Origin of the sequence: Erysipelothrix sp. P66 (genome assembly GCF_038682365.1) — a bacterium.
GTDB lineage: Bacteria > Bacillota_I > Bacilli_A > Erysipelotrichales > Erysipelotrichaceae > Erysipelothrix > Erysipelothrix piscisicarius.
Genome location: NZ_CP152290.1, coordinates 1,730,144 through 1,778,410, shown reverse-complemented (window position 1 = coordinate 1,778,410; position 48,267 = coordinate 1,730,144). Strand labels below are relative to the sequence as shown.

Here is a 48,267-nt window from a genome sequence, read left to right as displayed (position 1 = left end):
AGACAAAAAAACTCCCAACAAGTTATCCACATAATCTACTGTGGAATACGGCTATTCTAATGCTTATTTTGATAGTTATCCACAGTTGTCCACAAAATTATGAATGTTTATAAATTGTGGACTTCTTAAATACATTCTCAACATAGCGTTGACAAAAAATGTAGAGCTTGATTTTTGTTATTTATACGCAGACATCTCAACATGAAAATAGCTACTTATAAAAGGGTATGATGCATTTATCCACACTATCCCCAATCTGTTGATAAACATTGTTATGAACTCGTATAAAAGATGGTTTATAGTTTTCCACTGATTTTTTAATCATTAAAATCTTCCACTAAATTTATCCCACGAATCCGATAGAGTTACCAACATTTCGTTGCATATGCATGAAAAAGTGGATAACCACAAGCATTTTCGAACGAAAATAATCCGATATTGGTAATAAAAGGGCAAGCATCAACTAATTTTAAAGAGGAATGCTCACTCTTTTATTACCTGTGAATTATTTAAAGGCGCTCCGATCAATAAAAAAATTGAAAAAAATATCGTGATTGAAAGATGAATGTGTTACAATAGCGATGATAATTCTATAAAGTTAGAATGAAATAGTATCAATTAGATGGTGAATCAGATAATCAAAACGTTATTTAAGGCACTTTATTGACATTGAAAAGTATTTCTTATATAATTTTAAAGCATTTGCTCTTCGTATATATAAAGAACTGGAGGTGGTTTTCATGAAGAGAACTTATCAACCGAGCAAACGGAAACACCAAAAGGTCCATGGTTTTAGAGCCCGTATGAAAACAGTAGGCGGTCGCCGCGTGCTTTCACGTCGTAGATCAAAAGGAAGAAAAGTGTTATCTGCATAACAGTCACCCTTATGGGTGACTTTTTTGTCATAATGGAAGTGAAAAAAAATGAGAGAAGAATATAGAGTAAAAAAAGCAGCGGAATTCCAAAAAATCATGGGGGCTCGTCGATTTAAAAATACCAAAGCTTTTACAGTATATATAAATAAAAAAACTAAAAATCACTCGCGATATGGAATTGCAGCACCTAAAAAACTAGGAAATGCAGTAGTGCGCAATAAAACAAAACGTCAAATAAGAAGTATGCTCCAAGACATCAACATGTTTGATACACCTTACGATTACATCGTTCTAGTTCGAAAAAAATATTACGAACAGAGTTATGAGGAAAATCGAAAAGACTTGGAAAACCTAATAAAAACGGTTAAAATGTAAAGTGAGTATTTTAGATTAGGAGATAGATATGAAAAAATATAAAAAACTGATTATATTCAGTATTTTGCTATTAGCATTAACGGGATGTACTCAAGTTATTGATCCACAAACGAAACAAGTATACGCTGACAAGATTATTAGTTTAGGTGATGCATGGTCATGGGGTACGGACACATGGTTTGGAGCGCTCTTTGTATGGCCAATTGCACAAGCATTAAACTTTTTCTCACAATACATTGGAACCATTGGTTCAATTGTTGTTGTAACATTGATTATTAAGCTTATTACAATCAAAGGTTCAATTAAAGCAACAGTTCAACAACAAAAAATGCAATTAATTGGTCCTGAACAAGCTCGAATTGAAGCGAAGTATCAAGGTCGAAATGATCAACAAGCAAAACTTCAAAAAGCTACTGAAATGCAAAAGTTGTTTGAAAAACATGAAATTAATCCAATGGGTGCTTTAGGTGGAACATTCCTTCAGTTACCAATTATGATTGCAATGTATCAAGCTGTTATGCGTTCAGAAGCCATCATTAATGGTACGGTATTTGGACAAACTCTAGAAGTAACGCCGATGCAAGGATTTACTCAAGGAAATATTATTATCATTGTAATTTTCATTCTAATGGCAATATCACAGTTCCTTTCAATGTTCTTGCCACAATATCTTGCAAAACAAAAACTTCGTAAACGTTCATATGAAAAACAACCTGCTAATCAAGCAAATATGATGATGTATTCATCACTTATTATGATTGTAGTTCTTGCTCTTAACTGGCAAGTGGGTATGAGTTTATACTGGATGGTTTCGGCTCTTGCACAATTAGTACAAACATTATTTATTAATCATAAATACGGCACAAAATAAAAAAGGGAGGAATACACGTGAAGCAATATACAGCTAAGTCTTTAGATGATGTTCTAAACAATGTCTCTAAAGAAAAGAATGTTGAAAAAAGTGATCTTATCTACTATGTCATCGAAGAAAAATCAGGTTTCTTAGGCATTGGGGCGAGTGTTACTGCTGAAGTGTTTGCCCTTAATGATGTCAAATTGTTTGTTGAAGAATATTTTAATAAATTCTTTACCGGTTTGGGATTAAAAGTTGAACAAGAAATTACTGTTAAGAATAATAACGTTAAAGTATCATTGAATGCAGAAAACAATGCAATCCTAATTGGTAAAAATGGGAAGTCATTGGAAGGCATGAATATGTTACTCAAACATGCAGTTAATTCCGAGTTTAAACGTCGTTTTTACGTTATGATTGATATAAACAACTATAAAACAGATCGTTATCAAAAACTTAAGGCAATGGCAAAACGGATTGCTAAGAATGTTAGTCGTTCTAAAATTGACGCATCTTTAGACCCAATGCCAAACGACGAACGTCGTGTGATTCATAAAGAATTGACTGATTTTCCAGGAATTCGCACACAAAGTGAAGGTTCAGGAAGAGACCGTCATCTTAAGATTGTCTATGATCCAAACAAAGAGTAAGGGGAGTCCCTTATTCTTTTTTGCTTAATGGAGGAATGTATGAAAGTAATCGTAGGATTAGGAAATCCCGGAAAACAGTATGAGAATACAAGACATAATGCAGGTTTTCTGGTTATTGATGAAGTTGCATCGAAATTAGGTGTTTCGATCACAACGAATAAATTTAAAGCACTTATTGCTGAAACGTTTGTAGGTACTGAAAAAGTCGTTTTGGTTAAACCACAAACATATATGAATCTCTCAGGAGAATCAGTCGGAGAAGTCATGCGTTATTATAATGTTGATCTTGAAGATCTTCTTGTTATTAGTGATGATATGGATATTACCGTCGGATCACTGAGACTTCGCGAAAAAGGATCGTCAGGTGGACAAAAAGGTGTTAAGAACATCATTGATCATTTGGGATCAAATGAATTTTTAAGGCTAAAAGTTGGAATTGGTAAAAGCAGTCAAATAAAAACAGTTGATTGGGTACTTGGAAAAATTGATGAAGAAACAGCAATTTCATTGGGTGCTCGATGCGTAAGTGATTTTATCAGTGGAAAACGGACTGATCAATTGATGAATGAATACAATGTAAGAGTGTAAAAATGAATTGGTTATATAATTATTTAGAAAAGCATGAACTTGTTAAAGAGTACACCCAGGGCAAAAGTATTTTTGCCCATTTAAGCGTGGTTCAAGAAGCTTTATTAGTTCTAGGATCCAGTAGAGTAAGCAAAAAACCTTTGTTTATAATTAAGGAAAACGAACAACAAGCATCAAATTTATATAATGAGATAAAACATCTTGATGAAAATGCAAATGTAGTTTATTACAACCATGAAGAGTCACTACGTGTTGAGGCTATTGTTCAGTCAGAAATTATGAAAGCGAATCGAATTGATGCATTATTTAAAATTGTGAACGGAGACTTTGATATTTGTATTACGCATGCAATTGCTTCAGTAAGAAAATTATCCCCGTTGAAAGTTCTTAAAAATTCGATAATCAACATTAAGACCGGTGATGAGTGGGAACCGCTCCAACTTGCATGTGAGCTCGAACGACTGGGGTATACGCGTGTTAAATATGTTGAAAAGCCATTTACATATGCAATTCGTGGTGGTGTTTGTGACGTGTTTTCTATCCAAATGGAGCAGCCACTTCGAATTGAATTTTTTGATGTAGAAGTAGATAGTCTAAGATATTTTGACATCGAGAATCAGCGATCGCTATCGCGAGTTGATGAAGCGATGATTGCATTTGCGACAGATATTCTTCTTAACGATCAGGATATTTTAGAAATCAGTAATTCATTGACGCAAAAAATCGAGGGAATCGATAATGATGATTTGATTCATGAAATGGAACAAAAACGAGAATTATTACAAATGAATCAGTTTGATGTATCGTTGTACCCTCTGCTCTCATTTTGGTCAAACTATGCGACGATTTATGATTATTTAAGTGAATCAACGACGTACATGAGCCCGATTGAAGCTATTGAAAGAACACTTAAACAAAATACCTTAGATGCTCACACGTTTATTGAAGAACAGTATGAGATGAATCAAATGATTTATGTCTCAGATATTTTCGAGTCATTTGAACGGATTAAAGTAAAACATACGTATCGTGAAATTTTTGAATATCAAACCGAGGGTGAAGTTTTTATTCCTTGGCATGCCCCCAATATTGTATCGGAAAGTATAGAGCAAACCATGAAGTGGCTTCGTAAAGAGGCAATAACACAAAAAGTGATCATCATACTCGATGAAGATACTATGGAAGATTTTGTTAAGACGCTACTAAATCAAAGTATTGAGTATCAGGTGTTAACAGACAAACCAACTACAAATGGAATCTATATTGAATACGGTCATATCACCTCTGGATTTATTCTAGAAGATATTGATACGGTCGTTTATACAGCAAGTGAATTGTATAAGTATAAGAAAAAGATGTTCCGATACGATAATAAGTTTTTAAAGGCAGAATCTTTAAATCAATTATCAGATCTCGATACATTGGATTATGTTGTGCACCGCCAATATGGTATCGGTAAGTATATGGGAATTACTACCAAAGAAATTGAAGGAATTCATAAAGATTTTATGCGCATTCAATATCGTGATGGTGATGAACTGTTCGTACCTCTCGAACAATTTAACCTGGTTCGTAAGTTTATGTCACGAGAGGCAGCATCAGTTCGCCTGAGCAAGCTTGGTACAAGTACCTGGCAAAAGAACAAAGAACGTATTAAACAAGATGTTGCCGATGTGGCAGATAAACTCGTAACGCTCTATTCTTCAAGAATGGAGGCAAGTGGATTTGCTTTTAGTCCCGATACGGAATACCAGAAACAGTTTGAGGATGCGTTTGAATATGAATTAACTCATGATCAAAAAACAGCCATTGAAGAAATTAAACGGGATATGGAACGCAATGTTCCGATGGATCGTTTACTTTGTGGTGATGTTGGATTTGGAAAAACCGAAGTAGCCATTCGTGCAGCGTTTAAAGCCTTTGTAGATCATAAACAAGTCGTTTTCCTTTGTCCTACAACAATCCTCTCACAACAACATGCACGAACTCTTAAAGAACGATTGAGTGATTTTCCTGTGACGATTGAAGTTTTAAATCGCTTTGTATCAGATAAAGAAAAAAAGGAAATTATTGAACGGGTCAAAGATGGCAAAGTTGATATTTTAGTGGGAACACACCGTGTATTATCTCGCGATGTAAAGTTTAAAGATTTAGGATTACTAATTATTGATGAAGAGCAGCGATTTGGGGTGGAACATAAAGAGCGTATTAAGGAATTTAAAGTTTCTGTGGATGTTTTATCACTCAGCGCGACTCCGATTCCACGAACACTTCAAATGTCTCTAATTGGACTTCGTAGTTTATCACAACTCAATACTCCGCCATCAAACCGTCTTCCGGTAATGACTTATATCATTGAAAAAAACCAACAAACGCTTAATGATATTATTTCCAAAGAACTTAGTCGGGAAGGCCAGGTTTTCTACCTATTTAATAATGTAGAGCAAATTTACTCTGTTGCTTCAGTCATTGCGAATCATGTGGAAGATGCACGTGTAGCTGTTGTGCATGGCCAAATGGAACGTCATGAAATTGAAGATGTGATGATACGATTTATTAGTAAGGAAATTAATGTTTTAGTTTGTACAACAATCATCGAAACTGGAATTGATATTCCAAATGCCAACACGATCATTGTGGACAATGCGCATCGTTTTGGTTTGTCACAGCTCTATCAAATCAAGGGACGCGTTGGACGGTCAGATCGTTTAGCGTATGCGTACTTTGTTGTACCCAATAAACGTGGGTTAACGGAGTTAGCACAAAAAAGACTTCAAGCAATTAAAGAATTTACACAGCTTGGTAGTGGATATAAGATTGCAATGCGTGATTTAACGATTCGTGGTGCCGGAGAACTCCTTGGTGGTAATCAGTCGGGATTTATTGATACTGTAGGTATCGACTTATACGTACAACTTCTTAAAGAGGCCATTGCGAAAAGACAAGGTAAAGAGGTTATTGATGTTGAAGCACAAGAACGATTCAATCTTAAAGTGGATGGATATTTACCCGAAGACTTCGCAAGTGATGATGGCGAAAAATTAGATCTGTATCAACAAATTAACCAAATCCAATCACTGGATGAATTGAAGCAGTTTCATGAGATGATTGATGACCGCTATGGGAAATTACCAAATTCAGTTAAAATGCTGTTGGAAAAAACACGTCTGGAATTATTCTTAAATGATCAGCGCATTAAGTCATTTAAAGAACGTGTTAATAAAGTAGAATTAGTCTTTACAGAGGAATATAGTAGTCAAGTAGATGGTGTCCATCTCTTTGAATTAATCTCTGAAAAGTCGAGTGAAATTAAGATAAAGTATCTAAATCAAACAATCATTATTACCATGCCAATGTATACAGAGTGGGCAGAAGATTTGATTTATATACTCGAAAATTTAAAGGAGCAAACACTATGAGACTTGATAAATATTTGAAAGTATCACGAATCATTAAACGCCGTACTGTGGCGAAAGAACTCGCTGATGATGAGCGTGTCTTTATTAATGGAAAGAAAGCAAAACCATCATCAGAGGTTACACTTGAAGATGTAATTGAAATTCGATTTGAACATCGCCATATTAAAATAGAAGTTACATTTTTAAGCGACAAAATTTTACGAAGTAATCCGCCGATGTATGAACTTATTTCAGATCAACGGATCGATAGAAGCGATTCAGAAAACTGACAACTCTTGCAATTTTTGAGAATGTCAGTATAATGAATATAGATAAATAAACTAACAAAAAAAGAAAGAGAAGTGGAAAGATGGGACAAACAGTTACGAAACCGCGAATAGCTAAGAATCCAACAATTAAATTTGCATCAATCATTCTTGGTATTTTGATAGTATCCGTTTCATGCCTGATGTTATCTAAATCTGCAAAAGAATTAGTATCAACATTCCAATTGAATCAACAACTAAAAAGCGAGCGCTCGAATTTAAAAGTACTCGAAACAAGACAAGGTGAACTTGCTCTTGAGAAGGCAAAACTTCAAGATCCTACTTATGTTCAAAACTATGCTCGAGGCAAACATCTCTTGTCGAAGTCAGAAGAACAAGTATTCATCTTACCTAAAACAGAATAACAAAAAATAAAGAGTAACATTTAATGTTACTCTTTTTTTAATGCTTATTATAATTTATTCATTGTTTCGATCATCTGCTTACGTTTAATCTCATAGCGAATAATCTCATGATTATTAACCAATAAGGGATCAAAATAAAATTGTTGGATTTGTCTATTCTCGTAGGTTGAGATGTTAACCGTTCTATTCTCTAAATCGTATGCAGAGGTATACTGTGTGTATTGTACCTGGTTTTTTTCATCGACAATCAATCCGTAAGGAATATCAAAGGTATTGAGGACGCGGAAAACTTTATCAAGTGCTTGGTCATCATTGGGTTGATTTGAGAGGTTATTCAAGACTGTTGCCCTTACAAATCGCGATTGTGGTGTATAGTCTCCGGGTAAGCCAAACAATCCATTCCCCGTACCAGAACTCAAACTTTCAAATTTACCAAATTTACGTGAAGGATAAATTTGATTGTTCATGGAGACATAGTTTTGAAGGTTTTGAACATGCCAAGGAAATTCAGGCTGATTGGTGAAGGTTCCAATCTCGTTGGGATAAATATCAAAGGAACCGGCGGAGGAAGGTTCAAGAACGATGCTAGCTCCTGTACGGTCTACAAAAACATAATGTTGAGGGATTACATTACCATGAATATTAGGTTCGTTGGATATTGCGACCTCTTTAATTGCTTTACGGTGTAAATCGACAATCGAATCACAATTTAGTAGAGCCCAAGTTACAAATTCCTCTCCTCTTAAGGCCTGTTTACCCATCAATTCAATTGCACTGGTGGGTGCATAATCTGAGTAATCATTTCCATAATAGAAACTCCCACCTACGAGTCCATGTTCATTCATACCATCCATAAATAAAAGATCCTGGTTCGAATCATGAAGACTAATGCCAGCAGCAGCATTTTTCGCTACAATGGGTGAAAGCATATGATTAATTGCTGTTCCACGAGGGACAAGCACGCCATAAACGGGCAAAAATGTATCAAATTCTTGAGTTCTACCCCAATAAGTATTATTTTGCTTTGAAATTACTTGTATTCCTGTACACATATAAGTACCGCCTTTCTCGTCTTTAATATATTACCATTTTATGTGAGCAATTAGTGAAGAAGCATAAAAAAAAGCGAACCAATTGGACGGTTCGCTCATTATTTTTGTGATAGATAATGATTTACTTTGTAAGCAAGGGAAATAGTTTTTGCATCCGTAATATTATTTGCTTCGATATCAGTAATAATATCATGAAGATCACGAGTATAAACATTGAGCACTTCATTGTCGTCGAGGTCTTGGCCGACATAATCTAAATCCGATGCATAATAAAGATACAAGACTTCGTCAAGATATGCGGGTGATGGATGAATGTATCCAAGTGGAACAAGTGTTTTCGCTACAAATCCAATTTCTTCCCGCAATTCCCTTAGCGCAGCATCAAGTGGCAACTCACCTTTATCAATTTTTCCTGCAGGGAACTCTTGCATAATATGTTCAACACCATAACGATATTGATCAACACAGTAGAATGCTTGATCGTCATGGGTTGCGGCAATACAGACACCGCCATCATGTTTTAAAATCTCAGCTTCAAACATGCCAGTTTGTGTTTCAAATTCAACATTATATACATCTACAATTTTTCCTTGATACTTTAATACTTCATTTAGTTTTAAGCCATCTCTTACCATCTAATCTTCCTTCTTTATAATGTGTTTGATAAGAACTCCAAAAGCGACACAAAACATCAAGAGCGTGAGAATTGTGAGGACCGTTGTATTAAGAAAATAATTAATAACGATTAAGAGTACAACAATCCCTAAAACAATCATATAGACGTTGTCATTTGATGCTTTTTGAAATCCTTTTTTAATTTGTTGGATCATAATTTTTTCCTCTAAAGTTTTCTTCTTCCCTTACATAATAATCCAAAATGATAAAACACACAACTTTTAGAATAGACCACGCTATACCATGCTATAATATTCAAAGAAGAGGTGGCAACATGACATTATTTGTATCATTTGAAGGTCCTGAGGGAAGTGGTAAAACAACAATTACCAAGATCGTTTCGGAGTATTTTGAGAAAAAAAATCAACCCGTCCTTTGTACTCGAGAACCTGGAGGAATTCGTATTTCTGAGAAAATTAGAGAACTGATTCTTGATCCGGATCATAAAGAAATGGATGATCGTACCGAAGCTTTGCTCTATGCTGCAAGTCGCCGACAACATTTAATTGAGAAAATTCAACCTGCACTAAACCGAGGTGAATTGGTAATATGTGATCGATTTATTGATAGCTCACTCGCTTATCAAGGTTATGCTCGAGGTATTGGTATTGATGATGTATGGGATATAAACATGTTCGCTATTGATGGTTTTCTGCCCGATTTAACAATCTTTTTGGATGTCAAACCACAAGAAGGCCTAAATCGAATTGGTGTTCGTGGATATAAAGATCGTTTAGAGCTCGAAGGCGATGTCTTTCATGAGAAAGTATATGAAGGGTATCAAGAAGTGATTCGTCGTTTCCCAAACCGTATTAAGATTGTGGATGCGCATCAATCGATTGATGATGTTGCTTCCGATGTTATTAAGATTATTGAGAAACATTTGAATCATGAATAATGTTTCAAGTCAGGTTAAAGCGCTAAATCTCTTTCATCGTCAACAATCAAAAAATCGTGTTTCCCATGCCTATTTAATCGTTGGAGATTATGGAACGCTTGATTTTTCTAAATACATGGCAATGAGTATGATGTGTTGCGAACAAGACATTGGTGCCTGTGGTTCTTGTCTTACATGCCAACGAATAAACAATGAAAACCATGCGGATTTTAGAATACTTAGTGGTAAAGAACAAAGTATTAAGAAATCAGAGATCATTGATCTCAAGGAATATTTCAGTCAATCATCAATAGAAACATCAGGGCACCAAGTCTACATTATTGAAGATGTGGATAATGCGACCGTAGAGGCGATGAACAGTCTTTTGAAATTCTTAGAAGAGCCAGAAGGTGATATCGTTGCAATCTTAACAACACGCAATGAAAATCGTGTTCTTGAGACCATACGATCCAGATGTCTCACAATCCATTTGGAATCGATGAATCATCAAATGTTATTTGATGTGGCATGTGAACAAGGGATTGATCCAATTGATGCTTATTTATTATCGAGGATGAATCAAAATAGTGAAGAACTAAATCATCAGATTAATGATGACGTCTATAGAGAAGCCAGTTCCATTTTCTTTGATGTACTTGAATCTTTAAATCAACGAGACTATTTGTCGGCGATCTTAACCTTACAAGTTGAGGGGATTAAGAAAAAAAGATTGGATCGGGAACGATTGGTATTACTCTTTGAATTATTCGAATTATCGTTCTCATTACAAGGTCAACACGAACAAACAATCCAAGTTCGAACAAATCACATTACAAATGAAGATCGTATTCATTTGCTTCAAATTGTTTTAAGCTTAAAAGATCGGATTCGACCGGGCGTCAATATTAACCTTATCATTGATCAATTTGCTTATGAATTAACGAAATACTATCAGAACCTTTAATTTCGATTAAAGGTTTATCTATTTTAGGAGAATGTTATGATAAAACAACAAAGTTTTAAAAACGAAAAACCAACACTATTCCTGGTTGCAACACCAATAGGAAATTTGAATGAGATGACACCCAGAGCGATTGAGACATTGAAAAATGTTGATGTTATTGCGGCAGAGGATACACGCAATGCACGCAAGCTCTGTTCACACTTTGATATCAACACAAAAATGATCAGCCATCATATGCATAATGAACAAGAATCAACTAAAGGGATTCTTGATTTATTGGAATCAGGCTTAAGTGTTGGTTTAGTCAGTGATGCAGGATATCCATTAATCTCTGATCCAGGCCAAACATTAGTTCGCGATGTCATTGCCGCGGGCTTTAATGTTGTCCCAATATCCGGAAGTAGTGCCTTTCTTAATGCACTGGTTGCATCGGGACTTATTGTTCAACCTTTCGCATTTATGGGCTTTATGGAGCATAAAGAAAGCCAACTTAAAAAACAATTAATCCAAAACAAGGATTTACCAATGACGACAATCTATTATTTATCAGTTCATAAATTAGAAAAGACACTCGAAATCGTGTATGATGTGTTAGGTAATCGAAAGATTTGTCTTGTGCGTGAGATTACAAAAATGCACGAGGAGTTTATACGTGGTACGGTTACCGAGGTTATGGAGTCAGTTGAGACGATAAAAGGTGAGTTTGTAATTGTTATTGAGGCGAACACTGATGTATCAGAAGTAAGCTTTGATGATTTAATCATTCGCATTAAGGAACAGATTAATGCAGGAAATTCTGTTTCACGTTCAATTTCTTCTGTGGCCAAAGAGAATGGTGTTTCAAAAAACGAGCTCTATTCTTACTATCACGAGAATAAATAGGAGGCCGTAATGAAAATATTTGATTACGAAGATATTCAATTAATTCCAAATAAATGTATTGTGAAAAGTCGCTCTGAATGCGATACAAGCGTTAAATTGGGAAATCGAACCTTTGAAATGCCTGTTGTTCCTGCAAACATGCAAACAATAATCGATGAACCGCTCGCTATTTGGTTAGCAGAACATAATTATTTTTATGTTATGCATCGTTTTAACGAGGAACGTCGTTATGGCTTTATTCAAGATATGAATCAACGCGGTCTATATGCATCCATTAGTGTTGGTGTAAAAGATGACGAGTATGATTTTGTACGTCGATTGGCAGCAGATAATGTCATTCCTGACTATATTACAATCGACATTGCGCATGGTCATTCTGAGCAAGTTATTCGAATGATTAAGCACATAAAAGAATTCTTACCAAACACATTTGTGATTGCAGGAAATGTGGGAACCCCAGAAGCGGTTCGTGAACTTGAGAATGCAGGAGCAGATGCTACGAAAGTGGGTATTGGCCCGGGTAAGGTATGTATTACGAAATTAAAAACTGGGTTTGGAACAGGTGGATGGCAATTATCCGCATTATCATGGTGTGCTAAGGCCGCTCGCAAACCTTTGATTGCAGATGGAGGAATCCGAGATCATGGCGATATCGCTAAGTCAATTCGATTTGGTGCTACGATGTGTATGGTTGGATCATTATTTGCAGGACATGAAGAATCACCTGGAGAAACAATTGAAGTTGATGGCGTTCCATTCAAAGAATATTTTGGAAGTGCATCACAATTTCAAAAAGGTGAACATAAAAATGTTGAAGGAAAGCGCATTTTAATTGAACATAAAGGAAAAATCGAGGATACTCTACGCGAAATGCAACAAGATCTTCAATCATCCATTTCTTATGCTGGAGGTCGCGATCTTGAAGCGATTCGTAAGGTTGATTACGTGATTGTTAAGAACAGTATTTTTAATGGGGACCGTTAGATTAAAGCAAATATTCTTGTAAAAGCATATTTTATGCTATAATTAAGATGGTGATGATAATGAGTATCAAGCTTACTAAACAAAGACAAGAGATTTTAGATTTAATTCAAGCATCTGAAGGTCATATGACGGCAGATCAAATTCATACAAAACTTAAAGAAGGTGATGTATCAATTGGAATTGCGACGGTCTATCGAAATTTAAATGTGCTCTATAATGAAAAATTAATAAACCGTGTAAGACATCCAGAACTTGGATTTATCTACGATAAAAATCTACACGATCATTATCATTTTAGATGCAGAGAATGCAATCGCATTGAAGATGTGGAATTAGATTACCGAAAAGAATTACATCAACTCGTCGAAGAAGAATTAGGATGCCTCGTGTTAGATCACGACATTACATTCGAGGGGATTTGTAAGGACTGTTTGGCAAAATCAAATCAAAAACATAAGTAAGAACAAAAAAAGGAGCCTTTGCTCCTTTTTTTTACCTTCATCGAAAGATGATGGCTTTCTATTTGTAACCCAGTGCTACTTTACCTACTGCTTCATTTACTTTTTCATAACTATATAAATCTAATTGAGAAAAACATTCAACAAGTTGATCAACTGTAACAGATTGAAGATGTTCAACGATTGCTGTTGCGGTTAAAGCTTCAAGTTCTTCTTCTAAACCTAATAAGTACGTTGGAGTTGTTTCTAAAGCCTCGGCGATATCATAAATTTTTGACTGGGGAAGATCGATCACACCTGCTTCAATTTTGGCAATTGTAGAACGTGATGTATACCCTACAGCAACAGCAAGTTCCTGTTGAGAAATACGTAGTTCTTTTCGACGTGCCTTCAGTCTTTGACCTAATATATTCGACATAATTACTCCTTCACCTCAATGAATATAGCATTTATATCTCTAATTTGCAATATCTATTCAGAGAGTGTGAAATTTCCATATAAAATCTGTCCTTTCTTGAATTAATATGGTGAATAATACGCCCTTTTGGATAAATTATTACCAAGATGGTAAAAAAAGTGGACATTTTATGACAAAAATAATTGACTAAATATGTGAAAACAAATATTATCAACGTTGTGATTAAAAATCACTTTTAAATGATACTTGTAAGGAGGAAAAAAATGAGAACGAGAATCATTAAAAGCGGATTAACAACCGTGTTAATCACAATGGTATTATTATCAGTAAGTACATCTTTTGTATCTGCGGAAGGACATCCTTCTACAAGTGTTAAAACAATAACAAATTCAGTACAAATAGATGATATGCAAGAAGGTTCGGTTCGCGTATTTAAAACAGCGAAACCAATTCCCAACACGATTAATCGTTGGGAAATATCGATTGATGTATATGGACGCGTAAAGCGGGAACCATCAGACATCGTTTTGGTACTTGATACATCCGGAAGTATGGATCCACAAAAAAATCCACAAGGAATTGATCGGATATCAAAGGCTAAACGTGAAGCGATTCGTTTTGTGAATGAAATTTTTGAAAGAGATGACACCGCTCGAATTGCCCTTGTATCCTATGGAACACGGGTAAAAACAAATTCATTTCATACCAAAAATGATGCAACGCATTTAATTGATGAAATTAATAATCTTAAAGCCGAAGGAGGGACCTTTACGCAAGGGGCACTTCATGAAGCGAAAACATTATTAAATCAGAGTACGGCGCCAAATAAAACAATAATCTTGTTATCAGATGGGCAACCCACTTATCGATATCCACTCAAGGCAAAAGTAAATCAAGAATTACTTGGTTTTGAGGGAAATGTTATGGTTCAAAAACGCTATAATGGACAACAACGTCCTTTTGATACGGGAATTCCAAGTTCGGGGAACTATGCGATTCCCGGATATCGATTTAAATCATTACCGAATACCGATCATTTTGATTATAGCGCTCCGGTTTACGGAACGGGTAATGAGTATTATTTGGATCAACTTGGCGATGTACTATCACATGGAAATAAGAATTATTTTGTCTATATGTCTTCAGCAGACGCATCCATTGTCGAATCCAATCAAATTCATCAAGAACAAATCCATTTATACTCAATTGGATTTGATACCGATGATAAGGGAACCGAAATATTGAAGCGTATCAGTAAAGGAAATTATTATGATGCTACATCAAGCCGTGATAATCTGGATGATATCTTTAAGGAAATTTCAAACAATATTTTTTCTGCGGCGAAGGATATTCATATTGATGACCCAATGAGCGATGCTTTTGATGTTGATATGTCACGTTTGGATGATGCACTCTTACCAATGTATGATTCAAACCAAAAACGTTTTAATGTTCGAAGTCTAGGACTGTATGATTACGATAGTGATATCCAACACTTTGGCTATCACTATGAAGTCAAAACAAATCCATTGGCAAATATAAATGAGCACAACTTCTTTGAACTAAACAAAACAACAACCATTACGTATACAGACATCAATAATCAAACCGTTAAAAAAGAGATTACAGTTCCACAGGCTAAACCAACACCCGTTCGCCTTAAAACAGAAGTCTATAAAGCGGATAAATCACGGGATTTAAAAACAGATTATCAAGCGAATGTCGTCTTTAAATCGGATCATGATGAACAGAAACTTCATCATGTTAGTGCAATGAATGAAAGCACGACGTCATGGTCCTTTACAGATTATGGAGCGTATGATGTTCGGATTGAGGCACTCAATGTGAAAGACGAAGCACATAATCTTAAGGATTATGATGTTGTCTACGAATATTATGAGTATGTAAATGGTGAGCGTAAACCTGTATCGCGTTTAAACATTCAGAATCAACCGGAATCGTATGAGGTTGTGGTTAAACTTTATCAGAAACAATTAGGAACTATCACAATTGATAAGACCGTTAAACAGGGCTCAAAAACAATATATCCTGATGATATTTTTATTTTTGAAGTCTTTAATCAAGACTACAAAATTGATGAAATTCGGTTAAAAGCGGGCGAGCATAAAACACTCACCGATTTACCGCTAGGCTCCTATCGTGTTGAAGAAAAAACACTAGAAGGATATAGTCCAAGAACCCCACAACAATCCTTTGAAATAACGTATCAAGGTCGTGATCATACCCTTCATTTCACAAACGATGTTGAGAATAAAACATCTTATGAGGTCGAAAAGATTTGGGTTGGTGGGACGTCTCGACATACGGATGTTCTGATTGATTTAAAACAAAATGGAACACCCCTTAACATACCAAAAGTCCTTGAGAAAGGGAATACAAAGATTGAGTTTACAGATCTCCCACGATTTGATGAGGCAGGTAATGAATATGTGTATGAGCCCTATGAACCGAATGTTCCAGATCATTTTGAATCATCCGTAGAGGGAAATAAGATTACAAATACTTACATAACTCCAAAACGAAGTTATACGGCATCAAAAATTTGGGACGGCGGTCCTATCGTTAAACCGACCATCACACTCCAACTTTACCAAAATGATCAACCTTATGATCGTATTGATTTAGAATCAGGAGAAACATCGTATACATGGAATGATCTACCTGAGACAGACGACTCAGGCAATACGTTTAAATACCATATCGATGAAATCAATGTTCCGGAGAATTATAAAATGAACCTTGATGGATCTACCATTACCAATACCTATGTAAGTCCTACGCGAGATATCATCGTTACAAAAGAATGGATTGGTGGACCGGATATTAAACCAACTATCGAAGTAGCACTGCTTGCGGATGGTCATGAAGTAGCGCGACAAAAAATTGAAACAGGGACGACCAGCATTACATTTAAAGAACAGCCTATTAATGATCGTAATGGATTACCGATAACATACAGAGCAATTGAAACGCAAGGGGCACACGATTACGTAAACATTCCATCCGAGGACCCGCTTGTTATTAAAAATGAATACCGCCAACCGCGTATTACCGATCCCATCATTGCAACTAAAATATGGGATGGCGGTCCTCTCGAGAAACCAGAGATTGAAATGATTCTTTATCGTCAAAGTGTGACAAATCCTGAACGTGTAGATTCAAAACGCTTAGCTTAACAAATGGACAAACAAAAGCCATATTTACTGATTTAGAAAAAACAGATAAAAATGGAAATCTTTATACATACTGGGTTGAAGAAGGCGATCAAGAGGGTCTGCTTCAAGAACACCACTATACCGCTGAGCGCATCGATGCCTTCACGATCGTGAATCACTATCATTCCCCTAAAACAACATTCACCATGACAAAAATATGGGATGGTGGTCCAGAAATTAAACCTGAAATTGAAGTTCAGCTTCTAAAAAACGGTGAAACTGTAGGCAATCCAATCATTCTTCATCACGGCGAGACAACCTATACGTGGACCGATCTTGATGAATTTGACAAAGACGGAAATATAATTAACTATCGTGTTCGTGAAATCAACGAACCTGAAGGATATATCCAAGCACTTGATGAAACAGGCGCCATCATAACAAATCACTTTCAACCTGAAGTTCGAACCATTAACGCTTACTTATATTGGGAACATGGACCGGATGAAAAGCCAACGGTTATTTTTGATCTCTATCAAGTTGTCGATGGTGTAGAAACACGTATTGATGAATCTAAAACCTTGGTAACTGGCATGTCACATGTATCATGGGATGTACCTGTGCAAACACATGAAGGAAAAAACATCGAGTATTTTGTAAAGCAAAGAAACCTTCCTGAAGATTACACAATGCGGTATGGTGTCGATCGCTTAACAGTAATTAACACATATCATCCCCCTGTTCAGGAAATTACGTTAAATAAGCAATGGGTGGGGGGCGAAAAGATCCAGGCAGAAGCAACCTTTACGTTGTATCAAAACGAAAAGGTCTATGATGTGGTAAAGCTTTCATACAACGATACAAATTATAAATGGCTTGTAGACGCAAAGGATCTTAAAGGAAATGCGTTTACGTATCACCTTGAAGAAACTTCCGTACCTGATGCCTTTGTATCAGAACGTATTGATGCATGGACCTTCCGTAATACCTACACATCACCTAAACGTGATGTAACCGTGACAAAGCATTGGATCAATGCGCCTGAAACGGTACCAACGATTCATCTTCAACTCTTAAGAAACAATGAACCAATGGGTGACCCAATTACTTTAGAGAGTGGTCAAAGCACCTATACATGGAAACATTTAGATGAGACCGATGAACAAGGCAATGCATATGACTATCGTGTTTATGAAATTGATCCCCCTAAAGGTTACCAAGTTTCCTATAGTGAAGATGGACTGGAAATATTTAATAAATGTCAAGAAGATGTGTCTAACATTCGGAACGAAAATCCCTCAAAGAATACACCGAATAAAGAACCAATCCTACCAGATGAAAAACCGAATCATCATACTGTGAATCATGAGGTTCTCCCCAAAACAGGCGTTGGAAATCAAGTTCGATTGATTCCGGGAACGGTACTGTTTGGTTTGGGTGTTATTTTATTATTGAAAAAGAAACATTAGTTTTATATTTAAAAACCTCGTATTGTGAAAAGTACGAGGTTTTGTCTTATTGTAGAGCTTACATAAATAGGCTATAATTAAGGGGAAATTCTAGCGGAGGAAATCAAATGAAAAACAATAAAAATTACTATATAACAACCGCTATTGCTTATACATCAGCAAAACCTCATATTGGTAACATTTATGAGATTGTGCTAGCAGATAGTATTGCACGATTTAAACGTGCTCAAGGTTATAATGTTCGTTTCCAAACAGGAACGGATGAACACGGTCAAAAAATAGAAGATAATGCGAAAGCACATAACATGTTACCGAAAGCATATGTCGATAATATTTCGAGTGTGATTCGCGGTTTATTTGATCTGATGAATGTTCAATATGATTATTTTATTCGAACAACAGACGACTATCATAAAACACAAGTTCAAAAGGTTTTTAAGAAACTCTTTGATCAAGGGGATTTATATAAAGGAAATTATGAAGGATGGTACTGTAAGTCATGCGAATCCTTTTATTCAGATTCACAGGTAGAAGATGAAACATGTCCAGAGTGTGGTGCGAAGGTTGTACGCCAACAAGAATCTTGCTACTTCTTTAAAATGAGTAACTATCAAGATCGCCTTGTACAATACATCAAGGATAATCCATCATTTATTCAACCTGAATCACGAAAAAATGAAATGCTTCAAAACTTCCTTAAAGAAGATCTCTATGATCTTGCGGTTTCACGAACAAGTTTCAAATGGGGAATTCCTGTAGATTTTGATCCTGAACATGTTGTGTATGTTTGGATTGATGCACTGATTAACTATATCACGGGTTTAGGATATGATGTTGATGGGAATAATGGGCCACTTTTTGATGAGTTCTGGCCAGCTGACGTGCATTTAATTGGTAAGGATATTTTACGTTTCCATACAATTTATTGGCCAATTCTATTAATGGCCCTTGATATTGAGTTACCAAAACAAATTTTCGGACACCCATGGTTACTTACTGGCGACAGCAAGATGAGTAAATCAAAAGGGAATGCACTTTATGTTGATGATCTAACATCCGTCTTAGGTGTTGATCCAGTTCGATACATTATGCTTCATGAAATGCCTTTTGAACGTGATGGTCACCTCACATATGAATTGATGATTGAACGTATTAATACAGACCTTGCGAATATTATTGGGAATCTGGTTAACCGTACCATTTCAATGACCAATAAATACTTTGACGGCGTATTGACTGTTAATCATGTGCATGAAGCAATCGATGATGAATTGATTGATGCATGTAAAAATCTTATTCCAAATGTTGAAGCGAAGATGGATACGCTTCATGTAGCGGATGCAATTTCTGAGATTGTTTCCTTATTTAGAAAAGGGAATAAGTATATTGATGATACACAACCTTGGGTTCTTGCGAAAGATGAAACGAAACAAGATCGCCTTCAAACAGTACTTTATAATCTAACGGAATTGATTCGTATTGGTGGTATCGCCCTTGAATCATTTATCCCAGATACATCCCAACGCATTCTTGCACAATTACAAACAGAACATACAACGTTTGAAAGTGCGAAGGTGTTTGGACTCTTTGAACTTAATAAACCTGTTGTTTCAAAAACAGACATCATCTTTAATCGTTTAGATGTGAAAGAAACACTTGAGTTATTAGAAAAGGAGGTAGAACCTGTGGTAGAAACAAACGTTGTTGAAGAAGAAACAAAAGAAATAACATTTGATCAATTTCAAGATGTAGAACTTCGTACGGGGACAATCGTAAAAGTCGAAAAACATCCTAAAGCAGATAAACTCTATGTCTTACAAGTTGATTTAGGAAGCAAAGAAGTAACTGTAGTAAGCAGCCTTGTAGATTTCTTTACGGAAGAAGAACTCCTCAATCATAAAGTTGTTCTCGTTGCAAACCTCAAACCCGTTAAACTACGCGGTATAATGTCAAATGGTATGATTCTTACAGCTGAAGAAGGCGACAAAGTAAGACTTGTAACCGGTGGTGATGTCGCAAACGGAACGCTATTGCGTTAAGATAGGTATTGTATAGAAAAGAGGGTGCTTTATGAAAATTGTATTAGTAAGACATGGTTATACGACTTCTAATGAAGAAGGAACGTATTCAGGTTGGTCTGATGTTCACTTATCGAAACAAGGAATTGAAGACCTAAAACAATATAAATTGGAGTACGCGTATCCACAAACAGAGCGTTATTATACATCTGATTTAACACGTACGATTGATACGTTTGAAATTCTTTACGGTAAAGAGACACCAATCTATGAATCAAGTAAAGAATTACGCGAGATCTATTTTGGTGATTATGAAGATGTACATGGGGATGACGTATCCGAAAATTATTTTGATGGATTCCTTATTAATAAACGTATTGCTCATGGAGAGACGTTAACTGAATTTAGCTACCGAATCATCTCTAAGTTGGAATGCATTCTAAAAGATATGAAAGCAAACAGTGTGGAATCTTCAACAATTGTTTGTCATTCAGGTGTTATTAAAACACTGTTAATTTTCTTAGAAAACAGACCATTCCTAGACTTTAGAGCAATTCATGCACCCAATGGACTGGGATACATACTTGATGTTGATTTCGATGATTCGTTAAATCGCATTATCTTAAAGAGTGTAGAAGCATTACCAAAAAAATAAGAAAGACACGTATCGATACGTGTCTTTTTTTATGTAGAACTCTATGAATCTTTTTTAACAGAGAGGTAGTATTCAAAATAAATATTAAGATCTGTAACTTCAACATTAACTCGATAAATATCATGAGGTCGATCCGAAATTACAAATGAAGATACTTTGTCTTTAAGTAACTCTAATTCGCTTGAAGAAACAAAATCCGAATCATGATTACTTACATTGTCACTGACATAGATTGATGAAGATGCACTGATTCCTTTCGCGAATACAGAATCCTCATTCTCCGCACGATAAATCATCCCTTCAGTATTGATGTTATCGATTGGTTTTAAGTTGTTTTTGATGTACTCTGTTGTTTTAGGATGACGATTATCGATGTTTAACAGGTAATCGTTCATATAGTCACGATCTTTTAGTTTATAGGCAAGGACAAAGTTTAATGTATCGCCATTGGGTTGTAGTTCAGCATTTTGAAGGTCATCTTTATATGTTTCGATGAGTTCGCTTCGTGAACCTGTAAATCGATATCCCTTGGTTAGGGTATTATTGAAGATATAAATTTGATTGATTTGCTTTTCTTCATTGAAGAGGATGTTTGTATCTTTTAAAGTATCAGGATTTACAACTGCAGGATAGAGTGGTTTTAATAACTCATCCTTTACATTAAAACGGCGCTTAATTTTACTTCCGCTTTTGAGTTTGTACTCGATGTATATGGGCGTATATTCTGAAGTATACTCAAGATTTGAACTTACTAAGCCTTCATTTTCTTTCAATTGGCTAACGATTGAGTAATGGAATGTATTTGTAAGTTGGAGTAATTCGGGTTGTTCACGGGTAATATGAAGATTTTTTTGAAAAAGATAGTTTCCAGCATTTATGAGGAAGTCTTCATCTTCGATTCCCGAAAATTCCCCTTGAGAAGTTATCGTAACCGACTCAATTTTATCAATCTTCGGAATATAATATGTATAACCCAGCCCGTTGGTTACATATAAGATTGTACAGAATATCATTAATACCACCGCAAAGATTGTATAGTTCTTCAGGATTTCTGTCATGTTTTTTAGAGAACGATTTTTGATAATGTTTAAAAGCGTAAAAAGTAATAAAGCGATTAAAATGGGCATCACAACCGAACCTACAGTAAGGGTTCGCGTTCCCATGGCAAAGATTGGAAGTAAAAATATCAAAACAATGCCTGTGAAGAGATAGATGATTAAAGGGAAAAACCAATTATTAATAAATGGCGTCTCACTTTTTTCAGATTTACGTGCATCATGAATCACAAGCGACACAGACAGCAGTATAAGCCCAAGAATTAACCAATATGATGCGTAAAGACCCATATCATAAGGTGAATTCGTAGTTCTTAGTCCAAATAGTACGGAAATCGGCGGTGATAGAAAGGCCAATGAATCCATGCGCATCGAGGTATATCCAATTACAAAAGTGGATGCAAACAATTCTAAAGCACCAAAAGCTAAAAATGGCGCAATAAAGATAATCACGGTATAGATTAATGCATCTGAGAGTGTACCCGTGTTCATCAAAACAAACATAACCGGTGTTGTGGTTGCAAAGAAAATTGCGAGTAATTGGAAGTAAGTCTCAATATGATACCATTTTAAAGAAATATTAAATAAGAGATTATTAAGGGCATAGCCTGAAAAATAGGCGATGGTGAACGGTATAAAGATAATAAGAAGGGATGCAACATAGTTTGTAAGAAATAAATCACTCCGTTTTATCGGTAGTGAGTGAAATACATCGACAGATTTCTTACTACTCAAGTAATTGAAGAGAATCATTGGGGTAACGATGGATAAAAATATTGTGATGATGATTGGTACATACACAGAAGCATTTGAGTAATTCTCAAAATTCTGCTGATCTCGAGTTTGGATCCAACGGATTAAAGTGGGTATTGGAAACGAAGTCATTAGAAGTATTGTATAGAATAACAGTAAACCTTTATATTTTTTAAAGTTAAACTTTAAATAATCAAAATTGATTCGTGAATTAATCAATGTTTTCATGATTCTTGTTCTCCATTTCATAAATAAATATCTCTTCAAGGGTCACGTCATTATGTTCGACGAGTAAGGGATTCATTGAATTGAGTTCTTTTTCAATTGTTTCACGGTTTCCCTTGATAATAATTGAGAAAATACGTGCTGAACCTGTTATATTTAAAGGATTCATAAAATCAAAGTCCGAACGTTTCATTTCAGATTCAAAAGCTATTTGATAGCGATGATAAATTGATCCAAAATCATTGGTTGATTGATTCATCATGATATTGTTTTCATCGATAATCGCAACTGTATCGCAAATATCTTCAAGTTCTCTTAAGTTATGGGATGAAATAATAACGGTAGCGTTATGATCGATGATCATTTCCCCAAGAAACTGCTTAATTCGAAACCGCATGATCGGATCAAGACCATCGAAAGCTTCATCAAGAAGTAATATTTTTGGTTTTGATGCCAAAGCAAGTAAAAGGGAAACTTGTCGTTTCATTCCTTTTGATAGTGCATTGATTTTTCGATTTTCATCCAAACCAAACAACTCAAGAAGATCTTGGTAGTAATGGTCATCAAACGATTTATAGAATACTTTGTAAAACTGTTGCATGTCTTTAATCGTAGATTGACTAAAGAAGAAAGGATCATCCCCAACAAAGAATACGTCTTTTTTGGTTTCAGGGTTATCGTAGACGCGTTGATCATTAATTAAAACAACACCAGCATCGGCATGAAGGACCCCACTGATAAGGCGTAATAGTGTCGACTTTCCGGAACCATTTTTACCAACAAGGCCAATAATTGAACCTTCTTCAAACGTAATATTAATATCTTCGAGAACAATTTTGTTATCAAATTTTTTATTTACATTAGTGAATCGTATCATTATGTGACTCCTTTAATAGATTGAATATCGTTTCTTGTGTTTCTCCGAGTTCAAGTAATTTGTGATAGATCAGGGTGAGTTCTTGATAGGCATCACTAACGAGATTACTGACACCTTTTTCATGCTCGCTTACAAAAGATCCCTTACCAGGAATTGAGTAAATAAGTCCATTCATTTCACATTCGTGATATGCCTTTGAAACGGTATTGGGATTGACACCGAGATCTTTGGCGAGGGAACGTACGGTTGGAAGTTGTTCATGTGGTTGGAGTATCCCCATTGCGATAAACTTTCCAACTTGTTGAATAATCTGCTCAAATATTGGTGTTGCGTTTCGTGTGTTAATTGTAAACATAGATACCTCCTATCTGTACCACTTACATTAATACAGTATTACATCATGACGTATGTGTCAAGTTTGAATAAATAAGTGAACTTAAATCATTATCAACTCGAATGTTGTATAATTGTGATAAAATACCAACGGAGGCTTTTATATGTATGATGTTATAGTAGTAGGAGGCGGTCATGCCGGTGTTGAAGCAGCAGTTGCTTCAGCCAGAATGGGGCAAAGAACTGCACTCTTTACGTTAAATGTAGATAAAATTGCATCAATGCCTTGCAATCCATCAATTGGTGGACCTGCAAAAGGGATTGTTGTTCGTGAAATTGAAGCACTTGGCGGTGTTATGGGGGAAATTGCGGATAAGACAGCCTTGCAGTTTCGGATATTAAATTCAAGTAAGGGACCGGGTGTTCAATGCTTGCGTGTTCAGTCGGATAAATTAGCGTATTCGCGTGCGATGCGTGATGCTGTTCTTGCGGAACCTGGAATTGAAATTGTTCAAAAAATGGTAGAAGGTGTTGTTGCTGAAAACGGCATTGTCACCGGTGTTCGTTGTAAAGGTGATGAGTTTGTAGCGGCTAAGGCTGTAATTATTACCAGTGGAACGTATATGAGTTCAAAAATTTTACTGTCCTCAACGGTTACCGTAAGTGGACCTGATGGCGATCCCACAACAAATAGCCTATCAGAATCATTACGTGCTTTAGGGTTGAAGACGTTCCGTCTTAAAACAGGAACGCCAGCACGTGTTTATACAGATAGTATTGATTTTAGTAAGACAACCATTCAGCCTGGGGATGATGAGCCGTATTACTTCTCCAATAGTACTCAGAAGGAAGATGTAATTAAGGAACAATATCCTTGTTATTTAACCTATACAAATCCTACAACTCACGATCTAATTGAGGCTAATCTTGAAAAATCAAGCATGTACTCAGGTGTTGTTGAAGGGGTCGGTGCACGTTATTGTCCATCAATCGAAGACAAAATTGTCCGCTTTGCAGATAAAAATCGTCACCAAATCTTTTTAGAGCCAGAATCCGCAGAGTTGGATACAACTTATGTTCAAGGGCTGTCTTCATCATTACCAGAAGAGGTTCAAGACGCAATGATTCGAACCGTTCCTGGATTAGAAAACTGTCGCGTTCAACGCTATGGTTATGCTATCGAATATGATGCAATTGATCCAATTCAGTTAAAACCATCACTTGAAATCATGACTGTGGAAAACTTATTTACTGCCGGGCAAATTAACGGTACTTCAGGTTATGAAGAAGCAGCCGGTCAAGGTCTGATGGCAGGGATTAATGCAGCACTTAAAAATCAAGGGAAAGAACCCCTTATTCTTAAACGCGATGAGGCTTATATTGGTGTAATGCTCGATGATCTTGTAACTAAAGGAACATTAGAGCCGTATCGTCTCTTAACCTCACGAGCAGAGTATCGTCTCTTATTGCGTCATGATAATGCATACCGACGATTATCTCACTTTGGTCATGAGATTGGATTGTTAAGTGACGAAGATTATGAGAAAATAGAGTTAGATATTCAAATTATTGATGAATTCATTGAAGCAAGTAAAACCATCAAATTACCGCATAGTCCGGAATTTGAAGCATATTTTGCTGAAAAGGATTCACCATTTCAAGCACATGATTTAACAATTTACGACGCGGTTAAAAGACCGGGTATTGAATTGTTAGAGGTATTAGAACTGTTGGACATGGAAGTCCGCAAAGACTTAGCATTCCAAATCCAAGTAGAAATCAAGTATGAAGGTTATATTAAGAAAGCCATGAAAGAAGCAGAAAAGCTTCGTTCGATGGAGAATATTAAATTACCGGAAGATATTAACTATGATTCTATTGAAAACTTATCAATTGAGGGGCGTCAAAAACTGACTGCTGTAAGACCGATTACAATGGGTCAAGCATCGCGTATTTCAGGTGTTAATCCAGCAGATATTGCAATTCTTGCTATGGTACTCAAACACAAAGGATAGGGTGGAAAACATGAATATTGGAACAATTGGTACAGGAATTATTGTTGAAGAATTTATTAAGTCATCACAAGATATATTGGGTGTGTCATTTAAAGCGGTTTATTCCCGCACGCAAGGCAGAGCGGATGCTTTAGCGAAGCGTTTTGGGATTACACAAACACACACGACACTTGAGGGCTTATTTTCAGATCCGTTGGTGGATACGATTTATATTGCTTCACCCAACAGTCTTCACTATGAACAAGCATATGCTGCGTTAAAAGCCGGGAAACATGTCATTGTAGAAAAACCTTTTGTTGAAACAGAGGAACGTGCGCAACGATTGATTCGTTATGCACAAGAGCATCATTTATTCCTCTTTGAAGCAATTTGCAATATTCATTTACCGCACTATCAATTTATCAAATCAAATTTAGAAGTTATTGGTGATATTAAGCTTGTTCAGTGTAATTTCAGTCAATATTCAAGCCGATATGATGCACTCTTAGCAGGTGAAACACCCAATGTCTTCAACCCTCATTTTTCTGGAGGTGCCTTAGCGGATATCAATATATATAATATTCATTTTGTTGTTGGGATTTTTGGAATGCCCGATGAAGTAAAATATTATGCAAATAAACATTCTAATGGTATTGATACTTCTGGTGTTCTAATTATGAAATATCCGACCATGATCGTAGAGTGTGTTGGTGCTAAGGATAGTTTTTCTCAAAACTTTGGACAAATCCAAGGGGAAAAGGGCTATATTTATATTCCTGAAAGTGTCAGCAGCATTGAGTCTGTAAGTATTGTAACGAAAGATTCAAAAGAGATGATTAACATTCAAGATCTTCCAAGGCTTGCATATCAAGTGGAAGTATTTGAGCGTGCGATTCGAACACAAGATTTTGAACTTCGAGATCTGTATTTAGAACAAACACTGAGTGTGGTTCGAATTGCAGAAAAGGCCCGTAAAACAGCTAATAATTACTTAAAGCCAATCCAGTAGGGTTGGCTTTTCTTTTATCAAATCTCAACCGCACCACTTTTACTTTTATGATTTCTTATTGAGTAGACAACACTTTGTTGTAAATCGAAAGACCTCTTTACAATCCAAGGATGTATATGTAAAAATTTAAAACGCTATTAAATGTGGAGGGGGATTTAATGATACGAAAAATTGGTATATTTGTAATGTTTATTTTACTTTTTGGTATTTTTCGAACAGAACATGTTTCTGCGGAAGTAGGTTTTGATTTTCAAAATCTAAATCAAGGAACTGATGTAATGCTACGCGGTCTTTGTCATCGTGCTAATACCTGTGTATCAGGTTCTAAAACTTACACAATTAATTGGTTCGGGATGGAGAGCGGTGATCAGCCCATCTCCTTAACAATGCAAGAGGAGTTTAATGATGATACCTCCATTGAAATTGGTAAGATTACAAATCTTACAAAAGATATAAAGTCAATTACGATTGATAATCTAGTCGTTCAAGATGCATTCAACTTTAATGCTGATGGAGGCAATCTTTATCATAAAGTTTATGACTTTAAAATTGATAAAGAAACGCCAGATGCTCTTGAATATAGAGTGATTCAGAATCAAAATATCATTAATATTGTGCGAATTAAAAATCAAACAATTAAATTCTCGGTGGTCCGGGATGGACCCATCAATGGTGTGCGATCGCTTCCTTTTGTGTTAACAAAAAATGGTGAGCAATCGAAAAGTCATCGCACTACATTTTACACACGTTCTTCAAGTCAACATTATTCGTTTATTACAACCAAGTATGACGATAAGAATCGACCTTATACATTTGATATTATTACCGATGGTGATGATAGGGTAAAAATTGAAAAAAAGGTAATCAATGAAAACGAATTTGAATTTCGTATTCGTCAAGATATTACGAAAGAAATTCCTTTAAAAGGCCATAATACAAGTGGTCTTACGGGAGAAGTCGTTTTTATTACTGATAACCAAAAAGAATTAACAGGTATTGTTAAAGACGGGAATGTGGTATTTGAGAATATTAGACATGAAGACTTGAATACATTTACTCGAATGAAACGATACAATTTGAATGATGCAAGCGTAGAACTTAATATCAGAGAAGATCGGTTAAAAGAAATTTCTGAAATTGCAGTCGAGCGATTCATTGACAAAACATTTAATGTGGAGTGGGGACCTAATATATTGGCCTATCCAGGAGCCAAGGAAACAGATACGATTGATATTCACCTCTTTGAAGGAAATCAAGCCACCGAGTTCAAAAAAACCGTCGCCTTTAATCAGTCGGAAGTAACCTTCAAGGTAAATCCTCGTAAAGAAACGACATTCTCCGTTGATGATGGGTTTGTAAGTGTCGCAAATGATTTGAAAATTTATATCGATCGGGTGATTCAGCCGCTTCAGATTGACATTCAGAAGGCATATAAGCCGAAAAGAGATGACGATTTGGATATCCAAGTAGAAATATTAAGTCCGCCTCGTGCAACAGGCAAAATTGATTTGAACGAACTGTTGGGTGTGGATGGATTTATCATTCATGAAACTCCGAAGCCTTCAATAGAACCTGATCGTGAGGTCATGCTATCGGTAGACGGTTTTGTTATTCACGATACTCTCGATGAACCTAAAAATCGTTTACGACCCGATCCGGTATTTCTTGATGGATATGGTATCGAAGACGTTCAAAATCACGAATACATCAGTGGAATGGAAGCCATTATGCAGAAGGAAAGGATGAAGCAAAAATATTTAGAAGATGTTTTAGAGCAAGATCGGAAAAATCGCATTGCTTACGAACTCAGTACGAAGGAATATGAGGCACACCTCAACCCCATAATTTTAGAGAATCATTTTGATGGATTTCCAATTGAACTACAAGAAACAGCCTTACATGAAAATCTTAATCCAATAATAGAAGTTGGAGTGTTTAATGATAATCAGCAGATTTTTAGTATGGTAGATGTTGAAGGAGAACCTATAAAAGGGGATATCCTTCCACCTTATTTAGAAGGAGAGGAAGTTCCTGAACATGCATTCGACCACACTGAAAGGGATGCGGCATCGAAGTTTTTGAGTATCATTGAAACAAAAAAACGTGTGGAATTGGAGCGGATTTTACTTCAAGATATTGAAAATCGGAAACAGCACGAACGTGAAACAAATAATATATTAGACGCATTGCTACGTAGGCAACCAGACAGTCCCAACGTGATTGAACCACTTGAATATTATGAAATAATCATGTCAAATCCAATTATCCAACAAAAAGAAGGCGTTTCAAAAATAACAACAGAACAACAATCATCAAATTTGGTGAGAGATAAAAGTATAAAAACCACACATACTCCAAAAGAAAAGACCGAAGAGAGTCATGCAATCAAAAGTCATTACAGTACCATTAAACAAAAGTTTGATGAGAAAACGATTGCCCGGGTAATAAACAAGGACACAGATGGCGTTCTTCCTAAGACCGGAAAACAAAAACACAGTAATAAATGGGGAATAATCCTGATATTAATGGGAGTTTGTGTATTATTACCGAAAAGGCATAAAAATAGAATTGTTAATTAGCACATAAAAGGCAGTATATACTGTCTTTTATGCATTTTAGACCAAATATTTGTCACGATGATTTGTTGTGGAAATCTTATAAATACGCTATAATTACAACGTAGTTTCGATTCTAATCATAAGAATCAAATATGATAAAAATGTGTTAATAAAAGATGCATTGCAATTGGAGGCTTCATGAATTTTTTAGAATTTATTAGTAAAATTGAAGCGTTGGGAATTGTTGTTTCAGAAGAGATGAAACAACAATTTTTATCGTACAAGAATCTTATTCAAGAAGTGAATAAAGTCTTAAATTTAACCGGTATCGATGATGATGAAGGCATATTTTTAAAGCATTTCTACGATTCATTACTTATTTCACCATTAATAAAAGAAAACAGTCGGATTGCTGATATAGGAAGTGGTGCAGGTTTTCCAGGAATTGTTCTTGCCATTGCCCGTCCGGATATCACGGTGACCTGTATTGAACCCACAACAAAACGAACAAATTTTTTAGAACGTGTTGTACTTGAATGTGGATTAAAAAATACAACTGTAATTAATGGTCGAGCAGAAGATGTTATCGGAGAACTTCGTGAATCATTTGATGTTGCGACGGCTCGGGCTGTTGCATATCTTGATATTCTAAGTGAGTTATGTCTGCCTTTCGTGAAGGTAGGCGGTGTATTTTTAGCGATGAAAGGATCTAAAGGAATTGAGGAGTATGAAGACTCCCTCAAAGCGATTAAAATCCTTGGTGGCGAACTTACGCAGACACATAAATTCAGTGATGATATCATGGGTGACCGCTATAATTTAGAGATTACAAAAGTGAAGTCCGCTTCGAAGAAGTATCCAAGAAGTTATGCTAAAATTAAAAAGACACCACTGTCTGGGAGGAATCATGATTGATCGTAGAGAAATAGCTATTGAAAAAATTAAACCTAACCGTAATCAGCCTCGGCTAACTTTTAATGATGAGAGTTTGTTGGAATTAGGACAATCGATTAGTGAAAATGGCCTTCTTCAACCGATTGTTGTTCGTGAAGTTGACGAGACAGATGAATATGAAATTATTGCCGGAGAACGTCGATATCGAGCAATGCGAATGTTTGGATTTACTGAAGTACCATGCATCATTAGTAATATTGATGATGATAAAAGTGCGACATTAGCGCTTATCGAGAACATCCAACGCGAAGATTTAAGTGTTTTGGAAGAAGCGAAAGCGTATCGCGATATTTTGCGAATTCAAAAAATAACTCAAAAGGAACTTGCAACAAAAGTAGGAAAATCGCAATCCGCAATCGCGAATAAAATCCGTTTGCTTGAATTGCCAGAACCCGTACTCGAAGCCCTTGGCGAACGTAAAATTACGGAGCGTCATGCGCGCGCGTTATTAAGCGTTGAAAAGGAAAAAACTGAAGAAGTTTTAGACGAAATCCTTAATAAAAAGTTGAACGTTAAAGAGACCGAAACCCTCATTAACAAACCACGAAAGAAAAAAGCTGTAACACGTGGTATTTCTCAACACATCAAGATTGGAATCAATACAATCAAACAATCGATTGGTATGATCGAAAAAACAGGAATTACGGTAAAACATGATATGGAAGAAACGAATGATGAGGTCGTCATCACGATACGCTTCCCTAAATAACTTAAGAATATAACAAAGGATGTGAGTCAATGGGGAAAATAATTGCTGTAGCGAATCAAAAAGGTGGCGTTGGTAAAACAACGACAAGTATTAATTTATCTGCTGGTTTAGCCTACTTAGGCCAAAAAGTTCTATTAGTAGACCTTGACCCCCAAGGAAATGCATCTCAAGGTGTAGGTGCAAATAGAATGGCCATCAAAGACAGTACCTATGATTTAATTCTTTCTGAAAAAGAAGTAAGTGACATTAAGATGTCTCTAAACACGCCTCCAATGGATTTAATTCCCGCAACAATTGACCTTGCGGGTGCAGATCTCGAAATGGTAGAGTTTAAGATTGGTCGCGAACGTCTTTTAAAGAATAAATTAATAAAAGCAAAGGATGACTATGATTACATCATCATCGATTGTCCGCCATCATTAGGTTTGTTAAATACGAATGCTCTAACAGCTGCAGATTCGGTTATTATACCGGTCCAATGTGAGTATTATGCACTTGAAGGATTAACGCAATTGTTATCCACAATTCGACTGGTGCAAAAGCTGTTTAATCCAGATTTAAAAATAGAAGGCGTTTTACTTACGATGTTTGATGTCCGTACTCGTTTGAGTGTTGAGGTTCAACAAGAAGTTCGTAAATATTTTAAAGAACGTGTCTATAAGAGTAATATCCCTAGAAATGTTAAGTTGTCAGAAGCTCCTTCTCGTGGAAACTCAATCTTCGAATATGATTTAAAATCGGAAGGCGCTAAAGCATACGCATCTCTAGCGAAAGAAGTCTTATCATATAATAAGAAACGGAGTGACTCGAATGGCAGAGAAAGATAGTAATCGTTTAGGTCGTGGACTGGGTGCAATTTTTGGTGATGATGTGTCTTCAGTCCTTGAGGATATTCAACAAGGTAATAATGATGAGTTTACAGGCGTTAAGACAAGCCTTAAAGTCAAAGATATTCGCACAAACCCATACCAACCACGTCGTCATTTTGACGAGGATAAATTAGAAGAATTATCACAATCAATTTCAACTCATGGTTTGTTTACCCCGATATTAGTTCGTGAAACCAATAAAGGTTACGAACTTGTCGCAGGAGAGCGTCGTTTACGTGCTACAAAACGTGCGAAAATAGAAGAAATTGCTGCAATTGTTGTCGATTTTGATGACTCACAAATGATGGAAATTGCGATTATTGAAAACGTTCAGCGTGAAGATTTAAATGTAATTGAAGAAGCGATGGGTTACAGTTCTTTAATTGATCGTTTAGGTCTAACTCAAGAAGAAGTTGCTAAACGTGTAAGTAAATCCCGCAGCCATATTACAAACTTGTTGCGTCTGCTTAGACTTCCAAAATCTGTACAAGAGATGGTGAGCGATAATAAATTAACAATGGGTCATGTACGTCCACTTGTTACAATTGAAGATCCAAAAGAAATTGAACGCATTGCGGAAGAAATTTTAAGTAAGAAGTTGTCTGTTCGTGAAGCAGAACGTCTCATTAATAAAGAAGATGTTAAACCTGTTGAACCGAAAATCCGTAATAAAGATTATGATTATGCTCAATCATTATTTGAACGACGTCTACAAACGCGCGTTAATATTGCAAATAATAAAGTAACAATATCGTTTGATGATGATGAAGATTTAAATCGTATTTTAGAATTGCTTGATATCATCGAGTAAGGACGCTGACGCGTCCTTTTTCTATCTTTCATTGTAATTTCTCATATCGATAAAATGATAATGATATCGTAACATTAGAGGTGAAACTATGAAACAAGAACGACAAAAGGTGTTGGATCAGTCTAATCGGAAGAACCAACGTCTACTGAAAATCGCAGTCGTATTATTTTTAATTGTTCTGGGACTTCTAGTCTATCAAAAGTCACAAGTTAACGATCATACTAATCAAGATGATTCACTTGTTCAAAATATATCGATTCCAATCAATGTATTGGGTGATGTCTTGAATGAAAATGCAGATGCATTTTACCAAAATCTTGTAAAATCTGAGACCATTCGTTCCTATCATCTAAATCCAATTGATCTGTGTGAGAGCGATAATCAAAAGATTCAATCTCAAATTTATGTGGTAAACATTGAAAAAGAAAATCCTGAAACCAAGGAAAAAGAATACAAACCGGAGTACTTATTATCCGGAGCGGTAGAAATTGTGTATGATAATAATGAGGTAAAGGGATACAGACGATGGATTGAGCGCTCTGAAACAATTGAAGGGATTCATGAATTCGTTAAAGCACGTCAATTAACGTGCTCTATTCCGTAATCAAGGGAAAAGAGGGGAAGTTATGAAAGTTATTTTAGATGTGGATACTGGGATTGATGATACCTTTTCAATAGCCTATATGTGTGCGCAAAAGGATGTATCGTTAATTGGTATTACTACAGTTTATGGAAATATTGATGTTGATCAAGCGACACAAAATACGTTGGACTTACTCTACTATTTTAAGTGCGAAACAATTCCCGTATATCGTGGGTGTACGCATGCGCGAAGTGATGAGGCTTATGAACATCTAGCCGGCGGCATTAAGTTTCATGGCAAGAATGGAATTGGGAATGCTGTCTTATCACCATCTCCAATACTTGAAAATTCAATCCATGCGGTTGATTTTTTAATTGAGTCAGCTAAGAAGTATGGAAAAGAACTTGTAATCATATCATCGGGACCACTTACAAACTTGGCGAGAGCCATTGAACGAAATCCTAAGGCGATGGCAGGAATTAATAATCTTGTTTTAATGGGTGGTGCATTGAGTGTTCCTGGAAATGTCAGCAAGTTTGCGGAAGCAAATGTTGCACAAGATGACTTAAGCAGCAAGATTGTCTTGGGAAGTTCAATCCCAATAACGATGATTGGTTTGGATGTTACGACACGTGCAATTATTACCCATGAAGACATCAACCATTGGACAACATCGGCGCCCGAACTTTATCAAATTATTCAATATTATTTGGACGCTTATAAAGATGCATATCCAACGTGGGGGGGATGTGCCTTGCATGACCCTCTCGCTGTTTTTGCGGCACTTCATCCTGAATTTGTAACCGGACCGACTGTAAACGTCGAAGTTCTGACAGACCCTGAACAAAAAGGACGAACGATTTTGGATACGCATGCGTATCAGGTTGGGAAAACACCAAATGTTAAGGTTGCACTCGATGTGGATATTGAACATTTTAAGAAATCTTTATTGGGGGATATCGATTCACTACTTGATTCAATATCGTGATACAATAATTTAAAGGAGTGGTTTGATGATTTTAGCATTCACAGGTGCAGGAATTAGTAAAGCATCCGGAATTAATACGTTTATGGAACAACCTGAGATTCGAGATCGTTTGCATCGTAGCTTTGCGACACAAAATCCGAAAACATATTGCGAAACAATTTCAGAAATGTATTATATGATTCAAAAAGCGGAACCCAATGATGCTCATTTTGCATTGGCGGAATACAAGATTCCTATTATCACGATGAACATTGATGGCTTACATGAGAAAGCTGGAAGTACACCAATTGCGTTACACGGGACCATGCCCAATGAAAGTGAACTTGCATATGCAGATAAACTTTTTAATAAACCCGTCTTATATGGCGATCCGGCACCTAATTATCGACGTGCGTATGAAAAAGTTGATGCTTTACGAGAAGATGATATCTTTCTTGTGATTGGTGCGTCACGTTTTACCGCAGTCGCAACTGATTTGCGTGAAATTGCATATGCAAATGGAGCGGAAATCATTGAAATTCAGGAAAACGCTGTTGAGCAAGTTCGCGAGACACTTGAATCCCTAAAACACGATTAAAAAAGAGAATTCATTGCGCATTCTCTTTTTTTTACCTATAATATGCGTATGATAACAGATACAATAGTAGCAATTATAACGGCACTGCAAGAAAGTGCCATCAATGTTTTAAGAATAAGTGGAGTCGATGCCATAGAAACCGTGAATCAGATATTCTCTCGGGATCTTGAACAAGTCGATTCACACACCGTTCATTACGGTCATATTATTGACCCTGTGAACAAACAAGTTGTTGATGAGGTACTCGTCAGTGTTTTTAGAGCGCCTCGAACTTATACACGAGAAGATGTTGTTGAAATAAGCTGTCACGGTGGTGTTTTAGTGACCAAAAAAATATTAAGTCTTTGTCTGTCTGTAGGCGCACGGATGGCAGAACCAGGCGAATACACCCAACGTGCATTCCTTAATGGACGTATTGATCTTTCGCAAGCAGAATCAGTTATGGAATTGATTCAAGCTCCAAATGAGTTTGCGCAAGAACTTGCAATTTCTGGGGTCCAAGGAAATGTACGTAAATTAATTGAGCCATTACTTGAACGTTTAATCCAAATGATTGCCAATATTGAAGTAAATATCGACTATCCTGAGTATGATGATGTGGAGGTCTTAACAGAAGCGGTAATTCTCCCGGATGCAAAAGAATTTCTAAAAGATCTTGGAAAAATTCTAAAAGAATCGCAAAGTGGTCGTATCATGAAAGAAGGGGTCAAGACGGTTATCCTTGGAAAGCCCAATGTTGGTAAATCAAGTATTCTTAATGTCCTTCTTGAAGAAGATAAGGCAATCGTTACGGAAATAGCCGGAACAACACGCGATCTGGTCGAAGGTTGGATTCGGTTGGAGAATGTAGCTCTTCATTTAATTGATACAGCAGGCTTACGTGATACCGGTGACCGCATTGAACAAATCGGAATTGAAAAAAGTCGAAAAGCGCTTGAAACTGCCGAACTTGTCATTGTTGTTTTTGATGCATCGCAACCCAGAGATCAAGAAGATCTTGAGTTATTAGAAGCAACTAAGCACAAAGAACGCATTATTGTATACAACAAAAAAGATCTTGTAGAGCGAGCTCCCGATGGTCTATACGTCAGTGCTTTAGAGGCAGATGTTCATGAACTCGTTGATGAAATCAATAAGCGGTATGTCGAACATACGAAAGCCTTATCGAAACCCACACTGTCAAATGAACGTCATATTGCGCAGGTACAAAAGAGTTATCTCGCAATGCAGCGTGCTATTGAGGCGTTGGAATTTGGAATGGAGCTCGATTTAGTAACGATTGATTTAAATGAGTCGTATGTAGAACTTGCTTCAATTATTAAACCGAAGAAGGACATTAATGTGCTTGATGAAATTTTTGCGCGTTTCTGTCTGGGTAAATAAATTTTGGCTCCTTACGGAGCCTTTCGTATCATAAGTTAGGAGTATGAAAATGGAATATGGTTGGATTGATTCGCATGCCCACATTGCCTCCAAAGGATTGGTTGAATCTTTTGAAGCATTGGTCATGAATGCGAAGGCCGAAGGTATTGATAAAATATGCATTATCTGCGGATCGGTAGAGGAAATTGAAGATGCACTTGAAAAAACAAAAACAAATCCTGAGATGTTTGATTTAGCGATTGGAATTCATCCTTGTGATGTGAAGGATTCAAAAGAAGAAGAACTTGAAAAGATGATGACCTACATCAATCATCCCCAAGTTGTTTGTGTGGGTGAGATTGGCTTGGATTATTATTGGGATGATTCAAACAGAGAAGAACAAAAAGAAATCTTTAAAAGACAAATTTCGATTGCGAATGAGTCGGGTAAGCCTATTGCGATTCATGTTCGTAATGGGGAACTAAATGCTATGGATGATGTCATTGCTATTCTTAAAACACATCCTGCAGCAGCATCCGGAATTGTACACTGTTACAGTGATACAGTTGAGAATGCCCAACATCTTTTTGATATGGGATTTTATATCGGTGTTGGTGGTATTCTCACCTTTAAAAACGGTCAAAATGTTCGTGATGTTTTAAATATCGCGCCAATAGATCGCATCTTAACTGAAACAGATTCGCCTTATTTGGCACCAGTACCGAAACGTGGAAAACGCAATGAGCCGGCTTTTGTTCGTTATACTGGCGAGAAAATAGGGGAACTGAAGGATTTGACACCACAAGAAGTTCGAAAACAAATTCATCAAAACTATAAGCAACTCTTTAAGCGATAAAAAGGAATTCCACCAAAAAACACCGATGACGCTAACACTAAATAAAACACGACTGTGTAAATATTTCGTTAAACGTCATCGGTGTTTTTTTGGTGTCTAAAAAAATGAAGCGCAAAACAAAACAAAAAAGGATACGTTCATGGGAATCATGTCGAACGCATCCATAATCTTGGGTATCGTAGTGCTATCAGATATAAATGTTTTTTTGATTTGGTATCAACTTAATTAGTACGCGCATCTGAGACTTACTTCCCTTTAGAATACAGGGACTGAAGCACCACTTGTTTCTTCAATAATTAACGCCTTCACAGCATCTGTTTTATACAGTTCCACAATACGTTTTAAATCATCGCGATCCTTATCTTCTGTACGAATTGCAATGAGGTTTACATAGTTTGCATTCTCTTCGGTTAGGGTTTCTAGTTTTAAAGCATCGCGATTCGGCGTAAATCCTGCATCAACCGCAATTCCAGAGTTAATTGCTGCAAGGGGAACTTCTGCGAGCGCTCCAGGAAGGTTTGATGCTTCTAATTCAAAAATATCAAAATTATGTGGATTTTCAATGATATCTTTTTTATCAGGAAGTTTCGCATCGTTTAATTTTAAGAGACCGTGTGTTTGAAGTAATTGTAATGCACGTGCCCCATTTGTTCGATCACTTGGAATGGCAATTTTATCACCCTCTTTTAATTCTGAAAGGTCGCTAATCGAACGAGAGTAAAGACCAAGTGGTGAGTAGAATGTATCCGCAACCGCTGTGAGTTCATAGCCATTTTGTTGGCTCTCATCTTCTAAGTAAATGTGGTGTTGGAATGCATTCATATCAATTTCTTTAGAATTTAGAGCTGCATTGGGTTGAGGATAGTCTGAGAAATAAACCAGTTCGATGTTGATACCTTCCTGAGCGGCTTGCTCCACAACATAATTCCAACTCTTTGTTTGGTCGCCACCATGAAGTCCGATACGTACGACATTTGATTTAGGTTTGGAACCACAACCAACAAGTGTTAATAATGTAACAAATAAGATTAGTATTTTTTTCATAAGTTTCTCCTTAATGTGATGTTTTCTTTATAATGAAATTACCGACTGATTGAATTACTGATACAAAAATAAGAATTACAAGAACTGCTACAATCGAAATGTCAGTATTATATTTATTATGACCATAGCGGATGACGTAATCCCCTAATCCCCCTCCACCAACAACACCACCCAGTGTTGTAAGTCCGAGAAGACTGATGAGTGTGATGGTTGTAGAGCGAACAAGAGAAGGGATGCTTTCCCTTAAATAAACCCGTATAACAATTTGTAAGGTTGAAAGACCCATGGATTGTGCCGCTTCAATGAGACCGCGGTCGATTTCAGATAAACTTAAATCGACCTGTCGAACGAAGAAAGGTGTGCATCCGACGACTAGGGGAAAGATGGTACCTTCAACACCGATCGCGGTGTTAGAAACAATTTTTGTGATTGGAATCAGTGCCGTGAGTAAGATTACAAATGGAATCGAGCGAAAGATATTTACAAAAGTATCAAGAACACTATAGATCAACCGATTGGGTTTTAAACCGTCCTCGCGCGTTAATACAAGAATGACACCAAAGAAAAGACCCGCAAGGATGGAATAGATTCCTGCTTTGGTAAGCATGTATAGGGTTTGTTTAATGCTTTCGATAAATTCAGGCCAATACTGAATAAGATTTGGGACAAGATTGTTAATCATTTTCGATAACCTCCACATTAATGTTGCGACTTCGTAGATTTTCTAATGCTTCCAATTTACGGTATCCAGATAAAATAACGAGCATGGTACCCACAATTTCATTTTGAACGATTTCGACATTGGCATGTATGATGCTTGCACTAACATTGAACTGCTGTGATATCTCTGAAATCACGGATTCACGTGTATTTGAACCAATAAAGTCAATGCGTACAAGACTTTGGTCCGCTTTTAAATCTAAAATTTCTGGATTTGTTTTAAAGAGTTCAATGGTTTCAAGCGTATTTGTAGTTGTATCCACAAAATCTTTGGTAATTTGTGCAGAAGGATTCGCAAAGATATCCTTGACCGTATTAACCTCTTTTACTTCCCCATCTTCCATGACCGCAACACGATCACAAATATCTTTCACAACATCCATCTCATGAGTAATAATTACGATCGTAATTCCTAAAGTGTTATTTACTTTCTTTAAAAGTTTTAAAATCGTTTTTGTCGTTTGTGGATCCAATGCGCTGGTTGCTTCATCACAGAGTAGAATATCGGGGTCATTAGCGAGCGCACGGGCAATCCCTACCCGTTGTTTTTGACCACCTGATAGCTGGCTGGGATATGCGTTTGCTTTGTCTTGGAGACCTACAAGTTCTAGGAGGCCTGTTACTTTTTGATTTAAAACTGCTTTTGAAAGTTTTTGGTCTTTAAGGGGAAAGGCAATGTTTTGGAACACTGTTCGCGATCGCATAAGATTAAATTGTTGGAAGATCATACCAATTTTTTTGCGTTGCTTACGTAATTGTTGGTTTTGGAGATGTCTTGTTTTAGCATTCGCCTTTGTCAGATTGGGATTAAGAAGCGTACCATTTACAATGACGTCTCCAGAGGTTGGGTGTTCAAGTAAGTTAATGCAACGTACAAGCGTACTCTTGCCGGCACCACTAAATCCAATAACGCCAAAGATTTCACCTTTACCAACTTCAAGAGAGACGTTTTTAAGTGCATGAACCGTTCGATCGTTTGTTTGGAATGTTTTGTTGATGTTTTGTAGTTTAATCATGATTGATTCGAAATCCTTTCTTGGTGTTCGTTTTTTATTGCCTGTAAGAGATCAGGACTTAAAATTAAATCAAGCGCTGTCAGTGCGAGCAGTTGTGCTCCAAGTTGAATGGATTCAAGTCCCTGAGGGCTACACGCTGCTGCTTTAAATTCAGGACTGTGACCAGCGATAAAAGTATCGGATATGTTTATGGTTGGCTGAATTGTAGGGACAACATAGCTTACGTTCCCAACGTCACTGGATCCAAATGTGGAACCATCGCGACTTACAACATGATGACCATAATCTTGAAGGTGTTTAAGGTAGAGGTTATCAAATGAAGGGGTAATGATTGTATCATCGACAGCATTTTGGAATAAGCCAAATTCATACTCACATCCAGTCGATAACGCTGCCCCTTTTACAATATTTTCAAAGCGAGTATAAACATCGCGAAGTGTGGAGCGGGTATTTGCTCTGAGGTAAAAGCGTCCTTTCGCATATTCAGGAACTATATTAGGCGCGACACCACCATCGGTAATAATACCGTGGATCATGACATCTTTAGGTAGGTGTTGACGCATGGCGTTACTTGCATTGAAAACTTGAATAAGCGCTTCAAGAGCATTAATTCCTAATTCAGGCGCTGCAGCCGCATGACTGGGTTTTCCAAAAAACGCAACATCTACGGGGTCATTTGCGAGGGTTTCAACCGTGAGGCTGTGTAAGTGACCGGGATGGACGCAAAGTGCTGCATCCACATCATCAAAGTAATGATCTCGGACAAAGCTTGCCTTGGCGCTTCCATTGGTTCCGCCTTCTTCTCCAGGTGTACCGTAAATACGAATTTCACCACCGACCTCATCAATGAGTGATTTAAGGGCAGTTGCGGCAAGGATTGATGTAACACCGAAGAGATTATGCCCACAGGCATGTCCAATACCGGGTAATGCGTCATACTCCGCAAGAAAGACAATAACTGGGCCGGTTTTCTCTGCTTGATAACGGGCATCAAATCCTGTAGGATGTCCGGCAACCCCAACCGTGACGTTAAACCCTTCTTGAGTACAGAGCGTGCTTAAACAGTTGCAAGCATAGACCTCTTCATTACATATTTCCGGATGTGCATGAAGATCCAATGCGATTTCTTTATAATGATCGATGCGTTTGAGTACTGCAGATTCAATATTCTTTTTCATAGACTTCCTCCTGACAAATAAAAAACGCCCATCCCAAAGGATGAGCGTGCTCATGTTACCACCTTAATTTATTAATACCTCACGGATATTAACCTCTTCAAGTTCTATCAAACTCTATCGCTTTAACGGGCGCTCCCGGCGTAGCCTAAATCTTTCGAATTCAACTACACAGCTCCAAGGCCATTTTCAGTACGCTTCCATTCATCTGCTCTCACCAATACAGACTCTCTGTAAAACTTTTCACGGACTTACTTTCCTTTTCATTGCTTTTCATTATTATGTTCCAAAATGTAATATTTGTCAACCAATTCATTTAACATTTCACATTGAGTGACTTATGATGTACATAAGGAGTGTGATTCTATGAACCTACTAGAAAAGCAAAAACGATATTTTAATTTACAAAATACAAAACCAATTGCATTTAGAAAAGATGCATTAAATACACTTGAAACGGCACTTAAGGCATATGAAAACAAGATTTATGATGCATTTAAAATCGATTTAGCAAAACCTGAAATGGAGGTATATACGACCGAACTTGCAGTGGTATATCGATCCATTCGCGATGCGCAAAAAAATCTTGGGCAATGGATGAAACTTCAAAGGGTTAAAACACCCATGGTTTTAGTGGGACGAAAAAGCTATAAAATGTATGAGCCTTTAGGAAATACATTGATCATAGGGCCCTTTAATTATCCCTTACAACTCGTTCTTGTGCCCCTTGTAGGAGCGATTGCAGCGGGAAATACCGCGATCATCAAGACATCCGAACTGACACCCAAAATTTCAAGCGTAATACATACTATGATATCAGAATTTTTTTCTGAAGAGTATATTGCGGTCGTGGAAGGGGATGTGACGGTGAATCAAGCATTACTCAAACTTCCCTTTGACTTTATTTTCTTCACCGGGAGCACGCAGGTTGGAAAAATCGTGATGCAACATGCTGCAGAACATCTTACACCGGTAATTTTAGAGTTAGGAGGGAAAAGTCCTTGTGTGGTAACCCAAAATGCAAATATTACATTAAGTGCTCAACGAATTGCATGGGGTAAATTTTTAAACAATGGCCAAACATGTGTTGCACCGGATTATATCCTTGTCTCAAAAAAGAACGAAGCGGCCCTTACACAAGCACTTATCAAAGCAATTAAAGCCATGTATGGGGATGATTATCAAAATAACGAAGATTATGGAAGGATCGTGAACTTAAAACACGCAGAACGACTTAAAAAGATAATTGAAGCCCATCAACAAGATATTGTATTTGGTGGCAAGACGGATGGAACATTTATTGAACCAACCTTGCTATCCCTAAACCATGCGGAGGGACCCGCAATGGAGTCTGAAATTTTTGGACCGATTCTCCCCATTATTTCATTTGATACACTGGAAGAAGCGTACTCAATCATCGAAAAAAATCCCAAACCATTATCCTTATATATCTTCACTGAATCTTTTGAAGAACAAGACGCCATTTTAAATCGCATTCAATTTGGTGGTGGCTGCATCAACGATACAATTTTACATCTTGTGAATGATGCACTGCCTTTTGGAGGTATTGGAAATTCTGGCATAGGAACCTATCATGGATTTTCGAGTTTTGAAGTTTTTTCAAACTGCAAATCAATTATGAAATCAAGTGCAATACCACTATCAGTGATGTATCCACCTTACCGAAAAACAAAATTTAACTTAATCCAAAAGATATTTCGATAAACTGCATCAAGTTTGAATTACAATACGCGTTCTATAATAAAAAAAAGTTATGAGTAAAAGAAGCGTTTCATTAAAATAGTGAAATATTTTTTCAAAAAAAGCAGGGGGTATTCCCTTCTAAAAGCGCAAGATTTTTACACAAAATATATTGCCCTATATATAAGGATAGAAAAATTGAAATAATTGGCACCTTTTAGATCAAAAAATATAAATTCAATAAAACGTGAAATGCACAATTTATAAAATTAATTTGAAAGACTTATGATATAATACAAACGAAATGAAGAGAGGTAATAATATGAAAACAAAAGATTTAGCCTTAGAGGCATTAATTGCGGCAGTTTATATCGCAGTTACCGTGCTTCTAAAACCGATTTCATATAGCTTTATGCAAGTTCGTATTTCAGAAGTGATGTTGATTTTAGTTCTATTTAATCGAAAACATGCTTATGGATTAATAATTGGTTGTTTACTCGCGAATTTTGTGAGTGATGCGGGGATTCTGGATGTCATTTTTGGTACATTGGCAACGGCAATCACCTGTTTCTTAATGAGTATTACAAAAGATGATCATTTGGCTCTTGTGTGGCCAGCTCTTGTGAACGGAATTATCGTTGGCGCAATGTTGGGTTATGTTCTCAATGTTCCGTACTTACCGGCTATGGGATGGGTATTTTTAGGCGAATTTATCGCCACATTTGTTCCGGGTATTTTCTTAATTAAGCCACTAAAGAAAAATACCAAGATGCAAGAAATATTTGGATAATCACATAATTTCCCACAATTCAAAAGATAACTCGGAAACTCACTTAGATAGTGAGTTTTTTAATTTCACAATGTCTTCACAAACAAGCGAAACGTAAAATTATTTGCCAAACAAATATTCTTATGCTATTCTTCTCAAGTCTTTTTTGAAAGGAGACATTTTAATGAAGAAATACTTAGTGATTATCTACATGGTGGTCATGGTAACAATCATTAGTGGGTGTGCCGTGAATGCGGATGCCAATGTGGATATTACCTATCCAGTACTAAATGACATCGCTGAAAATAGCGATGAACCTTATAGGTTTAAAATAAGCGAAAAAATTGAAGATTTAGAAGAGCCTGGTGTTGAAGAACGCGAAGCTTCTGAGGTTGTGTCGGGTGGAGCCAGTTGGATCTATGCGAAGACACAAGATGGTGTACGTGGTACAAAAACAACAAAATACAAAGAAACATATAACATAAAAGACGAATTGTTATCACGTGTTGAAATTCCTGAAGCGGCTGTTATCGAGCCAACAACCCCTACGCTTTACGAAGGGGGTCAAAAAGCTCAAGCAGGTGCTTACTATGAAGCAAGCCGTATTACTCGATATGGTGTTGACTGTGATGGCTGTAATATGAACAGTGCGGGCGAAGGTGGTACAGCTGCCGGAGTTCGTGTAAGTACTACAGCAGTGCAACAAGGCGATGGTTCTTGGTTGCCAGGAATTACATATAACGGATATTACATCATTGCAACATCAAGCTCAATTCCAATGTGCTCGATCGTTGAGATATCAAACCACACAGTAAGTGGTAAAGGAATTGAGTACAATGTACCGTTCCGCGCAATTGTATTAGATCGTGGTGGTGCCATTCAAGGGTCAAAAATTGACCTGTTTGTGGGTACAGAAACCAATATGGGTGTAACCCAAGGATCTGTACAGAATGCTCATGTTGAAATTATAAGTGTGGGTAACGGCTGTTAAAGCTTATGATAGGGTCTTAAGTAGCCAAAGGTCCTATCCACAAAGACCGAGTATACTCGGTTTTTTTTGTTTTTAAAACATGATATAATTGACCCATGAACAAACTAAAGATACAAGAAGTAATTGTTGTAGAAGGAAAGCATGACAAGGAAAAAATCCTTAAATGTGTTGATGCCGATGTTATTATGTCCAGTGGCACACACATGTCAGCAGATTTCTTGGCATTATGTAAAAGATTGAATGAAGAACGCGGGATTATTGTGTTTACCGATCCGGATGGGCCTGGTGAAATGATTCGACGTCGTATTATTGAGACGGTCGGAACATGCAAGCATGCATCGCTTCATGTCTTACAAACAAAAAAGAAACAAAAAGTAGGCATTGAACATGCAGACTGTGATGATATCGTTGAGGCATTAAGTACATGCTCTACTTTTTCATTAAACAATCAATCCTTAACGCTTCAGGAATTCCAATCTTTGGGACTCAGTGGCGCAAGTGATAGTGCATTGCGTCGTGATTTGTTGTCGGAGGCATTTCGTTTTCCTAAGTCAAATGCGAAATCATGCCTGAAATATCTAAATATGCTTAATATTACGAAAGCAGACTGCCTAATGGTTTTGAAAGAGAGTAATTATGAAAACAATCGCTAACTATTCCGTAAGTATGGAATTACTACGTCGCTATGAACGACGCGCAAAGAAACACTTTGGACAAAATTTTATCATTGATCCTTCTGTTGTCCGTAATATTGCATCACAAAGTGGTGCGGGTGGGACTGTTTTGGAGATTGGTCCGGGTTTAGGAGCTTTGACGCAACAACTCGCGGAAACATATGATCACGTCGTTGCTTATGAAATTGATCCTCACATGGTTGAAATCTTAAACGAATCACTTGAGGAATACGATAATGTGAAGGTCATTCATCAAGATTTTTTAAAAGCGGATTTAAGTATGTATACAGAACCCATTACGGTTTGTGCGAATTTGCCGTATTACATCACAACCCCAATTCTTTTTAGATTGATGGAGTTGGATATTGTTGCAATGACGATTATGGTTCAAAAAGAGATTGCAGATCGTCTTGGCGCAAGTCCACAAACAAAAGATTACAGTTCTCTTTCGATTCAAATGCAATATTATTTTGATGTAAAGACGGTTTTAAAAGTGTCTAAGGAATCGTTCCATCCAAGACCGGGTGTGGAAAGTATTGTCATTAAACTCACACCGAAACATCAAACAATGCCGTATGATGAGAAAATATTCTTTGAATTTGTTAAGAAGTGTTTTCAGTTTAGACGTAAGACATTAGTGAATAATTTAAAAACGATTGATAAAGATGTTGATTATGCGGGTGTTTTAGAGTCGCTAGGGCTTGAAACAAACATTCGTGCGGATTACTTAACGTTTGAGGACTATCTCCGTCTTTATGGAGCTTTATATGCGTAAAAAAGCGTATGCAAAGATAACACTCTATTTGCACGCAGAAAAAAGGGTCGATAACATGCTTCACTTCAAGAACATTATCGTCCCTATTGATCTTTTTGATATGGTTTATCTTGAGAAGCATGACACCATGCACATCGAAACGGATAAAACATATTTACCGAATGATAAACGAAATACTGTTTTTAAAGCACTCATGATTATGAAACGTCAATTTAATCTCGAAGATAATTTTAAAGTGCGAATCGTTAAAAACATACCTGCACAAGCAGGTCTTGGTGGCGGTAGTGCTGATGCCGCTTGTGTCATACGAATGATTGATGAGATGTATCAATTAAACCTTACAAATCAAGCGTTGATTGATATTGCACGTCAAATCGATGAAGATACGCCCTACTGTCTTTTTAATCAACCCATGGTTGTGGAGGGAATTGGCGATATCTTAACCCCTTTAGATTTAGATATGGATCTCTATTACCTACTCATTAAACCCAGCTTTGGAGTGAGCACAAAGTCGTTTTTAAAACGTTTTAAAGACTTTACAGACTTAAAGATGTTTAATCGTTGTCTCGAGGCAATTCATGCCAATGATTATAAGGCTTTAGTTGCGAATACACATAATGATTTTCAACACCCTGTTATTAAACGCAATACACGGCTTAAAAAAGTTGTGCGAATCCTTGAAAAACAAGGGCTTGAAGGCGTTTGTATGAGCGGTAGCGGAACATCCATTTATGGTCTATCCAATCAAAAGGAAAAAGTCATGGAGGCATATGAGGCGCTCGTTTTAGATTATCCCTTTATAAAATATGGAAAGATTTTAAAAACAGAAGATTAATCTGAGTTCTTGTTTTCACAAAGAACTCTTTTTTTTATGATTATTTCTTGAAAGTTGATTTAAAAACACATGTTTAGGGACATATCACCCATACTTTACATTTACTTTTATGAAATATGACGGTTTTACCGAATGAAACAGTTTGAAATGTGTTAAAATGGTTGCGGAGGCGGTCACAATGAAATATGCAATTGTTTTAGCTGCGGGTAAAGGTACCCGAATGAAATCAAATCGAAACAAGGTTATGCATGAAATACTTCATAAGCCTATGATTGGTCATTTAGTTGATCATCTTGAAGCGGTTAATACCGATAAAATTGTAGTTGTTACAGGACACCAAAATGAGCAGGTAGAATCTTACTTGGGTGATCGTGTTGAATATGCATTCCAAAGTGAACAAATTGGAACTGGAGATGCTGTATTGCAAGCACAGCAACTTCATGGAAAAGAAGGTTCGACACTCTTAGTGTTTGGAGACTGTGCATTAATTCAGCCAGAGACGCTAAATCATATCTATGAACAGCATGAGGGGCATGATTTAACGGTTATCTCTGCACAATTACAAAATCCTGGGACTTATCGTCGTATTGTACGCGATAACCAAGGACACATTGATCGGATTATCGATTACCGTAATTTGACAGAATCCGAAGTGTCAATTACAGAAATCAGTCTAGGTATCTATTGTGTAAACAATGAGTTACTTTTTAAATATTTACCAGAGATTCGTGACGAAGAAGTTACTGAAGAAATTAATCTCATTCGACTTGTAGAGATTTTGAAGAAGAATGGTCATTCGATTCAGTCTTTACGTGTATCAGATCACCAAGAATTTTTAGGTGTAAATGATCGAATGCAACTTAATATCTCTAATAAGTGGTTACAGGCACGCGTCAATGCGAAGCATCTTGCGAATGGAGTAACCATTATGGATCCACAATCAACGTACATCGGAACGGATGTTCAAATTGCGGAAGATGTAACGATCTATCCTAA

Annotated in this window: 47 protein-coding genes, 1 pseudogene and 1 other annotated feature (1 of these 49 running past the window's edge); of the genes and pseudogenes, 37 read left to right on the top strand and 11 right to left on the bottom strand. The window is 36.7% G+C overall.

Features of this window, described 5'->3' with window-relative positions; translation table 11 throughout:
* Positions 1–740 precede the first annotated feature (740 nt).
* From rpmH to AAG186_RS08760, 8 genes are all read left to right on the top strand, one after another.
* Complete coding sequence (rpmH, locus tag AAG186_RS08795) at positions 741–875, top strand: 50S ribosomal protein L34 (protein WP_003774176.1); 135 nt, start codon at positions 741–743, stop codon at positions 873–875.
* 48 nt (positions 876–923) lie between these two features.
* Positions 924–1,250, top strand: a complete 327-nt coding sequence (gene rnpA / locus AAG186_RS08790) for a ribonuclease P protein component (RefSeq protein ID WP_125164898.1) — start codon at positions 924–926, stop codon at positions 1,248–1,250.
* Positions 1,251–1,278: 28 nt separating this feature from the next.
* A complete protein-coding gene (gene yidC / locus AAG186_RS08785) occupies positions 1,279–2,121 on the top strand; it encodes a membrane protein insertase YidC (protein WP_161636887.1) in 843 nt (280 codons plus the stop codon).
* A gap of 17 nt (positions 2,122–2,138) precedes the next feature.
* Positions 2,139–2,753 (top strand): R3H domain-containing nucleic acid-binding protein, encoded by a 615-nt coding sequence (locus AAG186_RS08780; RefSeq protein ID WP_161636886.1) that lies wholly within the window; start codon positions 2,139–2,141, stop codon positions 2,751–2,753.
* A 39-nt stretch (positions 2,754–2,792) separates the two neighbouring features.
* Entirely contained in the window at positions 2,793–3,341 is a 549-nt protein-coding gene (gene pth, locus AAG186_RS08775) for an aminoacyl-tRNA hydrolase (protein ID WP_342621674.1), read from the top strand.
* Between the two features lie 2 nt (positions 3,342–3,343).
* Positions 3,344–6,760: a transcription-repair coupling factor gene (gene mfd / locus AAG186_RS08770; RefSeq protein WP_342621673.1), complete on the top strand. Its 3,417-nt coding sequence runs from the start codon at positions 3,344–3,346 to the stop codon at positions 6,758–6,760.
* Complete coding sequence (locus AAG186_RS08765; protein WP_161636884.1) at positions 6,757–7,029, top strand: RNA-binding S4 domain-containing protein; 273 nt, start codon at positions 6,757–6,759, stop codon at positions 7,027–7,029. Before mfd ends, AAG186_RS08765 begins: the two co-directional genes overlap by 4 nt.
* A gap of 80 nt (positions 7,030–7,109) precedes the next feature.
* Positions 7,110–7,430, top strand: coding sequence for a septum formation initiator family protein (locus tag AAG186_RS08760; RefSeq protein WP_125163887.1), 321 nt, complete (start codon positions 7,110–7,112; stop codon positions 7,428–7,430).
* Positions 7,431–7,477: 47 nt separating this feature from the next.
* Here the strand turns inward: AAG186_RS08760 and AAG186_RS08755 are convergent, their stop codons facing one another.
* The 3 genes from AAG186_RS08755 to AAG186_RS08745 all read right to left on the bottom strand — a co-directional run bounded on the left by AAG186_RS08755 (position 7,478) and on the right by AAG186_RS08745 (position 9,312).
* A complete protein-coding gene (locus tag AAG186_RS08755) occupies positions 7,478–8,482 on the bottom strand; it encodes a linear amide C-N hydrolase (protein WP_342621670.1) in 1,005 nt (334 codons plus the stop codon).
* 98 nt (positions 8,483–8,580) lie between these two features.
* Positions 8,581–9,117 carry an NUDIX hydrolase gene (locus AAG186_RS08750; protein ID WP_125163892.1) on the bottom strand — a complete coding sequence of 179 codons (537 nt, stop codon included), beginning with the start codon at positions 9,115–9,117 and terminating at the stop codon, positions 8,581–8,583.
* A complete protein-coding gene (locus AAG186_RS08745) occupies positions 9,118–9,312 on the bottom strand; it encodes a hypothetical protein (RefSeq protein ID WP_125163893.1) in 195 nt (64 codons plus the stop codon).
* A 119-nt stretch (positions 9,313–9,431) separates the two neighbouring features.
* Here AAG186_RS08745 and tmk point away from each other — a divergent pair, with 119 nt between their 5' ends.
* From tmk to AAG186_RS08720, 5 genes are read left to right on the top strand one after another with little or no spacing between them, the layout of a single operon-like run.
* On the top strand, positions 9,432–10,055 hold the full coding sequence (gene tmk / locus AAG186_RS08740; protein WP_200542767.1) for a dTMP kinase: 624 nt from the start codon (positions 9,432–9,434) through the stop codon (positions 10,053–10,055).
* The gene (locus AAG186_RS08735; protein WP_342621669.1) at positions 10,048–10,998 is read left to right on the top strand and encodes a DNA polymerase III subunit; all 951 of its coding nucleotides are present in this window, start codon (positions 10,048–10,050) and stop codon (positions 10,996–10,998) included. The genes tmk and AAG186_RS08735 overlap by 8 nt, the downstream gene beginning before the upstream one ends.
* 36 nt (positions 10,999–11,034) lie before the next feature.
* Positions 11,035–11,880: a 16S rRNA (cytidine(1402)-2'-O)-methyltransferase gene (gene rsmI / locus AAG186_RS08730; RefSeq protein WP_200548975.1), complete on the top strand. Its 846-nt coding sequence runs from the start codon at positions 11,035–11,037 to the stop codon at positions 11,878–11,880.
* 9 nt (positions 11,881–11,889) lie between these two features.
* Positions 11,890–12,864, top strand: coding sequence for a GMP reductase (guaC, locus tag AAG186_RS08725; protein WP_161636878.1), 975 nt, complete (start codon positions 11,890–11,892; stop codon positions 12,862–12,864).
* A gap of 59 nt (positions 12,865–12,923) precedes the next feature.
* Entirely contained in the window at positions 12,924–13,325 is a 402-nt protein-coding gene (locus AAG186_RS08720) for a transcriptional repressor (RefSeq protein WP_161636877.1), read from the top strand.
* Positions 13,326–13,383: 58 nt separating this feature from the next.
* Here the strand turns inward: AAG186_RS08720 and AAG186_RS08715 are convergent, their stop codons facing one another.
* Positions 13,384–13,740, bottom strand: a complete 357-nt coding sequence (locus AAG186_RS08715) for a helix-turn-helix transcriptional regulator (RefSeq protein ID WP_161636876.1) — start codon at positions 13,738–13,740, stop codon at positions 13,384–13,386.
* 263 nt (positions 13,741–14,003) lie between these two features.
* On the opposite strand from AAG186_RS08715, the gene AAG186_RS08710 reads away from it, so the two are divergent.
* The 5 genes and pseudogenes from AAG186_RS08710 (at position 14,004) to AAG186_RS08690 (ending at position 21,058) form a co-directional block, all read left to right on the top strand.
* Positions 14,004–16,937: a Cna B-type domain-containing protein gene (locus AAG186_RS08710; protein ID WP_342621667.1), complete on the top strand. Its 2,934-nt coding sequence runs from the start codon at positions 14,004–14,006 to the stop codon at positions 16,935–16,937.
* Between the two features lie 20 nt (positions 16,938–16,957).
* Positions 16,958–17,032, top strand: a pseudogene (locus tag AAG186_RS08705) (hypothetical protein); the annotation flags it as partial.
* A gap of 90 nt (positions 17,033–17,122) precedes the next feature.
* On the top strand, positions 17,123–18,385 hold the full coding sequence (locus tag AAG186_RS08700) for a Cna B-type domain-containing protein (RefSeq protein ID WP_342621666.1): 1,263 nt from the start codon (positions 17,123–17,125) through the stop codon (positions 18,383–18,385).
* A 107-nt stretch (positions 18,386–18,492) separates the two neighbouring features.
* Complete coding sequence (gene metG, locus AAG186_RS08695; protein WP_342621665.1) at positions 18,493–20,424, top strand: methionine--tRNA ligase; 1,932 nt, start codon at positions 18,493–18,495, stop codon at positions 20,422–20,424.
* A gap of 31 nt (positions 20,425–20,455) precedes the next feature.
* The gene (locus AAG186_RS08690; RefSeq protein ID WP_161636873.1) at positions 20,456–21,058 is read left to right on the top strand and encodes a histidine phosphatase family protein; all 603 of its coding nucleotides are present in this window, start codon (positions 20,456–20,458) and stop codon (positions 21,056–21,058) included.
* Positions 21,059–21,099: 41 nt separating this feature from the next.
* On the opposite strand, the gene AAG186_RS08685 is transcribed toward AAG186_RS08690, so the two are convergent.
* Genes AAG186_RS08685 through AAG186_RS08675 form a run of 3 tightly spaced genes read right to left on the bottom strand, consistent with a single transcriptional unit; the run spans position 21,100 to position 24,323 of the window.
* Positions 21,100–23,094 carry an ABC transporter permease gene (locus AAG186_RS08685; RefSeq protein ID WP_342621664.1) on the bottom strand — a complete coding sequence of 665 codons (1,995 nt, stop codon included), beginning with the start codon at positions 23,092–23,094 and terminating at the stop codon, positions 21,100–21,102.
* The gene (locus AAG186_RS08680; protein WP_161636871.1) at positions 23,078–23,968 is read right to left on the bottom strand and encodes an ABC transporter ATP-binding protein; all 891 of its coding nucleotides are present in this window, start codon (positions 23,966–23,968) and stop codon (positions 23,078–23,080) included. Before AAG186_RS08680 ends, AAG186_RS08685 begins: the two co-directional genes overlap by 17 nt.
* A complete protein-coding gene (locus AAG186_RS08675) occupies positions 23,952–24,323 on the bottom strand; it encodes a GntR family transcriptional regulator (protein WP_125163903.1) in 372 nt (123 codons plus the stop codon). The genes AAG186_RS08680 and AAG186_RS08675 overlap by 17 nt, the downstream gene beginning before the upstream one ends.
* Positions 24,324–24,465: 142 nt before the next feature.
* Here AAG186_RS08675 and mnmG point away from each other — a divergent pair, with 142 nt between their 5' ends.
* The 12 genes from mnmG (at position 24,466) to AAG186_RS08615 (ending at position 37,571) form a co-directional block, all read left to right on the top strand.
* Positions 24,466–26,316 carry a tRNA uridine-5-carboxymethylaminomethyl(34) synthesis enzyme MnmG gene (mnmG, locus tag AAG186_RS08670; protein ID WP_342621663.1) on the top strand — a complete coding sequence of 617 codons (1,851 nt, stop codon included), beginning with the start codon at positions 24,466–24,468 and terminating at the stop codon, positions 26,314–26,316.
* Positions 26,317–26,326: 10 nt separating this feature from the next.
* The gene (locus AAG186_RS08665; protein ID WP_331836568.1) at positions 26,327–27,304 is read left to right on the top strand and encodes a Gfo/Idh/MocA family oxidoreductase; all 978 of its coding nucleotides are present in this window, start codon (positions 26,327–26,329) and stop codon (positions 27,302–27,304) included.
* A gap of 158 nt (positions 27,305–27,462) precedes the next feature.
* Positions 27,463–29,883 carry a hypothetical protein gene (locus AAG186_RS08660; RefSeq protein WP_342621662.1) on the top strand — a complete coding sequence of 807 codons (2,421 nt, stop codon included), beginning with the start codon at positions 27,463–27,465 and terminating at the stop codon, positions 29,881–29,883.
* A 177-nt stretch (positions 29,884–30,060) separates the two neighbouring features.
* On the top strand, positions 30,061–30,777 hold the full coding sequence (gene rsmG / locus AAG186_RS08655) for a 16S rRNA (guanine(527)-N(7))-methyltransferase RsmG (protein ID WP_331836571.1): 717 nt from the start codon (positions 30,061–30,063) through the stop codon (positions 30,775–30,777).
* A complete protein-coding gene (gene noc / locus AAG186_RS08650) occupies positions 30,770–31,525 on the top strand; it encodes a nucleoid occlusion protein (RefSeq protein WP_125163908.1) in 756 nt (251 codons plus the stop codon). Before rsmG ends, noc begins: the two co-directional genes overlap by 8 nt.
* A gap of 29 nt (positions 31,526–31,554) precedes the next feature.
* The gene (locus tag AAG186_RS08645) at positions 31,555–32,352 is read left to right on the top strand and encodes an AAA family ATPase (protein ID WP_003774236.1); all 798 of its coding nucleotides are present in this window, start codon (positions 31,555–31,557) and stop codon (positions 32,350–32,352) included.
* A complete protein-coding gene (locus tag AAG186_RS08640; RefSeq protein ID WP_161636866.1) occupies positions 32,336–33,205 on the top strand; it encodes a ParB/RepB/Spo0J family partition protein in 870 nt (289 codons plus the stop codon). Before AAG186_RS08645 ends, AAG186_RS08640 begins: the two co-directional genes overlap by 17 nt.
* Positions 33,206–33,293: 88 nt before the next feature.
* Positions 33,294–33,809 (top strand): hypothetical protein, encoded by a 516-nt coding sequence (locus tag AAG186_RS08635; protein WP_342621661.1) that lies wholly within the window; start codon positions 33,294–33,296, stop codon positions 33,807–33,809.
* 22 nt (positions 33,810–33,831) lie between these two features.
* Positions 33,832–34,776 carry a nucleoside hydrolase gene (locus AAG186_RS08630; RefSeq protein ID WP_342621660.1) on the top strand — a complete coding sequence of 315 codons (945 nt, stop codon included), beginning with the start codon at positions 33,832–33,834 and terminating at the stop codon, positions 34,774–34,776.
* Positions 34,777–34,801: 25 nt separating this feature from the next.
* On the top strand, positions 34,802–35,353 hold the full coding sequence (locus AAG186_RS08625; protein ID WP_200542885.1) for a Sir2 family NAD-dependent protein deacetylase: 552 nt from the start codon (positions 34,802–34,804) through the stop codon (positions 35,351–35,353).
* Between the two features lie 42 nt (positions 35,354–35,395).
* Positions 35,396–36,736 carry a tRNA uridine-5-carboxymethylaminomethyl(34) synthesis GTPase MnmE gene (gene mnmE / locus AAG186_RS08620; protein ID WP_342621659.1) on the top strand — a complete coding sequence of 447 codons (1,341 nt, stop codon included), beginning with the start codon at positions 35,396–35,398 and terminating at the stop codon, positions 36,734–36,736.
* Positions 36,737–36,779: 43 nt separating this feature from the next.
* Positions 36,780–37,571 (top strand): TatD family hydrolase, encoded by a 792-nt coding sequence (locus AAG186_RS08615; RefSeq protein ID WP_342621658.1) that lies wholly within the window; start codon positions 36,780–36,782, stop codon positions 37,569–37,571.
* A 255-nt stretch (positions 37,572–37,826) separates the two neighbouring features.
* Here the strand turns inward: AAG186_RS08615 and AAG186_RS08610 are convergent, their stop codons facing one another.
* Genes AAG186_RS08610 through AAG186_RS08595 form a run of 4 tightly spaced genes read right to left on the bottom strand, consistent with a single transcriptional unit; the run spans position 37,827 to position 41,529 of the window.
* On the bottom strand, positions 37,827–38,615 hold the full coding sequence (locus tag AAG186_RS08610; protein ID WP_342621657.1) for a MetQ/NlpA family ABC transporter substrate-binding protein: 789 nt from the start codon (positions 38,613–38,615) through the stop codon (positions 37,827–37,829).
* A gap of 10 nt (positions 38,616–38,625) precedes the next feature.
* The gene (locus tag AAG186_RS08605) at positions 38,626–39,297 is read right to left on the bottom strand and encodes a methionine ABC transporter permease (protein ID WP_161636860.1); all 672 of its coding nucleotides are present in this window, start codon (positions 39,295–39,297) and stop codon (positions 38,626–38,628) included.
* On the bottom strand, positions 39,290–40,351 hold the full coding sequence (locus tag AAG186_RS08600; protein WP_200548966.1) for an ATP-binding cassette domain-containing protein: 1,062 nt from the start codon (positions 40,349–40,351) through the stop codon (positions 39,290–39,292). The genes AAG186_RS08605 and AAG186_RS08600 overlap by 8 nt, the downstream gene beginning before the upstream one ends.
* The gene (locus AAG186_RS08595) at positions 40,348–41,529 is read right to left on the bottom strand and encodes a M20 family metallopeptidase (protein WP_331836581.1); all 1,182 of its coding nucleotides are present in this window, start codon (positions 41,527–41,529) and stop codon (positions 40,348–40,350) included. Before AAG186_RS08595 ends, AAG186_RS08600 begins: the two co-directional genes overlap by 4 nt.
* Positions 41,530–41,562: 33 nt before the next feature.
* Positions 41,563–41,802, bottom strand: a binding site (T-box leader).
* Between the two features lie 90 nt (positions 41,803–41,892).
* On the opposite strand from AAG186_RS08595, the gene AAG186_RS08590 reads away from it, so the two are divergent.
* The 7 genes from AAG186_RS08590 to glmU all read left to right on the top strand — a co-directional run.
* Positions 41,893–43,251 carry an aldehyde dehydrogenase family protein gene (locus AAG186_RS08590; RefSeq protein WP_342621656.1) on the top strand — a complete coding sequence of 453 codons (1,359 nt, stop codon included), beginning with the start codon at positions 41,893–41,895 and terminating at the stop codon, positions 43,249–43,251.
* 298 nt (positions 43,252–43,549) lie between these two features.
* Positions 43,550–44,017 (top strand): QueT transporter family protein, encoded by a 468-nt coding sequence (locus AAG186_RS08585; RefSeq protein ID WP_125163916.1) that lies wholly within the window; start codon positions 43,550–43,552, stop codon positions 44,015–44,017.
* 163 nt (positions 44,018–44,180) lie between these two features.
* Complete coding sequence (locus AAG186_RS08580) at positions 44,181–44,987, top strand: 3D domain-containing protein (protein ID WP_003774258.1); 807 nt, start codon at positions 44,181–44,183, stop codon at positions 44,985–44,987.
* A 95-nt stretch (positions 44,988–45,082) separates the two neighbouring features.
* Entirely contained in the window at positions 45,083–45,640 is a 558-nt protein-coding gene (rnmV, locus tag AAG186_RS08575) for a ribonuclease M5 (protein WP_161636855.1), read from the top strand.
* Positions 45,624–46,436 carry a 16S rRNA (adenine(1518)-N(6)/adenine(1519)-N(6))-dimethyltransferase RsmA gene (gene rsmA, locus AAG186_RS08570; RefSeq protein ID WP_200542892.1) on the top strand — a complete coding sequence of 271 codons (813 nt, stop codon included), beginning with the start codon at positions 45,624–45,626 and terminating at the stop codon, positions 46,434–46,436. Before rnmV ends, rsmA begins: the two co-directional genes overlap by 17 nt.
* Positions 46,429–47,271: a 4-(cytidine 5'-diphospho)-2-C-methyl-D-erythritol kinase gene (gene ispE, locus AAG186_RS08565; protein WP_125163920.1), complete on the top strand. Its 843-nt coding sequence runs from the start codon at positions 46,429–46,431 to the stop codon at positions 47,269–47,271. The genes rsmA and ispE overlap by 8 nt, the downstream gene beginning before the upstream one ends.
* Before the next feature lie 178 nt (positions 47,272–47,449).
* Positions 47,450–48,267 carry the 5' portion of a bifunctional UDP-N-acetylglucosamine diphosphorylase/glucosamine-1-phosphate N-acetyltransferase GlmU gene (glmU, locus tag AAG186_RS08560; protein WP_342621655.1) on the top strand. The gene runs 547 nt beyond the window's last position, so 818 of the gene's 1,365 nt are visible here — the first part of the coding sequence; the start codon lies at positions 47,450–47,452; the stop codon falls past the right edge of the window.

What these genes read in the sequence shown, in the direction of transcription:
- yidC (WP_161636887.1), top strand. Translation starts at nt 1,279, where the DNA reads ATGAAAAAATATAAAAAACTGATTATATTCAGTATTTTGCTATTAGCA.
- AAG186_RS08640 (WP_161636866.1), top strand. Translation starts at nt 32,336, where the DNA reads ATGGCAGAGAAAGATAGTAATCGTTTAGGTCGTGGACTGGGTGCAATT.
- AAG186_RS08690 (WP_161636873.1), top strand. Translation starts at nt 20,456, where the DNA reads ATGAAAATTGTATTAGTAAGACATGGTTATACGACTTCTAATGAAGAA.
- AAG186_RS08645 (WP_003774236.1), top strand. Translation starts at nt 31,555, where the DNA reads ATGGGGAAAATAATTGCTGTAGCGAATCAAAAAGGTGGCGTTGGTAAA.
- noc (WP_125163908.1), top strand. Translation starts at nt 30,770, where the DNA reads ATGATTGATCGTAGAGAAATAGCTATTGAAAAAATTAAACCTAACCGT.
- AAG186_RS08680 (WP_161636871.1), bottom strand. Translation starts at nt 23,968, where the DNA reads ATGATACGATTCACTAATGTAAATAAAAAATTTGATAACAAAATTGTT.
- rsmA (WP_200542892.1), top strand. Translation starts at nt 45,624, where the DNA reads ATGAAAACAATCGCTAACTATTCCGTAAGTATGGAATTACTACGTCGC.
- rsmI (WP_200548975.1), top strand. Translation starts at nt 11,035, where the DNA reads ATGATAAAACAACAAAGTTTTAAAAACGAAAAACCAACACTATTCCTG.
- AAG186_RS08600 (WP_200548966.1), bottom strand. Translation starts at nt 40,351, where the DNA reads ATGATTAAACTACAAAACATCAACAAAACATTCCAAACAAACGATCGA.
- rnpA (WP_125164898.1), top strand. Translation starts at nt 924, where the DNA reads ATGAGAGAAGAATATAGAGTAAAAAAAGCAGCGGAATTCCAAAAAATC.
- AAG186_RS08710 (WP_342621667.1), top strand. Translation starts at nt 14,004, where the DNA reads ATGAGAACGAGAATCATTAAAAGCGGATTAACAACCGTGTTAATCACA.
- AAG186_RS08590 (WP_342621656.1), top strand. Translation starts at nt 41,893, where the DNA reads ATGAACCTACTAGAAAAGCAAAAACGATATTTTAATTTACAAAATACA.
- AAG186_RS08630 (WP_342621660.1), top strand. Translation starts at nt 33,832, where the DNA reads ATGAAAGTTATTTTAGATGTGGATACTGGGATTGATGATACCTTTTCA.
- metG (WP_342621665.1), top strand. Translation starts at nt 18,493, where the DNA reads ATGAAAAACAATAAAAATTACTATATAACAACCGCTATTGCTTATACA.
- AAG186_RS08610 (WP_342621657.1), bottom strand. Translation starts at nt 38,615, where the DNA reads ATGAAAAAAATACTAATCTTATTTGTTACATTATTAACACTTGTTGGT.
- rpmH (WP_003774176.1), top strand. Translation starts at nt 741, where the DNA reads ATGAAGAGAACTTATCAACCGAGCAAACGGAAACACCAAAAGGTCCAT.
- rsmG (WP_331836571.1), top strand. Translation starts at nt 30,061, where the DNA reads ATGAATTTTTTAGAATTTATTAGTAAAATTGAAGCGTTGGGAATTGTT.
- AAG186_RS08605 (WP_161636860.1), bottom strand. Translation starts at nt 39,297, where the DNA reads ATGATTAACAATCTTGTCCCAAATCTTATTCAGTATTGGCCTGAATTT.
- AAG186_RS08760 (WP_125163887.1), top strand. Translation starts at nt 7,110, where the DNA reads ATGGGACAAACAGTTACGAAACCGCGAATAGCTAAGAATCCAACAATT.
- mnmG (WP_342621663.1), top strand. Translation starts at nt 24,466, where the DNA reads ATGTATGATGTTATAGTAGTAGGAGGCGGTCATGCCGGTGTTGAAGCA.
- AAG186_RS08665 (WP_331836568.1), top strand. Translation starts at nt 26,327, where the DNA reads ATGAATATTGGAACAATTGGTACAGGAATTATTGTTGAAGAATTTATT.
- pth (WP_342621674.1), top strand. Translation starts at nt 2,793, where the DNA reads ATGAAAGTAATCGTAGGATTAGGAAATCCCGGAAAACAGTATGAGAAT.
- AAG186_RS08580 (WP_003774258.1), top strand. Translation starts at nt 44,181, where the DNA reads ATGAAGAAATACTTAGTGATTATCTACATGGTGGTCATGGTAACAATC.
- guaC (WP_161636878.1), top strand. Translation starts at nt 11,890, where the DNA reads ATGAAAATATTTGATTACGAAGATATTCAATTAATTCCAAATAAATGT.
- AAG186_RS08625 (WP_200542885.1), top strand. Translation starts at nt 34,802, where the DNA reads ATGATTTTAGCATTCACAGGTGCAGGAATTAGTAAAGCATCCGGAATT.
- AAG186_RS08585 (WP_125163916.1), top strand. Translation starts at nt 43,550, where the DNA reads ATGAAAACAAAAGATTTAGCCTTAGAGGCATTAATTGCGGCAGTTTAT.
- tmk (WP_200542767.1), top strand. Translation starts at nt 9,432, where the DNA reads ATGACATTATTTGTATCATTTGAAGGTCCTGAGGGAAGTGGTAAAACA.
- AAG186_RS08765 (WP_161636884.1), top strand. Translation starts at nt 6,757, where the DNA reads ATGAGACTTGATAAATATTTGAAAGTATCACGAATCATTAAACGCCGT.
- AAG186_RS08595 (WP_331836581.1), bottom strand. Translation starts at nt 41,529, where the DNA reads ATGAAAAAGAATATTGAATCTGCAGTACTCAAACGCATCGATCATTAT.
- AAG186_RS08700 (WP_342621666.1), top strand. Translation starts at nt 17,123, where the DNA reads ATGACAAAAATATGGGATGGTGGTCCAGAAATTAAACCTGAAATTGAA.
- AAG186_RS08715 (WP_161636876.1), bottom strand. Translation starts at nt 13,740, where the DNA reads ATGTCGAATATATTAGGTCAAAGACTGAAGGCACGTCGAAAAGAACTA.
- ispE (WP_125163920.1), top strand. Translation starts at nt 46,429, where the DNA reads ATGCGTAAAAAAGCGTATGCAAAGATAACACTCTATTTGCACGCAGAA.
- AAG186_RS08685 (WP_342621664.1), bottom strand. Translation starts at nt 23,094, where the DNA reads ATGAAAACATTGATTAATTCACGAATCAATTTTGATTATTTAAAGTTT.
- AAG186_RS08720 (WP_161636877.1), top strand. Translation starts at nt 12,924, where the DNA reads ATGAGTATCAAGCTTACTAAACAAAGACAAGAGATTTTAGATTTAATT.
- AAG186_RS08675 (WP_125163903.1), bottom strand. Translation starts at nt 24,323, where the DNA reads ATGTTTACAATTAACACACGAAACGCAACACCAATATTTGAGCAGATT.
- AAG186_RS08615 (WP_342621658.1), top strand. Translation starts at nt 36,780, where the DNA reads ATGAAAATGGAATATGGTTGGATTGATTCGCATGCCCACATTGCCTCC.
- rnmV (WP_161636855.1), top strand. Translation starts at nt 45,083, where the DNA reads ATGAACAAACTAAAGATACAAGAAGTAATTGTTGTAGAAGGAAAGCAT.
- AAG186_RS08755 (WP_342621670.1), bottom strand. Translation starts at nt 8,482, where the DNA reads ATGTGTACAGGAATACAAGTAATTTCAAAGCAAAATAATACTTATTGG.
- mfd (WP_342621673.1), top strand. Translation starts at nt 3,344, where the DNA reads ATGAATTGGTTATATAATTATTTAGAAAAGCATGAACTTGTTAAAGAG.
- AAG186_RS08735 (WP_342621669.1), top strand. Translation starts at nt 10,048, where the DNA reads ATGAATAATGTTTCAAGTCAGGTTAAAGCGCTAAATCTCTTTCATCGT.
- AAG186_RS08745 (WP_125163893.1), bottom strand. Translation starts at nt 9,312, where the DNA reads ATGATCCAACAAATTAAAAAAGGATTTCAAAAAGCATCAAATGACAAC.
- AAG186_RS08750 (WP_125163892.1), bottom strand. Translation starts at nt 9,117, where the DNA reads ATGGTAAGAGATGGCTTAAAACTAAATGAAGTATTAAAGTATCAAGGA.
- AAG186_RS08660 (WP_342621662.1), top strand. Translation starts at nt 27,463, where the DNA reads ATGATACGAAAAATTGGTATATTTGTAATGTTTATTTTACTTTTTGGT.
- mnmE (WP_342621659.1), top strand. Translation starts at nt 35,396, where the DNA reads ATGCGTATGATAACAGATACAATAGTAGCAATTATAACGGCACTGCAA.
- AAG186_RS08635 (WP_342621661.1), top strand. Translation starts at nt 33,294, where the DNA reads ATGAAACAAGAACGACAAAAGGTGTTGGATCAGTCTAATCGGAAGAAC.